The 41,184-nt window shown below is 74.7% G+C and carries 34 protein-coding genes and 1 pseudogene; 21 read left to right on the forward strand and 14 right to left on the reverse strand.

What is annotated here, in order from left to right:
- From AAHH18_RS08260 to AAHH18_RS08280, 5 genes and pseudogenes are all read right to left on the reverse strand, one after another.
- Nucleotides 1–945: pseudogene (locus AAHH18_RS08260) on the reverse strand (hypothetical protein); the annotation flags it as partial.
- Between the two features lie 312 nt (nt 946–1,257).
- Nucleotides 1,258–2,058, reverse strand: coding sequence for an ABC transporter ATP-binding protein (locus AAHH18_RS08265; RefSeq protein ID WP_343301270.1), 801 nt, complete (start codon nt 2,056–2,058; stop codon nt 1,258–1,260).
- The gene (locus AAHH18_RS08270; protein ID WP_343301271.1) at nt 2,055–3,050 is read right to left on the reverse strand and encodes a FecCD family ABC transporter permease; all 996 of its coding nucleotides are present in this window, start codon (nt 3,048–3,050) and stop codon (nt 2,055–2,057) included. The genes AAHH18_RS08265 and AAHH18_RS08270 overlap by 4 nt, the downstream gene beginning before the upstream one ends.
- A gap of 13 nt (nt 3,051–3,063) precedes the next feature.
- Nucleotides 3,064–3,828, reverse strand: a complete 765-nt coding sequence (locus tag AAHH18_RS08275) for a class I SAM-dependent methyltransferase (RefSeq protein ID WP_343301272.1) — start codon at nt 3,826–3,828, stop codon at nt 3,064–3,066.
- Nucleotides 3,825–4,847: an ABC transporter substrate-binding protein gene (locus AAHH18_RS08280; RefSeq protein ID WP_343301273.1), complete on the reverse strand. Its 1,023-nt coding sequence runs from the start codon at nt 4,845–4,847 to the stop codon at nt 3,825–3,827. Before AAHH18_RS08280 ends, AAHH18_RS08275 begins: the two co-directional genes overlap by 4 nt.
- A 195-nt stretch (nt 4,848–5,042) precedes the next feature.
- Between AAHH18_RS08280 and AAHH18_RS08285 the strand changes: the two genes are divergently transcribed.
- Nucleotides 5,043–5,618 carry a helix-turn-helix domain-containing protein gene (locus tag AAHH18_RS08285; protein WP_283319396.1) on the forward strand — a complete coding sequence of 192 codons (576 nt, stop codon included), beginning with the start codon at nt 5,043–5,045 and terminating at the stop codon, nt 5,616–5,618.
- Between the two features lie 10 nt (nt 5,619–5,628).
- On the opposite strand, the gene AAHH18_RS08290 is transcribed toward AAHH18_RS08285, so the two are convergent.
- Nucleotides 5,629–6,351 carry a DUF1028 domain-containing protein gene (locus AAHH18_RS08290; protein WP_343301300.1) on the reverse strand — a complete coding sequence of 241 codons (723 nt, stop codon included), beginning with the start codon at nt 6,349–6,351 and terminating at the stop codon, nt 5,629–5,631.
- A 154-nt stretch (nt 6,352–6,505) separates the two neighbouring features.
- Here AAHH18_RS08290 and AAHH18_RS08295 point away from each other — a divergent pair, with 154 nt between their 5' ends.
- The 4 genes from AAHH18_RS08295 to AAHH18_RS08310 are packed head-to-tail and all read left to right on the forward strand — an operon-like array spanning nt 6,506 to nt 11,664.
- Nucleotides 6,506–8,071: an ABC transporter substrate-binding protein gene (locus tag AAHH18_RS08295; protein ID WP_343301274.1), complete on the forward strand. Its 1,566-nt coding sequence runs from the start codon at nt 6,506–6,508 to the stop codon at nt 8,069–8,071.
- A 31-nt stretch (nt 8,072–8,102) separates the two neighbouring features.
- Entirely contained in the window at nt 8,103–9,062 is a 960-nt protein-coding gene (locus AAHH18_RS08300; protein ID WP_343301275.1) for an ABC transporter permease, read from the forward strand.
- The gene (locus AAHH18_RS08305) at nt 9,059–10,009 is read left to right on the forward strand and encodes an ABC transporter permease (RefSeq protein WP_343301276.1); all 951 of its coding nucleotides are present in this window, start codon (nt 9,059–9,061) and stop codon (nt 10,007–10,009) included. The genes AAHH18_RS08300 and AAHH18_RS08305 overlap by 4 nt, the downstream gene beginning before the upstream one ends.
- Nucleotides 10,006–11,664 (forward strand): ABC transporter ATP-binding protein, encoded by a 1,659-nt coding sequence (locus tag AAHH18_RS08310; protein WP_343301277.1) that lies wholly within the window; start codon nt 10,006–10,008, stop codon nt 11,662–11,664. Before AAHH18_RS08305 ends, AAHH18_RS08310 begins: the two co-directional genes overlap by 4 nt.
- A gap of 7 nt (nt 11,665–11,671) precedes the next feature.
- Here AAHH18_RS08310 and AAHH18_RS08315 read toward each other — a convergent pair whose 3' ends face one another.
- Entirely contained in the window at nt 11,672–12,508 is an 837-nt protein-coding gene (locus AAHH18_RS08315) for an HAD hydrolase family protein (protein ID WP_343301278.1), read from the reverse strand.
- Nucleotides 12,509–12,735: 227 nt separating this feature from the next.
- On the opposite strand from AAHH18_RS08315, the gene AAHH18_RS08320 reads away from it, so the two are divergent.
- Both AAHH18_RS08320 and AAHH18_RS08325 read left to right on the forward strand, forming a co-directional pair.
- The gene (locus AAHH18_RS08320; protein ID WP_343301279.1) at nt 12,736–13,854 is read left to right on the forward strand and encodes a GNAT family N-acetyltransferase; all 1,119 of its coding nucleotides are present in this window, start codon (nt 12,736–12,738) and stop codon (nt 13,852–13,854) included.
- Between the two features lie 41 nt (nt 13,855–13,895).
- Nucleotides 13,896–14,318: a hypothetical protein gene (locus AAHH18_RS08325; RefSeq protein WP_343301280.1), complete on the forward strand. Its 423-nt coding sequence runs from the start codon at nt 13,896–13,898 to the stop codon at nt 14,316–14,318.
- Nucleotides 14,319–14,345: 27 nt separating this feature from the next.
- Here the strand turns inward: AAHH18_RS08325 and AAHH18_RS08330 are convergent, their stop codons facing one another.
- Nucleotides 14,346–15,476: a helix-turn-helix transcriptional regulator gene (locus AAHH18_RS08330; RefSeq protein ID WP_343301281.1), complete on the reverse strand. Its 1,131-nt coding sequence runs from the start codon at nt 15,474–15,476 to the stop codon at nt 14,346–14,348.
- Between the two features lie 136 nt (nt 15,477–15,612).
- Here AAHH18_RS08330 and AAHH18_RS08335 point away from each other — a divergent pair, with 136 nt between their 5' ends.
- From AAHH18_RS08335 to AAHH18_RS08360, 6 genes are all read left to right on the forward strand, one after another.
- Entirely contained in the window at nt 15,613–17,007 is a 1,395-nt protein-coding gene (locus AAHH18_RS08335) for an FAD-binding oxidoreductase (RefSeq protein WP_343301282.1), read from the forward strand.
- 236 nt (nt 17,008–17,243) lie between these two features.
- On the forward strand, nt 17,244–17,513 hold the full coding sequence (locus AAHH18_RS08340; RefSeq protein WP_343301283.1) for an acylphosphatase: 270 nt from the start codon (nt 17,244–17,246) through the stop codon (nt 17,511–17,513).
- A gap of 102 nt (nt 17,514–17,615) precedes the next feature.
- Nucleotides 17,616–18,350: an alpha/beta fold hydrolase gene (locus AAHH18_RS08345; protein ID WP_343301284.1), complete on the forward strand. Its 735-nt coding sequence runs from the start codon at nt 17,616–17,618 to the stop codon at nt 18,348–18,350.
- Between the two features lie 70 nt (nt 18,351–18,420).
- Nucleotides 18,421–19,848, forward strand: a complete 1,428-nt coding sequence (locus AAHH18_RS08350) for an ATP-binding protein (RefSeq protein WP_343301285.1) — start codon at nt 18,421–18,423, stop codon at nt 19,846–19,848.
- A gap of 178 nt (nt 19,849–20,026) precedes the next feature.
- Nucleotides 20,027–20,740 (forward strand): LytR/AlgR family response regulator transcription factor, encoded by a 714-nt coding sequence (locus AAHH18_RS08355; protein ID WP_283319409.1) that lies wholly within the window; start codon nt 20,027–20,029, stop codon nt 20,738–20,740.
- Entirely contained in the window at nt 20,737–22,092 is a 1,356-nt protein-coding gene (locus tag AAHH18_RS08360; protein ID WP_343301286.1) for an ATP-binding protein, read from the forward strand. The genes AAHH18_RS08355 and AAHH18_RS08360 overlap by 4 nt, the downstream gene beginning before the upstream one ends.
- Nucleotides 22,093–22,098: 6 nt before the next feature.
- Here AAHH18_RS08360 and glf read toward each other — a convergent pair whose 3' ends face one another.
- The gene (gene glf / locus AAHH18_RS08365) at nt 22,099–23,247 is read right to left on the reverse strand and encodes a UDP-galactopyranose mutase (protein ID WP_343301287.1); all 1,149 of its coding nucleotides are present in this window, start codon (nt 23,245–23,247) and stop codon (nt 22,099–22,101) included.
- Nucleotides 23,248–23,615: 368 nt separating this feature from the next.
- On the opposite strand from glf, the gene AAHH18_RS08370 reads away from it, so the two are divergent.
- From AAHH18_RS08370 to AAHH18_RS08395, 6 genes are all read left to right on the forward strand, one after another.
- Nucleotides 23,616–25,994 carry a glycoside hydrolase family 3 protein gene (locus AAHH18_RS08370; RefSeq protein WP_343301288.1) on the forward strand — a complete coding sequence of 793 codons (2,379 nt, stop codon included), beginning with the start codon at nt 23,616–23,618 and terminating at the stop codon, nt 25,992–25,994.
- Nucleotides 25,995–26,095: 101 nt separating this feature from the next.
- Nucleotides 26,096–26,515: a hypothetical protein gene (locus AAHH18_RS08375; protein WP_343301289.1), complete on the forward strand. Its 420-nt coding sequence runs from the start codon at nt 26,096–26,098 to the stop codon at nt 26,513–26,515.
- 164 nt (nt 26,516–26,679) lie between these two features.
- The gene (locus AAHH18_RS08380; RefSeq protein WP_343301290.1) at nt 26,680–29,685 is read left to right on the forward strand and encodes a glycoside hydrolase family 3 protein; all 3,006 of its coding nucleotides are present in this window, start codon (nt 26,680–26,682) and stop codon (nt 29,683–29,685) included.
- 347 nt (nt 29,686–30,032) lie between these two features.
- Entirely contained in the window at nt 30,033–32,501 is a 2,469-nt protein-coding gene (locus tag AAHH18_RS08385) for a glycoside hydrolase family 3 C-terminal domain-containing protein (RefSeq protein ID WP_343301291.1), read from the forward strand.
- Between the two features lie 37 nt (nt 32,502–32,538).
- A complete protein-coding gene (locus tag AAHH18_RS08390) occupies nt 32,539–33,183 on the forward strand; it encodes a hypothetical protein (RefSeq protein ID WP_343301292.1) in 645 nt (214 codons plus the stop codon).
- A complete protein-coding gene (locus AAHH18_RS08395; protein ID WP_343301293.1) occupies nt 33,180–34,202 on the forward strand; it encodes a glycosyltransferase family 2 protein in 1,023 nt (340 codons plus the stop codon). Before AAHH18_RS08390 ends, AAHH18_RS08395 begins: the two co-directional genes overlap by 4 nt.
- Here AAHH18_RS08395 and AAHH18_RS08400 read toward each other — a convergent pair.
- The 5 genes from AAHH18_RS08400 to AAHH18_RS08420 all read right to left on the reverse strand — a co-directional run bounded on the left by AAHH18_RS08400 (nt 34,199) and on the right by AAHH18_RS08420 (nt 38,785).
- Nucleotides 34,199–34,927 carry a phosphoribosyltransferase gene (locus AAHH18_RS08400; RefSeq protein ID WP_343301294.1) on the reverse strand — a complete coding sequence of 243 codons (729 nt, stop codon included), beginning with the start codon at nt 34,925–34,927 and terminating at the stop codon, nt 34,199–34,201. The two genes, AAHH18_RS08395 and AAHH18_RS08400, sit on opposite strands and share 4 nt — an antisense overlap.
- 212 nt (nt 34,928–35,139) lie before the next feature.
- Entirely contained in the window at nt 35,140–35,421 is a 282-nt protein-coding gene (locus AAHH18_RS08405; RefSeq protein WP_343301295.1) for a hypothetical protein, read from the reverse strand.
- On the reverse strand, nt 35,402–36,136 hold the full coding sequence (locus AAHH18_RS08410) for a S24/S26 family peptidase (RefSeq protein WP_343301296.1): 735 nt from the start codon (nt 36,134–36,136) through the stop codon (nt 35,402–35,404). Before AAHH18_RS08410 ends, AAHH18_RS08405 begins: the two co-directional genes overlap by 20 nt.
- A 25-nt stretch (nt 36,137–36,161) precedes the next feature.
- Nucleotides 36,162–36,797 (reverse strand): hypothetical protein, encoded by a 636-nt coding sequence (locus AAHH18_RS08415; protein WP_343301297.1) that lies wholly within the window; start codon nt 36,795–36,797, stop codon nt 36,162–36,164.
- An 83-nt stretch (nt 36,798–36,880) separates the two neighbouring features.
- The gene (locus AAHH18_RS08420; protein ID WP_343301298.1) at nt 36,881–38,785 is read right to left on the reverse strand and encodes a putative bifunctional diguanylate cyclase/phosphodiesterase; all 1,905 of its coding nucleotides are present in this window, start codon (nt 38,783–38,785) and stop codon (nt 36,881–36,883) included.
- A 321-nt stretch (nt 38,786–39,106) separates the two neighbouring features.
- Here AAHH18_RS08420 and AAHH18_RS08425 point away from each other — a divergent pair, with 321 nt between their 5' ends.
- Together AAHH18_RS08425 and AAHH18_RS08430 are read left to right on the forward strand one after the other, a co-directional pair.
- Nucleotides 39,107–39,754 carry a PilZ domain-containing protein gene (locus AAHH18_RS08425; RefSeq protein ID WP_283319423.1) on the forward strand — a complete coding sequence of 216 codons (648 nt, stop codon included), beginning with the start codon at nt 39,107–39,109 and terminating at the stop codon, nt 39,752–39,754.
- 76 nt (nt 39,755–39,830) lie between these two features.
- On the forward strand, nt 39,831–41,184 hold a 1,354-nt coding region (locus tag AAHH18_RS08430), incomplete at its 3' end, for a DEAD/DEAH box helicase (protein WP_343301299.1).

The following is a 41,184-nucleotide window of genomic DNA, read 5'->3' on the forward strand; positions in this document are numbered from 1 at the left end:
CGGCTGGTCCGGCTGGTCGGGCTGGTCGGGCTCGGTGGGCTGGGCGGGCTGGTCGGGCTCGGTGGGCTGGGCGGGCTGGTCGGGCTCGGTGGGCTGGGCGGGCTGGTCGGGCTCGGTGGGCTGGGCGGGCTGGTCGGGCTGGTCGGGCTCGCCCGGCACGCAGTACTCCCAGTCCTTCTCGTCGACCCCGCCCCGGCCGGAGTTGTCCTCGCCGAAGTGGTAGCTGTAGCCGTTCGACTCGGTCCAGGTGATGCACATCCCCGGCTGGAGGCCGAAGTACGACCACGGCACGAACGTCGCGCCGATCAGCTCGCGGTGGATGTCGACGTTGAGGTTGTCCGCACCCGGGACGTTGACGTTGACGTAGCCGTTCGCGGGGATCGGCTCGCTGAAGTGCAGCCCGTCGCGCGCCCACCAGAAGGGCCGGTCGTAGCCGTCCTCCTGGTAGCCGTCGGTGACGGTGGTGCGGAGCGGGGCGGGCGCGCCCGCGTCGCCGCAGGTCGCGCAGTCCGTGGCGGGACCCTCCGGGGCGGTCGCGGTGGTGCCGCCGGCGACGGCGTCGTCCGAAGGAGCGGGATCCTCGGCGGGCGTGGCCGCGTCGGAGCTCGCCGCGGGCGTCTCCCCGGCCTCCTCCTGCCCGGTCGCGGGTGGCTCGTCGCCGGGGGTCCCCTCGGTCGCCGCGCCGGGGTCCCCGGCATCGGGACCGACGCTGTCGGGGTCGGCGGCGTCGGCCGGGACCGACGCCGCCGGCTGGGCGGGGGCGGCGTCGTCCGTCGTGGGGCCGGCCGGGGTCGTCCCGTCCGCCGCGGTCGTCGTGGCGGCGTCGGTGGTGGCGGTGACCGCCGGTGGGTCGGCCGTCACCGTGGCGTCGGGGGCGGGCGGCGCGGCGACCGGCGCCAGCAGCAGGGCGACTGCTGTGGCCGCCGGGACGGTGATCGGGGACATGGCTCCTGCTCCTCACGTGTCGCTGAGGGCGGGGCGCCGGGGCGTCCCGCCCTCGCCGATGTCGCTGCGCGTCGGTGCGGCAGCGCTGCGTGCGGAATCCATCCGACGGCCGTGGCGGAGCTGCACGGCCCGTGTGCGAGGAGGTGGAGCAGCGGAAGGGGTGACAGTGAGCAGGTCGGAGCGCCCCGGTGAGCAGCACCCGGGGCGTGCGTGTGCGCACAGGGGCGCTCGGTGGGACGTCGCACGGACGGGCGACGTCCCGGGCGCGGTGCTACCGGCGCGTTCCGGTGGACGTGCGGGCTGCGACGCCGGTCACCGGGGCGCGACCGGGCCGAGCACCTCCACCCGCAGCCCCGCGTCGTCGCGCCGGACGTCCGCCCGGACCCCGAACACGTCCCGCAGCGTCCCGGCCGTGAGCGCGTCGGCGGTCGGGCCGGCGGCGTGCACCCGCCCGGCTCGCAGGACCACGAGCCGGTCGCAGTACCGCGCGGCCAGCCCGAGGTCGTGCAGCACGACCACCACGGTCGGCCCGGACGCGGCCAGGCCGGTGAGCAGCGCGAGCAGCTCGTGCTGGTGCTGCACGTCGAGGTGGTTCGACGGCTCGTCGAGCAGCAGGACCCGCGGCTCCTGGGCGAGCGCCCGGGCGGCGTGCACGCGCTGGCGCTCGCCGCCGGACAGCGTGCGCCAGCGGCGCCGGCCGGTGCCGGACATGCCGACCAGCTCCAGGGCGTGGGCGCACGCGGCCTCGTCCTGCGGGGTCGGCGGGGCGAGGCGCCCGCGGTGCGGCAGTCGCGCGAGGGCGACCACGTCGGCGACCGTCAGGTCGGTGTCGGTGTCGCCGGACTGCTCCATGACGGCCAGGGTGCGGGCGCGCTCGCGGCGGGGGATGTCCGCGAGCGGGCGCCCGCCGAGCAGCACCTCCCCGCGCGCGGGCGCGATCGCGCCGGACAGGGTGTGCAGCAGGGTCGTCTTGCCCGAGCCGTTGGGGCCGATCAGGCCGGTCACCCGGCCGGGCGGCGCGTCGACGTCGACCGCGTCGAGGACCGGCGCGGAGCGGCCCCGGACGCGGACGGTGAGGCCGTGGCCGGCGATCCCCACCGGGCCGGGCGTCACCCGCGCTCCCGGCGCCGCAGCACGACGAGGAACGCGGGGACGCCGAGCAGCGCGGTGACGACGCCGGCGGGGATCTGCCGCGGCGCGAGGGCCGTGCGCGCGACGGTGTCGGCGAGCACGAGGAACAGCGCGCCCCCGACGGCGCTCAGCGGCAGGAGCCGGCAGTGCAGCGGCCCGGCGAGCGCGCGCACGGCGTGCGGGACGATCAGGCCGACGAACCCGATCGCGCCGACGCTCGACACGACGACGGCGGTCACGGCGGCCGTCGTCACCAGCGCCACGGTCCGGACCGTGGCGACCGGGACGCCGAGCGCCGCGGCGGACCGGGCACCGAAGGCGAACGCGTCGAGGTCGGAGGCGATCAGGCGCAGCACGACCAGCGCCGCGGCGGTCACGACGGCGCACAGCAGCACGGCGGGCCACCGTGCCGCGGCGAGCGACCCGGTGAGCCAGGCGGTCATGCCCCGCGCGGCGTCCGCGTCGCCCCAGCCGAGCAGCACCAGCGTGGTGAGGGCGGCGAAGAGCTGGCCGACCACCACGCCCGTGAGGACGAGGCGCCCGGTGCTGGACGCGCTGCGCCCCAGCAGCAGCATGACGAGCGCGAACGCGGCCAGGCCGCCGACGAGCGCCCCGCCGGCCAGCGACACGACGCCGCCCCCGACCCCGGCCACGAGCACCAGCACCGCCCCGGTCGAGGCCCCGGACGAGATCCCGAGCAGGTACGGGTCGGCCAGTGCGTTGCGGGTCACCGCCTGCAGCACAGCCCCGCAGGTGGCGAGGCCCGCGCCCGCGACGCCCGCGAGCAGGACCCGCGGCAGGCGCAGGTCCCAGACCACGGAGTCCGCCAGCGGGGTCAGCGGCTCGACGGGCAGGCCGAGGTGCGCGCCGAGCGACCGCGCCGTCTCGGCCCACGTGAGCTCGCCGCCGCCCACGGCCACCGCCGCGACCGCGACGGCCGCGAGCAGCAGCGCCGCCCCGGCCGTCGCGGCCACCGTCCTCGCGCGCTCAGCGCTGCGCGAGGACGACGTAGTCATCGAGGTGCTGCCAGACGGGGCCCGCCTCGCGGAACCCGCCGGCCCGCAGCGCTGCGACGTGGAACGCGAGCCCGAGGTCCGGGTTCGGCGGCCGGCCGGCGAACCGGCGCTCCCGCTCGGCGGCCAGGGGCGCGAGGTGCGGGTGCGCGGCGAGGGCGGAGAACCACTCGTCCCAGCTCAGCGCCCCCGCCGCCCGGTCGCGCTCCTGGGTGGCCACGTCGTCGCGCCGGGCGAGCTCCTCGAACAGCGGCCGGCCGCCGGGCTGGCGCAGGTGGTCGGCGTTGAGCAGCACGCCGCCGGGCTCGAGCACCTCGGCGACGTCCCGGTAGACCCGGGTCAGGACGTCCGCCGGCAGCCAGTGCAGCGCCGTCGAGGACAGCACGGCGTGCGGGCGCCGCCCGTCGAGCACCCGCGTCCACGTGGGGTCCCAGAGGTCCGCCTCGCGGAACGCGACCCGGTCGCCGTGCCCGGCGAGCGCCAGCCGGCCGAGCTCGAGCAGCATCGGGTCGTAGTCGACCGCGACGCACGTCACGCCGGGGAACCGGTCCAGCACCCGCGCGGAGACCGAGCCCGGTCCGCACGCCAGGTCGACCACGAGCGCGCCGGGCGGCACGGTCTCGGCCAGCACGTCGAGCATGACGTCGAACCGGTCCTCGCGGCGGTTGATGTACGCGGCCTGCTGGCGGTCCCACGCGGCGAGGTGCTCCCGGGCCCATGCGGTCGTCGGGGCGCTCACGCGTCCGCCCCCGCGTCCGCCCCCGCGAACCCGACGAGCGCGTCCGACAGCGTCGCGAGCGCGTCCACGCTGCGGACCGACGGGTCCATCTCCGTGGCCGGGATCGCGACGAGCCGGTCGGCCCGCACCGCGGACAGCTCGGCGGTCACCGTGTCGTCGCGCAGCATCGCGGTCTTGTCCGCGGCGCTGTCCCCGGCGAGCCCGCGCGACAGGTCGGCGAGCACCAGGACGTCCGGGTCGCGCTGGGCGATCTCGTCCCAGCTCGTCTCGGCCCACTGCGCGTCGAGGTCCGCGAACGCGTTGCGACCGCCCGCGAGCTCCGTGAGCGTCTGCGGCAGCCCGGTGCCGCCCGCGACGATCGGCGCGCCGTCGATCGTCGAGTACAGCCAGGCGACGTCGAGGTCGCCGGCGTCGGGCGCGGACGCGGTCACGGCGTCGAGCACCTCCTGCTGCCCGCGGACCAGCTCCGCGCCGCGCTCCTCGACGCCGAAGACGGCGGCCAGGTCCGTGACCTCGGCGAAGATCCGGTCGAAGCCGGTGTCCCCGGTGACGAGGGAGGGGTCCTCGCAGTCGTTCGCGGACAGGTACGCGGGAACCCCGAGGTCGGCGAGCTCGGTGCGGGCGCCGACCGCGTCCGCACCGAACGCCGAGGCGCGCATCGAGTAGACGAAGTCCGGGTCCGTCGCACGGAGCTGCTCGGCGGTCGGGTACTGGGCGGCCAGCACCGGCACCTCGGCGTAGGCGTCGGCGTACTCGGGCGCGACGGCGTCGGTGAGGTAGCTCGTGCCGGCCATCCGGTCCTCGAGCCCGAGCGCGAGCAGCAGCTCGGTGGCGCCCTGCTCGAGGGTGACGGCGCGCTCAGGCGGCGCCGGGACCGTGACGTCGAGGCCGCAGCTCGTCAGCGTGACGGGGGCGGCGGTCGAGCCGCTGCCGGCGGCGGGCGCGGCGGCGGGGGCGCTCGCGCACCCCGCGAGCACGGCGACGACGGCCGCCGTGGCAGGAATGAGAATCGTTCGCATGAACGGGATCGTACGCGACCGTCGCGTCACCCTGCGCCGGGGGCTCAACCGCCGCGCGGCCGCGCCGATGCAACAGGTGTGCCCTCCACCGCGCGCTGCGCGCGGCGTGTGTGCCGCTGCCGGTGGCCGGTGGCGGAGAGCTGCCGCGGCAGTCGCCCGCCCCGGAGGGCGTCGACGCTCGCTAGTGTCGCCAGCGTGCCGGACGACGAGAAGCTCGAGATCGCCGCGCTGGGCGCCGCCCTCAAGGTGGAGCGCCAGCGCCAGCGGCTGTCCGTGAAGACGCTCAGCGAGCTGTCCGGCGTGAGCTTCGGCCTCATCAGCGAGCTGGAGCGCGGCAAGGGCAACCCGAGCTTCGTCTCGCTGCACCGGCTGGCCGCCGCGCTGCAGGTCACGCTGCCCAAGCTGCTGTCGGGCCTCGGCGGCGACGAGATGGTGGTGCGCGCGCAGGAGCGGCACCGGCTGCCCGAGACGCCCGGGGTCGCGGCGCCGCCCGTGCGGGAGCTGCTGACACCCCGCATGCAGTCGAACCTGCAGCTCATCCGCTCGACTCTGCCGGCCGGCTTCACCAACGAGGGCCGGCCGTTCCGGCACCTCGGCACGGAGTCGGTGCTCGTGGAGGAGGGCCGGCTGCTGGTCGTGCACGGGGAGCGGCGGGTGGAGCTCGGCCCCGGGGACGCGATGACCTACGGCTGCTCGACGCCGCACTGGTGGGCGAACGCGCACGACGGCGTCACGGTGGTGCTCGGCGCGGTCTCGCCGACGGAGAGCTGAGCGCCGCGGGTCACGCGGCCGGCGACGACGCCCCGGGCAGCGCGAGCAGCCGCTCCAGCTCGTCGACGGGCCGATCGCCGTCGTCCACCCGCAGGTCGACGGCGAGCTGCGGGGGCCAGATCCGCTCGGAGGTGGTGCGCGCCACCTGCAGCGCGGCGCTCTGGCGTCCGCGCCGGTCGCCGCCCGCGGCCTCCCCGGCCCGCAGCGCGGCGGCCAGGCGGTGCGCGAGCGCGAGGGCGGGGTCGACGGGCGACACCACGGGCGCGTCGAACGTCTCGGTGAGCGCCTCGGCGAGCTCGGGCTCGAGCGCGGGGGCCTGGGCGGGCACGCCGGTGCCGGAGGTCCAGGCGGCGAGCATCGCGTCGAGCACCTCGGGCCCGGTGAGCAGGTTGCCGACCACGACGACGCCGGGCGCCACGAGCCCGCCCGCCCAGGCCGTGCAGGACGCGCCGGTGCGGTGGGCGCCGCGGCCGTCGGGGGTCAGGGCGGCGACCTGGCGCAGCTCGGGCTCCTCGTCCCAGTCCGGCACCCGGGCGACGGCGGCGGCGGGGGACTCCCCGTCGGCGAGCGCGCCGAGCAGCAGGCCGCGCAGCCGGCGGTTGGTCCACGCCTGGCTGACCGTGACGCCGGCGTGGGGCGCGACGGCGAGCACGGCGTTGCCCGCGGCCAGCGAGCGGCTCGCGGTCGCGGCCCCGAGCAGGCCGGGCTGGGCGACGAGGATCGTGTAGGTCAGGGCGGGCTCCGTGTGTTGCGGTCGTGTTTCGACTCGGCCGAGCGACTTGTCCGATTGTGGGGTGAGGGGTCAGGCTGATGCAACGATCAACATGGTGATGCATCCGCGGGCCCCCCACCGCCGCGGTCGCCCACCCCGAGCCCCCGGAGACCTCATGCGACGACCTCCCGCCCGCAGGGCCCTCACCGCCGGCGTCGCCGGCGCCGCCGCCGGGATGCTGCTGCTCTCCGCCTGCTCCGCGGGCGAGTCCGTCGACCTCGACGGCGCGGACGGCGACGCCACCGGGGCGTCCGACCTGCCGGTGCTCCGGGCCGCGATCGCCGGCGAGCCGGACCAGCTCGACCCGCAGTCGACGTCCTCCTACTTCGCGTTCCAGGTGCTCGAGAACGTGTTCGACACGCTCGTCGAGCCGGACGAGAACCTCGAGATGCAGCCGGCGCTCGCGGAGTCCTGGGAGGTCAGCGACGACCAGCTCACCTGGACGTTCCACCTGCGCGACGGCGTGACGTTCCACGACGGCAGCGACTTCACCGCCGAGGACGTCGTGTACTCCTACGACCGGATCGTCGACGAGGAGCTGTCGAACGCCTGGAAGTTCGCGGCCGTGGCCGACGTCGAGGCCGTGGACGACCTCACCGTCGACATCACGGTGTCGCAGCCGACGCCGAACCTGCTGTCCAACCTGGGCGGGTTCAAGGGCATGGCGATCGTCGAGCAGGCGAACGTCGAGTCGGGCGACATCACGACGGCCCCGGTCGGGACCGGGCCGTTCTCGCTCGCGTCGTACTCGCCGGGGGAGTCGATCGACCTCGTGGCGAACCCCGACTACTGGGGCGGGGCGCCCGGCATCGGCGGCGTGCACTACACGTTCGTCTCCGAGGGCAGCACCGCGATCGCCGCGCTCCAGAACGGCGAGATCGACTGGACGGACTCCATCCCCGCGCAGCAGCTCGAGCAGCTCCGGGACGCCGAGGGCGTCGAGGTCGGCACGTCGCCGTCGAACGACTACTGGTACCTCGCGCTGAACGAGGCGAACGCCCCGTGGGACAGCGTCGCCGCGCGGCAGGCCGTCGCGTACGCGATCGACCGCGAGTCGATCCTCCAGGCCGTGTCCTACGGCACCGCGGAGGAGAACCAGCTCGCGATCCCCGAGGACTCGGTCTGGTACACGGAGTACGACGAGTACGACCTGGACCTCGACCGGGCGCGCGAGCTGCTCGCCGAGGCCGGCGTCACCACGCCGCTGACGCTCGACTTCCTGGCGACGTCCGACTACCCGGAGACCGTCACGGCGGCGCAGATCATCGCGAGCAACCTCGAGCCGCTCGGCATCACGGTCGACATCCGCACGGTGGACTTCGCCACGTGGCTCGACGAGCAGAACACCGGCAGCTTCGACCTGCTGATGATGGGCTGGCTCGGCAACATCGACCCGGACGACTTCTACTACGCCCAGCACCACAGCGACGGCGGGTCCAACGCCCAGGGCTACTCCAACCCCGAGGTGGACGCGCTGCTGGACGCGGGCCGCGTCGAGACCGACGACGACGCGCGCCAGGAGCTGTACGCGCAGGCGGCGACGACCATCGCGGACGAGGCCAGCTACATCTACCTCTACAACCCGTCGGTCGTGCAGGCGTGGAGCACGGACCTGCAGGACTACACGGCGCGGTCCGACCGGGCGATCCGGTTCCGGGACGTGACCCTGGCGGGCTCGTGACGCACCCCCCGCGGGGGACGGGGGCGCGCCCGTGACGGGGTCGGGCGCGCTCCGGTTCCTGGCGCGCCGGGTGCTGCACTCGGCCGTCGTGCTGCTCGGCGTGATGGTCGTGGTGTTCGCCCTGGTGCACCTGGTGCCGGGCGACCCCGTGCGCATCGCGCTCGGCACGCGCTACACCGAGGAGTCGTACCAGGCGCTGCGGGCGGCCAGCGGTCTCGACCGGCCGCTGCTCGAGCAGTTCGTCTCGTACGTCGGCCACGCGCTCACCGGCGACCTCGGCGTGAGCTTCCGGTCGGGCGAGCCCGTGACGACCACGCTGCTGCAGCGGCTGCCCGCCACGGTGTCCCTCGCCGTCGTCGGGCTGCTCGTCGCCCTGGCGATCTCCCTGCCCGCGGGCATCTGGTCGGGGCTGCACGAGGGGCGGGTGTCCGACGCCGTCGTGCGGGTGACCAGCCAGGCGGGCGTCTCGGTCCCGGACTTCTGGCTCGGCCAGATGCTCATCCTGGTGGTCGCGATGACGCTCGGGCTGCTGCCGACGTCCGGGTACGTGGCGCTGTCGCAGGACCCCGCCGGGTGGGCGCGGCACGTGCTGCTGCCCGGGCTGACGGTGGGCCTGGTGGCCGCCGCCATCATGACCCGCTACATCCGCACCGCCGTGCTGGAGGTCGCGCACGCGGGCCACGTCCGCACCGCGCGGTCCAAGGGCCTGCCCCCGCGCGTGGTCACCGGCCGGCACGTCGTGCGCAACGCGATGATCCCCATCCTCACGATCACCGGCATCCAGCTCGCGACGATCCTCGGCGGCGTCATCGTCGTCGAGGTCGTGTTCGCCTGGCCCGGGCTGGGGCGCCTGGTGTTCGACGCGGTCGCCGCACGCGACTACGCCCTGGTGCAGGGCGCGGTGCTGCTGATCGCGGTGCTGTTCCTGGTGGTGAACCTGGTGGTGGACGTCCTGTACTCCGTCGTCGACCCGAGGATCCGGCTCTCATGACGACCGACGCCCGGCAGGACCCCGTGACGCCCGGGACGCCCGGCTCCCCGCCGACGGCAGCGAGCACGACCGCCGGCCCCGTGGCCCGCTGGCGGCTGCTGCTCGGGAACCCGGTCAACCTGGTCAGCGCCCTGGTGCTGCTCGTCGTGCTCGTCGTCGCGGTGCTCGGCGCGCGCCTCGCGCCGTACGGCGTCAACGCGGTCGACGTCCCCGCGGCGCTCCAGGGGCCGTCGGGGGACCACCTGTTCGGCACCGACGACCTGGGGCGCGACGTGTTCTCGCGCGTGCTGGTCGCCACGGGCGTCTCGCTGCAGGTGGCGCTCGCGGCGGTGGCGTTCGCGCTCGTCGTGGGCGTCGGCCTCGGCGTCGTGTCCGGGTACGCGGGCGGCTGGCTCGACACGGTGCTGATGCGCGTCGTCGACGTGATGTTCGCGTTCCCCGTCATGCTGCTGGCGCTCGCGATCGTGGCCGTGCTCGGCCCGGGCCTGACGACCACGCAGCTGGCCATCGGCATCGTCTACACGCCGATCTTCGCGCGCGTCGCCCGCGCGGCCGCGCTGTCCGTGCGGGTCGAGCCGTACGTGCAGGTGTCGCGCACCATGGGCACCGGGCACGTCGAGATCCTGCGCCGGCACGTGCTGCCCGGGGTGAGCGGCCCCGTCATCGTGCAGACGTCCCTGTCGGTCGCGTTCGCGATCCTGTCGGAGGCCGCGCTGTCGTTCCTCGGGCTCGGCGTGCAGCCGCCGCAGCCGTCGTGGGGGCGGATGCTCTACGACGCCCAGGGGTTCCTGGGGTCCGCGTGGTGGATGGCGCTGTTCCCCGGCCTGGCGATCTTCGTGACCGTGCTCGCGCTCAACCTGCTCGGCGACGGGCTGCGGGACGTGCTCGACCCGCGCCAGCGCACCCTGCTGCAGACCCGACGCCTGGTCAGGAGGAGCCGCCGATGAACCCCGTCCTCGAGGTGACGGACCTGCGGGTCGACATCGGCCCGACGCCGATCGTCCGCGGCGTGTCGTTCGCCGTGGAGCCCGGGCAGACCCTCGGCATCGTCGGGGAGTCCGGGTCCGGCAAGTCGATGACCGTGCTCGCGGCGACCGGGCTGCTGGACGCGCCCGGCGCGCGGGTGTCGGGCAGCAGCGTGCTCGGCGCGCCGGTGGGCGGCGGGGCCGGCGGGGCCGGGGGCGCGGGCGGGACGACGCAGCTCGTCGGCGCCTCGGCCCGCACGCTGCGGTCCGTCCACGGCGACCGCATCGGGTTCGTGTTCCAGGACCCGTCGACGTCGCTCAACCCGATCCTCACGCTCGAGCGGCAGATCACCGAGAGCCTGGAGGCGCACCGCGGCCTGACCGGTCGGGCGGCCCGCGCGCGGGCGCTGGAGCTGCTGGAGGCCGTCGGCATCCCCGACCCGGAGAGCCGGCTCGCGTCGTACCCGCACCAGCTCTCGGGCGGCCAGCGGCAGCGGGTGATGATCGCGGTCGCGCTGGCGTGCGACCCGGCGCTGCTGATCGCCGACGAGCCGACGACCGCCCTCGACGTGACCACGCAGGCGCAGGTGGTGGACCTGGTGCGCGAGCTCCAGCACCGCTTCGGCACGGCCGTCGTGTGGATCAGCCACGACCTCGGGCTCATCGGCCAGGTCGCCGACGACGTCACCGTGCTGCGCGACGGCCTGCAGCTCGAGACGCAGCCGGTGCTCGACCTGGTGGACCGGCCGCGCGACCCGTACACCCGGGAGCTGCTCGCCGCCCGCCCGCTGCTCGGGCAGTCCCGCCCGGCGCCCGGGCCGGCGGACGCCGAGGTGCTGCTCGCCGTCGAGGGTCTCGACGTGCGCTACGACGTCCGCGGCCCCGCCGGGCGCACGCAGGTGCACGCGGTCGACGACGTGTCGTTCGAGGTCCGGCGCGGGCGCACGCTCGGCGTCGTCGGGGAGTCCGGGTCGGGCAAGTCGACGATCGCCGGCGTCCTCACCGGGCTCACGGTCCCGCGCGCGGGCACGGCGGAGCTGGACGGGGTCGACGTGCTGCACCAGCGGGGCGCGGCCCTCAAGGCGCTGCGCCGGCGGATCGCCATGGTGTTCCAGGACCCGTTCTCGTCGCTCAACGGCCGGTCCGCGGTCGGGACGTCGATCGCCGAGCCGCTGCGGGTGCACGGGCTGGCGCGCGGCCGGGAGGCGACGGCCCGCCGGGTGGGCGAGCTGCTGGAGCTGGTGGACCTGCCGGCGTCCTGGGCGTCCCGCTACCCGCACGAGCTGTCCGGCGGGCAGCGCCAGCGGGTGTCGATCGCGCGGGCGCTGGCGCTGGAGCCGGACCTGGTGATCCTCGACGAGTCGACCGCGTCGCTCGACGTCTCGATCCAGGCCCGCGTGCTCGAGCTGCTCGCCCGCCTGCAGGCGGAGCTCGGGCTGACCTACCTGTTCATCGCGCACGACCTCGCGGTGGTCGAGCGCGTCAGCCACGACGTGCTGGTGCTCAAGGAGGGGCGCACGGTGGAGCACCGCCCGGCGGCGGAGCTGTTCGCCGACCCGCGGGACGACTACACGCGCGCGCTGCTCGCGGCCGTCCCCCCGGTGCGGCCGCGGGCGGGGCGGGCCGCGGCGGGGTAGCGGCGGGTCACACCAGCCCGAGCTCCGCGAACGCCGGCACCAGCCCCTCAGCCCCGGGCCCGGCGGCCACGTGGTCCGCCAGGGCCAGCAGGCGCGGGTCGGCGCCGGCGATCGCGACGGACGTGCCGGCGTACTCGAGCATCTCGAGGTCGTTCGGCCCGTCGCCGAACGCGACGACGTCCTCGCGCCCGGCGCCGAGGTGGTCGAGCACCGTCTGGATGCCGAGGGCCTTGTGGACGCCGGCGAGCTGGATCTCCCCGGCGGTGTCGCCGAGCCCGGTGATGGAGGACGGGAGCAGGTCCAGGCCGTCGCCGAGGGCGTCCGCGACGACGGGCCACGGGGACGCCGCGCCGAAGTACGTCACCTTGGCGAACGAGCACTCCTCGAGGCGCTCCGGCACGCGCAGCGCGTCCAGCACGTCGCCCTGCCCGTCCGCCGCGGCGTCGGGGTCGCGCAGGTGGCCGCCGAGCAGCTCGCCGAGCCGCCGCCGGACGTCGGGCCGGCCGTACAGCGCCTCGGGGGCCTCCAGCAGGTAGGCGGCGTCGTGGGCGTCGAGCACGGCGATCACACGCTCGGCGAGGTCCCGGGGGAACCGCTGGTCGCGCAGCACGGCGCCGCCGACCTCGACGTAGCCGCCGGCGGACGCGACCATCCCGTCGAACCCCGCGGCGAGGATGTGCCGGGTCAGCATCGAGCGCGGCCGGCCGGTGCACAGCAGGACCCGGTTCCCGGCGGCCCGCGCTGCGGCGACGGCCCGGGCGTGCCCCGGCGGGACGACGCCGCGGTCGGCGTAGGTGCCGTCGATGTCGAGGAACACGATGCGGGGCCGTGCGGGGGGAGCCATGCCCCCAGCCTCCCTCACGCGGCGCTGGGCCGTCCGGGCGACCGCCGTCCGGGTGGTGCCCGCGGTGGGGGGCCGGTCGCGCGCGGTCGCGCCGCGGGCGGGCGCACAGTTCACCCACAAAGTGGATCAAAACCGTCCAAACCGGACGCTAGCGTGGAGAGCCGCGCTGCGGCCGTCGCGCGACCAGGAGGGGCACCGTGCACCTGAGGCTCATTCCGCTGTCCGACGTGACCCCCTCCGACGTGGAGGCCTGGCACCGCCTCGCCGACCGGGCGGTGTGGCCGAACATGTACCTCGACCCGCGGTTCCTCGTGCCCGCGCGGCACCGCGGTGACGAGGCCTCCGACGTGCGCGTCGTGGTCGTCCAGGAGGGCGGGGAGTGGCTCGCCGCCCTGGCCGTCAGCACCAAGCCCGTCGCGCGGCGGGTGCCCGTGCTCGCCGCGACCACCGGCGGCGAGTTCACCACCGTGCACTCCGACCGGCACCACCCGCTGCTGCGCCGGGGCCGGGAGGCCGAGGCGCTGGAGGCGCTGCTGCGCGGCCTGACCTCCGTCGGGCTGCCGGGCCTCGTGCAGCTCCGGCGCTTCCCCGGTGAGGGGCCGCTGGCCGACACGCTCGCCGAGGTGCTGGGTCGCACGCCGATGCGCGCGTGGGAGCGGCGGCGGGACGCCGGCGCGTTCGCCCCGCGCGAGGCGATGACGGTCCCGGAGCTGCCGCCGCTCGTCGACGGGGTGCTGGTGGACCCGCCGCTCGCCACCGACCACATGGCCACCGACGAGCGCCGCAACATGCGCCGCGGCGTCCGGGGCCTGGTCCGCGAGACCGGCGGGCCCCTGGAGCTGCACGACCTGTCCGCCGACCCGGGCGCGGAGGACGACTTCGTCGAGCTGCAGGCCGCCGGGTGGAAGGGCGACGCGACGCAGGGCGGCTCGGCGCTGCGGCTCGACCCGCGGGCCGAGCGGTGGTTCCGCGAGGTCGTCGGGCTGTTCCGGCGGGACGGCGACGCCACGGTGCTGCGGCTCGCCGCCGGCGGGCAGACGCTCTGGCACGGGTACGCGCTGCGGTCCGGCGGGGCGTACTTCGGGTTCCTCGACGCCTACGCCGAGCAGCACCGGCGGTACAGCCCCGGCGCGATCGGGCGGATCGCCAACCTCACGTACCTGTTCGCCACCACCGACGCGCCGTTCTTCGACCCCGGGTTCGACTCCCGCTACACGGCGGGCGCGCGGCTGTTCCCGGAGTCGCGGCCGGTGGTGGACGTGCTGGTCTCGACGCGGGGTCTCACCGCGCACGCGGTGCTGCGCGCGGCGCCGACCGCACGCCGGCTCGGGCTGCTGGCCTCCTGACCGGCGCGCCGCCCGGGTGTCCGGGGTGGCAGGCTGGCCCCGTGAGGACCCGCCACCCCCGCGTCGCCGCCGACGTCGGCCCCGGCTTCCCCGTCGCCGAGGCCCGCGCGCTGCAGACCGCGCTCGAGGGCGCGCTGACCGCCGTCGAGCGGGCCGCCGGCCGGTCCGTGCCGGTCGAGCTGCGGTTCGAGCCGGGCGCGGGTCCCGGCGTCGTCGTCGTGTGCCGGAACCGGGTGGTGGGGTTCGTGCCGCCCGACCGCGCGCCCGGGCTGCGCGGCCAGCTCGCGGACGCCGGCCGCCGCGCGCACCTGGTCGCCCCCGGGGTGCTGCACCGGCAGGACGGGCTGTGGCGGGCGTGGGCCGGCGCCGAGCCCGAGGACGGCGTGCCCCCCGCCCCGGACGGCCTGGACACGATGGCCGCGCCCGACCCGGCGGTCCTGGGCATCCCGCTCCGGCGGGGCTGAGCCCGCCGGCCCCGGGGCGGGTCCGGGTCAGGCGTAGAAGCCGGACGGCGTGAGCTCGGCGGCGTACCGCGGGGCGTAGTGGTCGAAGTAGACCCGCGCGACGAGCTCGCGCCGGCTGCCGACCCCGGCCTTGTCGAACACGGCCTTGAGGTGGTCCTGCACCGTCCACGGGGACAGGTGCAGCGCCCGGCCGATCTCCTGCGTGCTGTCGCCGTGCAGCACGCCGGCGACGACGTCGCGCTCGCGTCCGGTCAGCCCGAACGCCGCGACGACCAGCGGCACGATCTCCGGCGGCCGGGCCTCCTCGAGCGTCACGACCACCTGCCGCCGCCCGCCGTCGCGCCCCGCGAGCGGCGCCGCGTGCACCACCAGCCACTGCCCGGCCGGCGTGCGGACGCGCAGCCGGGGGACGGTGGCGAGGCGGCCGTCGCCCAGGGCCCGCGCGGCGGACGTGATGGCCGCGACGGGCGTCGGGAGCGAGTCCCAGCGCGTGCCGCCGAGCTCGGCGACGCGGGCCTCCGCGGCCGGGGTCGTCTGGCAGACGGTGTTGTCCGCGTCGACCACCAGCACGGCCGGGCCGGCGACGTCGGGGGCCGTCCCGGGGACGGGTGCCTCGGCGAGCCGGGCCGCCGCCGTGACCAGGCCCGCCCGCACGCCCACCGCGAGCGTGCCGGCCACCCGCGCGAGGAAGTCGGCCTCCGCCGGGGAGAAGCCGCTCGACCCGCCGGAGCGGTAGAGCGCGACGGCGGCCCACGGGGTGCCGTCCGTCCGGGCGGACGCCCGCATCTCGTGGTCGAGGGACCAGTGCGGCACGAACATCTCCCGGTGCCGGCTGCTGCTGCGCGGGTCGCCGCCGGTGTCGTCGGCCAGGATGCCCACGGGGTTCGCCTGCCGGGCGAGCGACCGGAACAGGTTCACGTGGTCGGTGACGTACTCGTGCTCGAGGAACTCCGCGTCGCGCTCGTCGCCGATGTTGCGCTTGACGGACCCGGTGAGCAGGCCGGTGTCGGGGTCGACGGGCCCGATGCACGCGGCGTCGTGGGGGATCGCCGCGTCGAGCAGGTCGATCGCGCCGCGCGCGAACGCGCGCCAGTCGAGGCCCGCGCGCGCGAGCCCGTCCAGCCCGGCCCGCACGGGCTCGGTCCGCAGAGTCGCCATGCTCCGATGGTCCCGCTGTCCGGTTCGTCCCGGTACCCCCATGTTTGTGGGGATCTTTGCGCCCCGGGTCGCGGTCGCGCACGACCCAGGTTCCTGGGATTCCGCCCGACCGGCCCCGCCGAGCACGCTCGGCGGCATGACCACTGACCTGGCGGCCGGAGCGCCGCTCGACACCTCTGCCCTCGACGAGCTGCGCGCCGCGCTGACCGGCACGCTCGTCGCACCCGGCGACCCCGCGTGGGACGCCGCACGCCTGCCCTGGAACGTGCTGGTCGACCAGCGGCCGCTCGCCGTCGTCCAGGCGGCCGACGCGCACGACGTCGCCGCGACCGTCCGCTGGGCCGCCGCGCACCGCGTCCCCGTCACGGCCCAGCCCAACGGCCACGGCGCCAGCCGGTGGCTCGACGGCGCGGTCCTCGTCCGCACCACCGCGCTCGACGACATCTGGGTGGACGCCGACGCGCGCGTCGCCCGCGTCGGGGCCGGCGTGCGGTGGGGCGACCTGCAGGTCGCGCTCGACGGCACGGGCCTGACCGGGCTCGTCGGGTCCAACCCCGACGTCACGGTGGTCGGGTACTGCCTCGGCGGCGGCCTGTCCTGGTTCAGCCGCGCCCACGGCACGGGGGCCGGCTCGGTCCGCGCGGTCGAGGTGGTCGACGCCACCGGGACGCACCGCTGGGTCCGGGGCGACGACCCGGCCGACGTCGACCTGCTGTGGGCTCTGCGCGGCGGGGGCGGCGACTTCGCGCTCGTCACCGCCGTGGAGCTCGACCTCCACCCGGCGCCGCAGATCACCGGCGGCCTGCTCGCGTTCCCGGCCGAGGCGGCGCCCGCGGTGCTCCGCGCGTTCCGCGAGATCACCCGGGACGCTCCCGAGGCGCTCACCACCTGGGTCGCCGTGCTGCACCTGCCGGACGCGCCCGTCGTGCCGGAGCCCATGCGCGGGCTGTCCCTCGCGCTGCTGCTCGCCACCTACCTCGGCGACCCCGCGGAGGCCGAGCGGCTGCTCGCCCCCGCCCGGGCCGCCGGCCCGGTGCTGCGGGACACGTTCCGGGTGCTCGCCCCGGGGGAGGTGGGGCTGCTCGCCGAGGAGCCCGTCGACCCGAGCCCCGCCGTGCTCGTGGGGACGCGGCTGCACGCGTTCGACGAGGCGGCCGCCGCCCGGCTGCTCGAGGTCGCCGGGGCCGGCTCCGGGACGCCGCTCATGCAGGTGCAGGTCCGGCACGTCGGCGGCGCCCTCGCGCGCGAGCGGGTGCCGTCCGCCGCCGGGACGGCCGACGAGCCGTACCTGCTGTCCGGCCTGGCCATGGTGCCGGTGCCGGAGGCGTACGCCCCGGTGGCGGGGGCGCTCGACGGGCTGTTCGCGGCGATGGCCCCGTGGAGCACCGGGACGGCACCGCTGACCTTCCTCGACCGGGACGAGACGGTCGGACGGGCGTACCCGCCGGCGACGGTCGACCGGCTGCGCGCGATCAAGGCCGCGGTCGACCCGGCAGGCCTGTTCCGCAGCAACCGCCCGGTCGGCGCCTGACCCCCGGGGGCGGTGCGCCCGGACCCTCGCAGGGGGAGGGTCCCAACCGCCCGCTCCACCCCCGACCCACCCCACACCACCCGTCCACACACCCGCCGAGTTCGGCAGTCCGGGTGCGAGTTCGGCATCTGCACCTGCCGAACTCGCCTGGGACTGCCGAACTCGCGGGATGCGGGCAGCCGTCGCGGGAGCGGGTCGCCCTGGCGGCAGCCCTGCCGGCCGCGCAGACTGGCCGGGTGATCGCCCGGACCGTCGTCGTGCACGGGGTCGTCCAGGGTGTGGGGTTCCGCGCGTCGATGGCGGCGGAGGCCCGGCGGCTGGGCGTGACCGGGCACGTCCGCAACCGGTCTGACGGCGCCGTCGAGGCGCACGTCGAGGGCCCGCAGGACGCGGTCGCGGCGCTGGTGGACTGGGCTCGCCGCAGGCCCCGGTTCTCCGAGGTGACGCACGTCGACGTGCGCGACGCCGTGCCGTCCGGGGCCGAGAGCTTCGTCGTCGAGCGCTGAGGCCGGGACGTCCTGCGGCCCCGGCCGGCGCCGCCCGGGACGTCCGCGCACAGCGGCCACCCCCCCGGCGCGCGTGTCGGGGGTCGCGGCTACCGTCGGTGCATGGACGTCATCCTCATCCCCGGGTTCTGGCTCGACGCGTCCTCCTGGGCGCCGGTCTCCGCGGCCCTGGAGGCCGCCGGGCACACGCCGCACCCCGTCACGCCGCTCGGCGCCGGCGGTGCGGCGGACGAGGTCGCGGGCATCACGCTGGCCGACCAGGCGGCGGCGGTCGTCGAGCTGGTCGACAGCCTCAGCGGCCCCGTGGTCGTCGTCGGCCACAGCGGCGGCGGTGCGGTGGCGCACGCTGTCGCCGACGCGCGACCGGACCGTGTCGAGCAGGTGGTCTACGTCGACAGCGGCCCGCTCGCGGACGGCGGGGTCGTCAACGACGAGCTGCCCGTGGTGGACGGCGTCGTGCCGCTGCCGGACTGGGGCGCGTTCGAGGACGAGGAGCTCGAGGGGTTGTCCGAGCAGCTCCGGGCGGACTTCCGGGCGCGCGCGCTCACCGTCCCGCCGCTGGTCGCGGCCGGCCCGCAGGTGCTGCACGACGAGCGGCGGTTCGACGTCCCGGTCACCGTCATCACCTCGACGATGCCGGAGGCCCTGCTGCGGGAGCTGATGGCCAAGGGCCACCCGTACGTGCAGGAGCTCGCGCGTGTGCGGGACGTGACGATCGTGGAGCTGCCGACCGGGCACTGGCCGCAGCTCAGCCGCCCGGACGACCTGGCCGCCGCGGTGGTGCGTGCGGTGTCCGGCGAGGCCGACGCGGAGGAGGCCATGGCCGTCCCGACGTGAGTTAACTCCACTCCACTATAGTTTACTCGACTATAGTAAACTTCGGTGGAGTAAGGAGGGGTGGACCGGGGTGTTCGTCGGACGATCGCGCGAGCTGGCCGCCCTCGAGCGGCAGATGGACGTGGTCCGTGAGGGCCGTAGGGCCGACGCCGGAGTGGCGGTGCTGCTGCGCGGACGCAGGCGGGTCGGCAAGTCACGCCTGGTGGGCGAGCTCGTCCGACGCCTGGGCGTGCCGACGGTGACCTTCCAGGCCGCCCGAGGCGCGCCGCTCGGTCAGGAGCTGGCGCTGCTCGCCCAGGCGGTCGCCGACTCGGACCTGCCGGCCGCCGACGTGGCACGGGACTCGACCCCCTCGACGCTGACCGCCGCGCTGACGCTGCTCGCGGCCGCGCTCCCGGACGACACGCCGTCCGTCGTCGTCCTCGACGAGGTCCCCTGGCTGCTCGAGCAGGCGCCCGGCGCGGCCGGCGAGCTCCAGCGGGTGTGGGACGCCAGGCTGTCCCGCAAGCCGGTGCTCCTGCTGCTCCTGGGGTCCGACCTCGCGACGATGGAGCGTCTCACGGGCCCGGACCAGCCGTTCCACGGGCGCGCGACCGAGATGGTCCTCGACCCGCTGTCCCCGGCGGAGGTCGGCGGCATGTGCGGGGTCGGGGCCTTCGACGCCGTGGACGCGTACCTCGTCACCGGGGGCCTGCCGCTCGTCGCCCAGGAGTGGCAGTCCGGGGCGTCGCTGGAGCAGTTCCTCGAGTCGTCGTTCGGGACCTCCACGAGCGCCCTGGTCGTGTCCGGGAGCCGGGTGCTCGACGCCGAGTTCGGCGAGGGGACCATCGCGCGGCAGGTCCTCACCGCCATCGGAGGGCGGGGTGAGCGCACGTTCTCCGGCATCCAGGGTGCCGCGCGGGGCGAGCCGCTCAACGCGACGACGCTGACCGGCATGCTCGGCACGCTCACCCGCAAGCGTGTGGTCGCGACGGACGACCCGCTCTCGACCAGGTCGGCGCCGCGCAACCGGCGGTACCGGGTCGCCGACCCGTCGCTGCGCTTCTGGCTCGCCTTCGTCGAGCCCGCGCTCGGGGAGGTCGACCGCGGCCGACCCGATCTTGCGCTGGCGCGCGTGCAGCGGGGTTTCGCCGCCTGGCGGGGCCGCGCGGTGGAGCCCGTCGTCCGGGGTGCCCTGGAGAGGCTGCTGCCCGACGAGCGGTTCCCCGAGGTGACCCGGGTCGGCGGGTGGTGGCCGCGCAGCAACCAGCCCGAGGTCGACCTCGTGGGGACGGCCGGTGCGCCGGGGCCCGTCCACCTGGTCGGCACGGTGAAGTGGCGCGCCGGGGCACGGGTGCGGGCGGACGAGGTGCAGGCGCTCGCCGATGACGCGGTCGCGGTACCCGGGGTCACCGCGGGCACCTCCCTGGTGGCGGTGTGCCCGGCCGGCGCGGAGCCCGGCCTGCCGCTCGCGGCGACGTGGGGCGCGGAGGACCTCCTCGCAGCCTGGCCGCGTTGACGCCGTCGTGCTGCGCGCCTCCCGCCTGCGTGGATGACATGTCAGGCGCGCCTCGCCTACCATCGGCGCGACTCGCCGGAGCCTCCTGCGCGAGGGGGCGTCACGCAGGTTCGACCGGGCTCCGGCCGGCCGGCGTGCCCCCACCGGTGCACGCCGCAGAACCCCCGGGAACGGCACTGTGATCAGGATCGGCATCGTCGAGGACGACCCCGCGAGCGCGGCGCTGCTCGTCGAGCACCTGCGCCGCTACGAGCGCGAGCACGACGAGGAGTTCCGCATCTCGGCGTTCCCCGACGGCGCGGACATCGTCGCGGCGTACCGGCCGGACTTCGACATCCTGCTGCTGGACGTCGAGATGCCGCGGCTCGACGGGCTCAGCGCGGCGTCGCAGATCCGGCTCGTGGACCCGGACGTCGTCATCATCTTCATCACCAACATGACGCAGCACGCCATCAAGGGGTACGAGGTCGACGCGCTGAGCTACGTCCTCAAGCCGGTGCCGTACTTCGCGTTCGCGCAGGAGATCAAGCGCTCCGTGGCCCGGCTGCGGCGCCGCTCCGCCGACTACCTGCTGCTGACCGTCGACGGCGGCCTGGTGCGGGTCGCGACCGACGACATCGTGTTCCTCGAGTCGGCCAAGCACCGCACGACCGTGCACACGGTCGACGGCCGGCACTCGGTGGTCGGGCCGCTCAAGGCGCTCGAGGCGCAGCTCGAGGGCAAGAGCTTCTTCCGCAGCAACAGCGGCTACGTGGTGAACCTGCGGCACGTGCTCGGCGTGCACGGCAGCAGCTGCCTCATGGTCGGGGGCCACGACCTGCTGGTGAGCCGGTCCCGCAAGAAGGCGTTCCTGGCGGCGCTCACCGACTACCTCGGGGCGCGGCACGCATGATCATGGAGACCCTGCCGGACATCCCGCGGGCGCTGACGGGCGTCGCGGAGTGGCTGGCGTGCCTGGTGTACATCCTGCTGCGCCGGCAGCGGCTGCCCCGCCTGCGGTTCGCCGCCCTGGCCGCCGTGGCGCTGGGGGTGCAGGTGGGCGTGCAGGAGCTCGCGGACCAGCTCCCGCTCCAGCTGTGGACGGTCGGCATGGCCGCCGCCGTGGCTGCGATGTACGGGTTCATCCTGGCGGCGACGCGCGTCTCCCTCCGGGACGCCGGCTACTTCGCGGCGCGCGCGCTGGTGCTGGCGGAGCTGGTCGCCGCGCTGCACTGGCAGATGCACTGCTTCTTCTTCCTGCCGGACGGCCGGCCGGGACTGGTGTGGCAGGCGGCGTTCTTCGTGCTGGTCTACGCCGTCGCGTTCGTGGGGGTCTTCGTCGTCGAGGCGCGGCACTTCCGCCCGGCGCAGGCCCTGGACGTCACGCCGGGGGAGCTGGCCTCCGCGGTCGCGATCGCGCTGGTGACGTTCTTCATGAGCAACATCAGCTTCCTCAACGCCAACACGCCGTTCAGCGGGCGCCTGGGGCTCGAGATCTTCTACATCCGGACGCTGGTGGACCTGTGCGGGTTCGTGGCGCTGTACGCGCAGCAGGGGCAGCGCCTGCAGCACCGCGCGCGGGCGGAGGTGCAGGCGATCGACGAGATGCTGCGCCGGCAGCACGAGCAGTACCTGCAGTCCAAGCGCAGCATCGAGATCGTCAACCGCAAGTACCACGACCTCAAGCACCAGATCGGCGTGATCCGCGCGGAGGGCGACCCGGGCCGCCGCGCGTCGTACCTGGACGACCTGGAGGCGAGCGTGTCCGGCTACGCCGCCCAGGCGGACACCGGCAACGGCGTGCTGGACGTCATCCTCACCACCAAGAGCATGGAGTGCGCCGAGCGGGGCATCGACCTGACCTACGTGGTGGACGGGGCGGTGCTCGACTTCATGTCCGCGATGGACGTCGCGGCGGTGTTCGGCAACGCGCTGGACAACGCGATCGACGGTGCGCGGGCGGTGCCGGACCCGGAGCAGCGGCTCATCAAGGTCGCCGTCTACGCCCGGGACCGGTTCGCGCTGCTGACGGTCGAGAACTGGTTCACGGGCGAGCTCCGCACCGAGGACGGCCACATCGTGACCCGGCGCGCCGACCGGACGCGGCACGGCTACGGCCTGAAGTCCATCCGCTACACCGCGGAGAAGTACGGCGGGTCCATGACGGTGAACGTCGAGGACCAGTGGTTCGTGCTGCGGGTGCTGCTGCCGCTGCCGCAGGGCCGCCCGGCGGCGGAGGCTCCGGCGGCCGCGCCCGCCCGCTGACGTCGGTCAGACGCCGGCGGTGACCGCCCCGGAGTCCCACAGCGAGAGCGCCGACGCGATCGCCATGTGCATGTCGAGGTACAGGTACGACCCGAGCCGCCCGCCGAGGTGGACGCCCGGCTCGTCGGCGGCGAGCTCCCGGTACACCCGCAGCCGCTCGCGGTCCTGCGCGGTGGCGACGGGGTAGTACGGCTCGTCGTCCGGTCCGGCGAACCGGGACCGCTCGCGCATGATGACGGTGCGGTCCGCGGCGTGCCGGTCCTCGCGCTCGGGGTGGAAGTGCCGGAACTCGTGGATGCGGGTCCACGGCACGTCCAGGTCGGCGTAGTTCATGACGCTCGTGCCCTGGAAGTCGGGGACGGGCAGCGTCTCGGTCTCCAGGTCGAGCGTCCGCCAGCCCAGCGGCCCGGCGTGGTGGTCGAAGTACCGGTCGACCGGTCCGGTGTACACGACCGGCACCTGCCCGCGCGCGGCGGCGCGGGACAGCGGCTGGGTGTCGTCGAGGAAGTCGGTCCCGAGGTGCACGTCGATGCGCGGGTGGGACGCCATCGCCTCGAACCAGGCCCCGTAGCCGTGGGTCGGCAGGCCCTCGTGGCGGTCCGAGAAGTACCGGTTGTCGTACGTGTAGCGCACGGGGAGCCGGGCGATGACGGACGCCGGCAGCTCGCGGGGGTCGGTCTGCCACTGCTTGGCGGTGTAGTCGCGCACGAACGCCTCGTACAGCGGGCGGCCGATCAGCGAGATCGCCTTGTCCTCGAGGTTCGCGGCGGTGGCGGCGTCGACCTCGGCGGCCTGCCGGGCGACGAGCGCGCGGGCCTCGGCCGGCCCCATGGCGGCGGAGAAGAACTGGTTGAGCGTCCCGAGGTTGATCGGCAGCGGGTACACCGTGCCGGCGTGCGTCGAGTACACGCGGTGCCGGTAGTCGGTGAACCCGGTGAACCGCCGCACGTACTGCCACACGCGCTCGTTCGAGGTGTGGAAGATGTGCGAGCCGTAGCGGTGCACCTCGATGCCGGTGCCCGGGTCGACGCTGCTCCAGGCGTTCCCGCCGAGGTGGTCGCGCCGCTCGACGACGGCGACCCGCAGGCCGGCCTCGGCGGCGCGCTCGGCGACCGTGAGCCCGAACAGACCGGCCCCGACGACGAGCAGGTCCATGCGGGCGGCCTTCCGGTGCGGGGGAGCGCCGGCGTCCGCGGGCGCGCGTCGAGTGTAGGGCGGCCCGCGCAGCTCCCGCGCCGGCCTCCCGGCAGGTCACGACGGCCCCGGATGCCGTGACCGGGCCGTGACCTCCCCGTGATCTCGCGGACTGTTCGTGGACCCAAAGCGACCGTCCGTGCACCCGGGCCCCTGCGTCGGCGGGCCGGTTCCTAGCGTGACGCTCGCGGCACCGAGGACCAGGACGTCCAGGGGCCGCGATCGGTTCGCTCACTGCGCTGTGTCGCGCACGTGCCGCCCGGACCGCCCCGATGACGGAGCGGCCCGGCCGGGCGCTGACAGGGCCGACAGACGACAAGGGAAGGTCGATGAAGACAACGAGAACGGCATACGTCAAGGGAGCGGCGGTCGTCGCAGGGGCCGCCCTGTTCGCCCTCACGGCGTGCTCGCCCGGCTCCTCCGACGAGGACAGCTCCGCAGGCAGCTCCTTCACCACCCGCGAGGTCTCCGACGGCACGACGGACTTCGTCGTCGTCACCAACCCGGGCGACGGCCCCGTCCTGTCGTACGGCAAGGACAGCGGCATCGAGCTGCTCACCGAGGAGGTCGACGGCCAGGAGCTCGCGTTCAAGGACATGAACGGCAACGGCGAGCTCGACACGTGGGAGGACTGGCGGGAGTCCGCGCAGGACCGCGCGGCCGACCTCGCCGGGGACCTGTCGATCGAGCAGATCGCCGGCCTCATGCTGTTCAGCTCGCACGAGCGGTCGCCCGCGGACGGGATCACGGACGCGCAGAAGGAGTACATGTCGCAGTCCCGCCTGCGCAACGTGCTCAACGCGGGCCCGAACGACGTCGAGGCGAACGTCACCTGGTCGAACCAGCTCCAGGCGTACGCCGAGGAGCTCGCGACCGAGGACGAGCCGTACGTCCCCGTGAACTTCAGCTCCGACCCGCGCTCCACCGCGGAGAGCGGCGGCAACTACAACGCGTCCGGCGACATCTCGCGCTGGCCGTCGAACCTGGGCCTCGCGGCGACGTTCGACACCGAGACGATGACCGCGTTCGCGCAGACCGTGTCGGAGGAGTACCGCGCGCTGGGCATCGGCACCGCGCTGAGCCCGCAGATCGACCTGGCGACCGAGCCGCGCTGGCTGCGCGTCGACGGCACGTTCGGGGAGAACGTCGAGCTCGCGAGCGAGATGGCGAAGGCGTACGTGGACGGCTTCCAGTCGACGCCGGGCACGGACGGCTGGGGCGCCGAGTCCGTCAACGCCATGATCAAGCACTGGGCGGGCGACGGTCCGGGCGAGGGCGGCCGCGAGTCGCACACGGAGGCCGGCAAGTACGGCGTCTACCCGGGTGACAACTTCGACGCGCACGCCGAGGTGTTCCTCGGTGCGATGGACTCCGCCGCGGTCATGACGGCGTACTCCGTCGCGCTCGACGCGGACGGCCAGCCGCTCGGTGGCGGGGACCGCATGGGCAGCGCCTACGACTCGTACCGCACGGGCCTGCTGCGGGAGAACTTCACCGGCGTGGTCGTCACCGACTGGGGCGTGACGGCGGGCGGGAACACCGACCCCGATGCCCTCATCGGCACCTCGTGGGGCGCCGACGACCTGACGGTCGAGGAGCGCCACTACGCGATCCTGAAGAACGGCGTCGACATGTTCGGCGGCAACAACGCGGTCGAGCCGGTGCTCGCGGCGTACGACATGTGGCAGGCCGACTTCGAGGCCGGCGAGAACGACGTCGACGCCGACACCCGGTTCCAGGAGTCCGGCACCCGCATCCTCACGATGCTGTTCCAGCCCGGCCTGTACGAGAACCCGTACCTCGACCTCGAGCACTCGAAGGAGGTCGTGGCCAGCCAGGACAAGCTCGACGCCGGCTACCAGGCGCAGCTCGACTCGGTGGTCATGCTGAAGAACGACGCCGACACGATCGCGGCCGCCGAGGCGGGCGACTGGTCCGACAAGACGGTCTACATCCCGCGGAACTTCGACACCGGCCAGGCCGGCCTGTTCGGCCCGGGCGAGTACAGCGAGGGTCCCGGTCTGACCGTCGAGATCGCCGAGCAGTACTTCGCGGAGGTCGTCACGGACGAGGCCGTCGAGGACGCGGACGGCAAGGTCACGAGCTACACCGCTCCCGACCTGTCCGACGTGGACCTGGTGCTCGTCGGCATGGACAGCCCCAGCAGCGGCGCCGTGTTCGCGAACTCGGGTCACGACGAGGAGACCGGCGAGTGGTACCCGCTGTCGCTCCAGTACCGCCCCTACACGGCGGACGGCGAGAACGTCCGGAAGGTCTCGATCTCCGGCGACATCCTCCCGGACGGCACGCAGGAGAACCGGTCGTACTTCGGCCACACGTCGCGGACGTCGAACGAGTCGGACCTCGACGCGTTCGAGCGGGCCGTGGCCGCCGTCGAGGCGTCCGGCAAGGACATCCCGGTCATCACCGTCCTCAAGGCCAAGAACCCGACCGTCCCGGCCGAGTTCGAGGCGGCGTCCGACGCGATCCTCGTGGGCTTCGGCGTCAGCGACCAGGCGCTCATCGAGACCGCGATCGGCCTCAACGAGCCGCAGGGCCGTCTGCCGATCGGCTTCCCGGCGTCCATGGACGCGGTCGAGAAGCAGCTCGAGGACGTCCAGGAGGACACCGAGCCGTACGTCGACTCGGCGGGCAACGCCTACGAGTTCGGCTTCGGCCTGAACTACGCGGGTCCGGTCACGGACTGACCCGTCCCGCCCGCCCGGGGCGGTCGGCACACGCCGGCCGCCCCGGGCGGGACCGGCCGCGGGGTGGGCCCGCGGCCAGCACTCACCAAGGAGCGAACGACGTGAAGCGCAACAAGGCCCTGACGACCGGCCTCTCCCTCGTGGTCGCCCTGACGGGCGTCTTCGGCCTGGCCGCCTGCGGCAGCGACGACAGCGGCAGCACCGGCGGGACCTCGTCCGAGGAGCAGGCCGCGACCGAGTCCGACATCGCGGAGGACCTGGAGAACGCCCGGAAGGCCGTCGCCGACGCCCTGGCCGAGGACGACTCCTGGGGCCAGATCATGCTCGCCAGCGACGTGCAGGCGCCGACCGTGAAGTACGGCCTGCTGGTCGTGCCCTACACCTACTCCGACGCCGCGTCCCGCATCCAGGGGACCATCACCATCGACGGCGGGAAGTACACGATCGACGGCGACTCCGCCGCGACCGGCCAGACCTGGCAGATCGACCAGGACGGCACCATCACCGAGGTCACCGAGTAGCGGACGGTACCGGCCGACCGTCGCGCGCGTGCGCCCGCCCGAGGGGGCCGGCGCACGCGCACGGCGACGGTCCGTGCCGCAGAAACGACCGATCGTCCGGCCCGTCCGGACGACCCGGAACCCGCACCTAACCTGATCGCCGGCCGCACTCGAGGAGGACTGCAGTGAACGCCAGGGCGAAGAACGCCGACCGCGCGAAGAAGCGGATGTCGAACAAGAAGTTCCTGGGGATCTGGGTCCCCGTGCTCGCCCTGCTCACCGTGGTGACGGTCGTGGCGAACGTGGCGCTGGTCGTCGCGGGCGGCTGGGTCGCGTCCCAGCTCGGCTCCGGGACGTACGAGTTCACCAACTCCGCCGAGTCGGCGGACTGGGACACCGAGTACTACAGCTCGGACTACGACGGCATCGACGAGGTCGACGAGGCCGCGAAGGCGCTCGTCGAGGAGATCTCCGGCGCCGGCATCGTCCTGGCGAAGAACGAGCAGGCCGCGCTGCCGCTGGCCGCGGGCGCGAAGGTCACCATGCTGGGCCGCGCCGCCGCGGACCCGGTCTTCGGCGGCGCGGGCTCCGGCTCGGTCGACACCACGACGGCCGTCGACGCGCGCCAGGGGCTCGAGAACGCGGGCTTCGAGGTCAACGACGCCGTCTACTCGGCCATCGAGGCGTTCGCGGCGGAGAACCCGCGCGGGCACATCGAGATGGACAACCCGGCCGCGTCCTCCTACACGATCGGCGAGATGCCGGTGGACGGCTACGAGGCCCAGGCGGCCTCGTTCGCGGACTACTCCGACGCCGCCGTGGTCTACCTGGGCCGTCCGGGCGGTGAGGGCGGTGACCTGACCCGGGACATGACGGACTGGGACGACAACGCCGAGCCGGGTCAGCACCAGCTGGAGCTGAACAAGGACGAGAAGGACCTGATCGCGCTCGCGACGTCGAGCTTCGACACGGTGGTCGTGGTCGTCAACGCGTCCACCACGATGGAGATGGGTTCGCTGCAGCAGGACGCCGGGGTCGACGCGATCCTGCTGGCCGGCTCCCCGGGCGCCACGGGCTTCAACGCCCTGGGCGGCATCCTGTCCGGTGACGTCAACCCGTCCGGTCGGACCGCCGACGTGTGGGCGGCGGACTTCACGGCCGACCCGACGTTCCAGAACTTCGGGGGGTACCTGTACGACAACCTGTCGGTGTCGTACCCGGTGTCCTCGATCGAGACGGCGACGTCGAACGCGACGGTGACCGACGAGGCGCCGTTCGTGAACTACGCCGAGGGCATCTACATCGGCTACCGCTACTACGAGACCGCGGCGGTCGAGGGGTTCATCGACTACGACGAGGCCGTGGTGTACCCGTTCGGGTACGGGCTGTCCTACACGGACTTCTCCTGGGAGGTCACCGACACCCAGGCCGGGGACGTGGACGGCACCATCGCGGTCACGGTCGAGGTCACCAACACCGGTGACGTGGCCGGGCGCGACGTCGTGGAGCTCTACTACTCGGCGCCCTACACCCCCGGCGGCATCGAGAAGCCCGAGGTCGTCCTCGGCGGGTTCGACAAGACCGGCGTCATCGAGCCGGGCGCGAGCGAGTCCGTCACCATCGAGATCGCGGTGGAGGACATGGCGTCGTACGACTACGCCGACGCCGCCGCCTACGTGCTCGAGGCCGGCGACTACGAGCTGACCGTCCGCACCGACTCGCACACGGTCGCCGCGGGCACCGAGCCGTTCACCTACACGGTCGACTCCGACGTCGTGTACTCGGGCGAGAACCACCGCGCGAGCGACGCCGCCGAGGTGACCAACCAGTTCGACGACGTCTCGGCGCAGTTCGTGTCCGAGCCGACCGACGGCAAGATCCTGTCGATGTCCCGCGCGGACTTCGCCGGCACGTTCCCCACGGCCCCGACGGCCGACCAGCTCGTCGCGGACGACGCGGTGGCCGCCGGCTTCGCGGCCTGGGACCACGAGGCGGCCGCCGAGGCGTTCGAGGGTGAGATGCCCACGACCGGCGCGAGCACCGACCTGTCGCTGATCGACCTGCGGGGCCTCGCGTTCGACGACCCGAAGTGGGACGAGCTGCTCGACTCGCTGACGGTCGGCGAGATGACCGACATGCAGCTCAACGGCGCCTACCAGACGCCCGCGATCGGCTCGATCGGCAAGCCGGCGACCACCGAGCTCGACGGCCCGGCCGGGTTCTCCTCGTTCATCAACGCGTCCGTCAACGGCGTGGCGTACCCGTCGGAGTTCCTCATCGCGCAGACGTGGGACGTCGACCTGGGCCACGCCATGGGCCAGATGATCGGCAACGAGGCGCTCGCGAAGAACGTCCAGGGCTGGTACGCCCCCGCGGCGAACCTGCACCGCTCGCCCTTCGCGGGCCGCAACTTCGAGTACTACTCGGAGGACCCGTACCTGTCCGGCTCGATGATGACGGCGGTCTCCAACGGCGCGGCGACGAAGGGCGTCTACACGACGCTCAAGCACTTCGCGCTCAACGACCAGGAGACCAACCGCGTCAACAACGGCATCGCCACCTGGGCCACGGAGCAGACGATCCGCGAGCTCTACCTGAAGCCGTTCGAGATGGCCGTCAAGGGCGTCACGATGGACGTGTCGTACCTGTCCGACGACGAGGGCACGCGCTCGACCACCACGGTCGGCTCGACCGCGGTCATGAGCTCGTTCAACCGGATCGGCGCGACGTGGGCCGGTGGCTCCGAGGCGCTCATGACGAACGTGCTGCGGGGCGAGTGGGGGTTCGAGGGCTTCGCCATCACGGACTTCAACCTGTACCCGTACATGAACCCGAACCAGGCGATCAGCGCCGGCACGGACCTCACCCTGACCTTCCAGCCGTCGAAGTCGTACGCGGACACCTCGTCGGCCAAGGCGGTCACGGACATCCGGACGGCGACGCACCACATCCTGTACACGGTCGCCAACTCCAACGCGATGAACGGGCTCGCTCCGGGGGCGACGGTGTCCTACACGCCGCCGACCTGGGTGTACATCCAGATCATCGCGACGATCGTGATGGGCCTGCTGCTGCTGGCCGGTGCGTTCCTGGTGACGCGGCGCGTGCTGCGGCACCGGGGTGCGGGCGAGCCCGCCGCCGCGGACGAGCCGGCGGTCGCCGGTGCCGGCCGCGGGTCCGACGGCCGGTAGCAGGCCGACCCGGGCGGGTCCCGGGGTGCGCTGCCCCGCACCCCGGGACGACCCCGACCACGCTCCCCGTCAGGCCGGTGGCGCCCACCACCGCCGGCCTGACGGGGGAGCCCCACCGCGCACGACCCCGCGGCCGTCGCGCCGCCGGGGCGGTGCGTGCTGCCCGACGCCGGGCCTGACGGGCCGGTGACCTCGGGCGATGACCATTCATGCGCGGGTGACGACGGTTCGTGCACCCGCGCCCCGCACCGCCGGGCGACGGCGGCAGCCTTCACCAGGGGGCGACCTGTCGCACCCGCGAGCAGTCAGGGACGACGACGTCGCCCTCCGGCAACCAAGGAGACACCGTGCGACTCCACGGCGAGGACGCCGCCACCACCTCGGGCGGCGGGACCCACGTGACGACCGAGAGCCTGACGCTGCTCGAGAAGGCGGCGCTGCTGACGGGCAAGACGGTCTGGGAGAGCCGGGACCTGCCGCGGCACGGGGTGCGGTCGTTGTGGTTGGCGGACGGCCCGCACGGGGTGCGCAAGCAGCTGGGTGCCGCCGACCACCTGGGGATCGCCGCCTCCCAGCCGGCCACGTGCTTCCCGACGGCGGCGGCGGTGGCGAACACGTGGGACGTGGAGCTGGCCGAGCGGGTCGGTGCTGCGCTGGGTGCCGAGGCCGCGGCGCAGGGCGTGGACGTGCTGCTGGGCCCGGGTCTGAACGTCAAGCGCTCGCCGTTGGGCGGGCGGAACTTCGAGTACTTCTCGGAGGACCCGCTGCTGGCCGGGCGGATGGCGGCGGGGTACGTGCGCGGCATCCAGTCCCGGGGGGTGGCGGCGTGCCCGAAGCACTACGCCGCGAACTCCCAGGAGCTGCGGCGGATGGTGTCGGACTCCGTGGTGGACGAGCGCACGTTGCGGGAGATCTACCTGTCGGCGTTCGGGATCGTGGTGACCCAGGCCCGTCCCCGGTCGGTGATGTCGTCGTACAACCTGGTCAACGGGGTGTACGCGCATGAGGACCCGTTCCTGCTGGGCACGGTCCTGCGCGAGGAGTGGGGCTTCGACGGTGCGGTGATCTCCGACTGGGGCGGCTCGAACGACGTCGTGGCCGCGGTCGCCGCCGGGGGCACCCTGGAGATGCCCGCCGCGGGCCTGGACTCCGCTCGCCAGGTCGTCGACGCCGTGCGCACCGGCCGGATCACGCAGGCCGACGTCGACGCCCGTGCGGCCGAGGTGCTGCGGCTGGTCGCCGACGCGCGCCGCAGCCCGGCGCCGGAGGTGGACCCGCTCGAGCAGCACGCGCTGGCCCGGGAGGTCGCCGCGCGATCGGCGGTGCTGCTGAAGAACGACGAGGCGATCCTGCCGCTCGCGCCCGGGACCCGCGTCGCCGTGGTCGGCGACTTCGCGCGCACGCCGCGGTACCAGGGCGCCGGGTCCTCCGCCGTGAACCCGACCCGGCTCGACTCGGTGCTCGACGTGATCGGGGACTCGGGGCTGGAGATGACGGCGTTCGCCGCCGGGTTCCGGCGCGACGGCACCCCGGACGCCGCGCTGCTCGCCGAGGCCGTCGAGGCGGCGCGCGGCGCCGACGTGGCCCTGCTGTTCCTCGGCCTGGACGAGATCGCGGAGTCCGAGGGCCTGGACCGCTCGACCCTCGCGCTGCACGCCGCGCAGGTGGAGGTGCTCCGGGCGGTCGCCGAGGTCAACCCGCGCACGGTCGTGGTGCTGGCGGGCGGCGGCGTCGTGGAGGTGCCGTGGCTCGGGTCCGCGCAGGCCCTCGTGCACGGGTTCCTCGCCGGGCAGGCGGGCGCGGGCGGGCTGCTCGACGTCCTCACGGGCGTCGTCAACCCCTCGGGCCACCTGGCGGAGACCGTCCCCGTGGTGCTGGCCGACACCCCGACCGCCGGGACGTTCCCCGCGCAGGGTCGGACGGCGGAGTACCGGGAGGGGCTGTACGTCGGCTACCGGTACTACGCGACGGCCGGCGTGCCGGTGGCGTTCCCGTTCGGGTTCGGCCTGTCGTACACGACGTTCGCGCACTCCGGCCTGTCGGCGACGGCGGACGCCGCGACGGTGACGGTGACCAACACCGGCCCGGTGGCGGGCGCGGACGTGGTGCAGGTGTACGTGTCCCGCGTCTCGCCTGGGGTGCACCGTCCGGCGCGGACGCTGGCGGGGTTCGCGCGCGTCGAGCTCGAGCCGGGGGAGTCCGCCACGGTCACGGTTCCGCTGGGGGAGGCGGCGTTCCGGCACTGGGACGTCGCGTCCGGGGCCTGGCAGGTCGAGTCGGGCACGTGGCGCGTGTTGGCCGGGGCGGACGTGGAGGACCTGCCGCTGTCCGCGGACGTCGAGGTCGCAGGCACGATGGCCCCGGACGCGGCCGACGCCACGCCGGAGCGTTACCGCACCGGTGATGTGCAGGACGTGCCGGATGCGGACTTCGTGGCGCTGCTGGGTCGGCCGTTGCCGTCGTCGGTGTGGTCGGGGCCGCTGACGGTGAACGACCCCCTGTCGGCGATGGCCGGTGCCCGTTCGCCGCTGGCGCGTCTGGCGTTCCGGGTGCTGGCGTGGCGGCGGGACGTCGCGGACCGCCGCGGGAAGCCGGATCTGAACATCCTGTTCCTGCTCAACATGCCGTTCCGCGCGATCGGGAAGATGACCAACGGCATGGTCGACGCCGCGATGGTGGACGGGATCGTCCGCATCGTCAACGGCCACTTCTTCTCGGGGACGGGCGCCACGGTGCGCGCGTTCGTCCGCAACCGCCGCGCCAACCGGCGCACCGCCCGGCAGCTCGCCGGCGACGCCCCCGGCCGCAGCGCCTGACCCGGCCCGGCTCCACCTCGATCGAGAGAGACCTGCGATGATCACCCGCCTTCGCGACGCCTGGCGTCGGTTCGCCGTCAAGCGCCCCGGCGTCGCCCAGTTCGTCGTGTTCTTCCTGCTGAGCAACGGGATCACGGTGCTGCAGCTCGCGCTGATGCCGCTGATCAAGTGGTTGTTCGGGATGACGTCGCTGGTCGACACCGCGTTCCAGGTCTGGCCGGTGGGGTCCAACCCGGACGGGTCGCAGTTCTTCGTGTTCGACTACGCCGCCGGGGCCCTGCCGGGCGGTGGTGGTGGCTTGGCATACTTCCTGGCCGTGCAGATCACCTTGCTGGTGGCGCAGGTGATCAACTTCTTCGCCCAGCGGAACATCACGTTCAAGTCGAACACCTCGGTGGGCAAGGCCGCGGCCTGGTACGCGATCGCGTACGTGGCGATCACGATCCTGGCGGCCGCCGCCCAGGGCCTGTACAAGACGCCGATCTACGACCTGTTCATCGACTCCTGGGGTCTGGGCGGCACGGGCGAGACCCTGGCGGACTTCGTCACGATGATCATCAACGCCGCGATCTCGTTCTGGGTGTTCTTCCCGATCTTCAAGGTCATCTTCAAGCAGGTCCCGGAGGTCGCGGCGCCGGCCGCAGCAGCCGACGCCGACGCCGGGGAGGTGCGGACGTCGTGACGAGCCCGCTGCTGACCGTCGTCGTCCCGGCCTACAACGCCCAGGACTACCTCGCCCGGGCGCTGGACTCCCTGGTCGACTTCGGCCCGGACCTCGAGGTCATCGTCGTCGACGACGGCTCCAGTGACGGCACCGCGGTGCTCGCCCACGAGTACGTCGACCGGTTCCCGGGCCTGGTGCGGCTGCTGCGCAAGCCCAACGGCGGGCACGGGTCGGCGATCAACGCCGGCCTGGACCACGCCCGCGGGGACTACCTCAAGGTCGTGGACGCCGACGACTGGCTCGACCGCGACGCCCTGGCCCAGGTCCTGACGACCCTGCGCGGGTTCCGGACCGGGGAGCAGGAGGTCGACCTGCTGGTGGCGAACTTCGTCTACGAGAAGGTCGGCAAGCGCACCAAGACCGCCGTGCGCTACGCCGGCGCCCTGCCCCGCGGGCGGGTCATCGGCTGGGACGCCACCGGCCGGTTCGCCAAACGCCAGTACCTGATGATGCACGCCCTGACCTACCGCACCGCCGTGCTGCGCCAGGTCGGGCTGCGCCTGCCCGAGCACACCTTCTACGTCGACAACCTCTACGCCCTGGTCCCCCTGCACGCCGTGCGGACCCTGTACTACCTGGACGTCGACCTGTACCGGTACTTCATCGGGCGCGCCGACCAGTCCGTGCAGGAGTCCGTCATGCTGCGCCGCCTGGACCAGCAGCTCCGGGTGAACTGGCTGATGCTCGAACACGTCTCACGCACCCCCGTGAGCGACCGGCGCCTGCGCCGCTACCTGCTGCACTACGTCGAGATCATCTGCGCGGTCTCCTCCATCCTGCTCATCCGCGCCGGCACCCGCGAGTCCCTCGCCGAGAAGGACCGCCTCTGGGAGCGCCTGCGCGCCGCCGACCCCTGGCTCTACCGCCGCGTGCGCTGGTCCGCCCTCGGACAGATCTGCAACCTCCCCGGGGCGGCCGGGCGCCGGGTGTCGGTGCTGGCGTACCGCGTCGCGCAGCGCGCCATCGGCTTCAGCTAGGCGGGGCCGGGCGGGCCGGACGGCTCGGCCCCGCGCTCCCGGGCGGCGTCGAGCACCCGGCAGACCTCCGCGTCGGGCGTCGGGGCGAAGTCGCGGTACTCCTGGCCGACCGCCGCGAACACCGCCGGCTCGCGCAGGCACACCAGCCCGTCGGCCTCCGCGGCCAGCAGCCGCGCGGTGTCCGGCGGGCAGACCGGCAGCGCGACGACCACCCGCGCCGCGCCCTGCCGTCGCAGCGCCGCCACCGCGGCCCGGACGCTGGCGCCCGTCGCGGCCCCGTCGTCCACCACCAGCACCGTGCGGCCGGCGACGGCCTGCGGGGCGCGGTCCCCGCGGTAGGCCGCCTCGCGCCGGCGGAGCTCCGCCGCCTCCGCGGCCCGGACCTCGGCGAACGCGTCCGGGCTCACGCCGGCGGCGCGCAGCACGGCGTCGTTGCGGACCTCCACGACGTCCCCCGCGAGCCCGGCCAGCGCCCCCATGGCGAGCTCGGGGTGCCCCGGGAGGCCCAGCTTGCGGACCACCAGGACGTCGAGCGGCGCCCCGAGCGACGCGGCGACGGGGCCCGCCACCGGTACCCCGCCGCGCGGCAGCGCGAGGACGACGGCGTCCGTCAGGCGGGGGTCGCCCGCCAGCACCCGCGCGAGCGCGGCACCGGCCCGCGCGCGGTCCGCGAACGGTTCCCCGCGCCTCGTCCGCCCGCCCCGGGCGGTGCCGGCGCCCGCCATGCCTGCGACGCTACTCCGGATGCGACGGCGCGGGACCGGCGCGACCCTGGGACGCGTCGGCCGGCTCCCGGCCGGTCGGGTCGACGCAGGGGCGCGACCCGACGGACCGGGGCCGGCCGGCGGCGTGCGGCCCCGCCCGGCATCGCGGCCGTGCGGCGACGACGCGGAGGCGCGGCGACGACGCGGCCGTGCGGCCTCCCCGGGGGCTCCCGTCAGGGCGCGGTCGTGGCCGGTCCGGAGGCCTCCGGCGCCGTCGTCGTCGGACCCGCCGTCGGGCCCGTCGTCGCCGGGCCGGGAGCCGGGTCGGTCCGCGTCACCGTGATCGAGATCGTCACGGCGTCCGCGGCGCCGAACCGGGCGGAGGCGATCCCCACGGCCGGCCCCACGACGGCGACGCCGACCAGCAGCGCGGTGAGGACGGCACGCGTGCGCCTGCCCAGCACGGGCTCGCGCGGCCCGGCGTGGCCGCGGGTGTCAGCCGAGGAGGAGCGCATCGTCACGGTGCTGCCGGGCGGCTGCCCGCCGGTCGCCCGCGGCACGGCGGGCGCGCCGGTCGTCGAGCAGGGACAGCAGCTCCAGGGTCGCGAGCGCGGCGAGCGGCGGCACGAGCATCGCGGCCCGGCCCTGCGCCGAGCCGGCCCAGGCCAGCACCCAGCCCCAGCGGGGGTGCACGTCGAGGATGATGCCGCGCACCTGCGACAGGGGCGTGGCGTCGGGGTCGGGCTCGGCGTTCGCGTCGCCCTTGGTGAAGATGTACGGCCGGGTCAGCGGCTCGCCCGTCACCGGGTCGTCCTGCTGGACCATCCGGCCGGTCGCCTCGTCCTGCCGCAGCACCGGCAGGTTCCTCAGCGCGATGATCCGGTGGGTCACGAGCTGGTCCGACCCCGCGGGCCAGAACGTGGCCACCTGCCCGATCCGGAGCTGCGACGGGTCGGTGATGCGCCGCATGACGACGGCGTCGCCGGCGTCGAACGAGCCCTGCTCGGGCCCGGACATGGAGCCGGACGTGACGATCAGCAGGCGCTGGCCGTTGGCCTGGAACCACAGGGGCACCGCCACCGACGTGGCGTAGGCGAGGCCGCAGAGCACGATGACCGTCCACAGCCCGGCGCGCAGGGCGCGTCGTCCCGCCGGAACCGGGGTCGCGCGGCGCGGCCGGTCCGGGTGCGGTGCCCGGCGCTCGACGGCCGGGCGCGGCCTCCTGGTCATCGCTCCTCGGGTGGTGGGCCCGCCGTCACAGGTGCGGGTTCTCGGGGTCCTGCTGGGCGTCGAACGTCAGCTCGAGGTCGGTGGTCGCGTCCTGGAAGTCGTCGCCGAGCGACTCGGGCACGGTCACCTGGACGCACAGCGCCTCGGCGGAGCCCGCGATGATCCGGCGCTCCACCGGGACGATCTGCTGCGGCGCGGTGGACAGGGCGTCGACCTGGGCGAGCACCTCACGCCCGTCCACGCCGGCGGCGGTGCACGTCGGCGCGGCGTACAGCGTGAGCCCGAGCTGCCCGGCCAGCGCCTTCCCGTCGGGGTCGGTCGCGGTGTACGTGACGCCGTAGACCAGCGCGAGGGAGCCGTCGTTCTCGACCGTGACGGCGCTGAAGATGTCGTCGCCGGGCGCCAGCAGCCCGGGGGGCAGGGTGAACGCGGCGTCCTCGCCGGCGGCGATGTCGACGGTCCCGGTGGTGATGCCGGTGCGCCCGGTGTCGTCGTTGTCGGTGAAGATAGCGGACGTCACGAGCGACGTCATGCCGAGACCGGCCATGCCGAGGATCGCGACGGTGGTCACCAGGCGGCGGCGTCGTGCCGGGTCGCGGCGCGGCGGCGGCGGCGTGATCATCTCGCGGAGCAGCTCGTCCATCCGGGTGGTCATCCTCACGGGTGAGTTCGAAACGGTCGTACCGGGTGCTATCGGTCAGATCGTCGCGCACCTTGAGCCCGGATGTCCGGTTCTCGGGTGAGTCATGTGACCGCGTGTCGCGGGTCCACGTCACGCGGCAGGTCCTCGGCGCGCAGCCGGTCGGGCGGCACGGCGGGGGAGTACAGGTAGCCCTGGGCCTGGTCGACGGTCAGCCGGCGCAGCACCTCGGCGGTCCGGCCGTCCTCGACGCCCTCGGCGACGACCTGCAGGCCGAACGAGTGCGCGAGGTCGACCATGGCCTTGACGACGACCTCGGACCCCTCGCGGCCCGTCGCCGAGAGGTCCGCGACGAACAGCCGGTCGATCTTCAGCCCGTGCACGGGCAGGTCGCGGAGCTGGGAGATCGAGGTGTTGCCGATGCCGAAGTCGTCGATCGCGACCCGGACGCCCGCGTCGGCCAGGCGCTGCAGCACGGGGACGACCCGCGACGGGTCGCTGACCAGGGCCGTCTCGGTGATCTCGACCTCCAGCAGGTCCGGCGTCACGTCGTGCGTGGCCAGCAGGTGCTCGATCACCTCGGCGACGGTGGCGGACGTGACGTCGTGCGCCGAGAGGTTGACCGCGACCGGCACGGGCTCGCCGTGCTCCCGCCACGCCGCGAGCTGCTCGACGCACGCGCGCAGGGCGTACCGCGTCAGGTCGTGGATCAGGCCCGACTGCTCCGCGAGCGGCACGAACAGGTCCGGTGGCAGCATCCCCCGGGTGGGGTGGCGCCAGCGCATGAGCGCCTCGAGGCCGACGGTCCGGCCGGTGCGCAGGTCGATCTTCGGCTGGTAGTGCAGCTCGAGCTCGTCGGCGACCCCGAGCGCGCGGTGCAGGTCCCCGAGCAGCACGAGGCGGGCCGGCGAGGAGTCGTCCTCCTCGGGCGAGTAGACGGAGACGCCCAGGCGGTGCGTCTTGGCGGTGTACATCGCGACGTCCGCCATCCGCATCAGCGAGGACGCGTCCTCGGCGTGGTCCGGCAGGCACGCGACGCCGATGGAGGTGTCGACGTGCAGGGCCAGGTCCCCGAGCATGAACGGCGGCACGAACAGCTGCCGCACCCGGCGGGCCGCGGCGTCCGCGTCGGCCACGGACCGGACGTCCGGCAGCAGGATCGCGAACTCGTCGCCGCCGAGCCGGGCCACCACGTCGTCCTCGCGCAGGGCGCCCCGCAGGCGCTCGGCGACCTGCTCGAGCAGCTCGTCGCCGCGGTCGTGGCCGAGCGAGTCGTTGATGTCCTTGAACCGGTCGATGTCCAGCAGCGCGAGGCCGACGGTGCCGCCGGTCGCCGAGGACTCGTCGATCGCCCGCGCGAGCCGGTCCGCGAGCATCCGCCGGTTCGGCAGCCCGGTCAGGGAGTCCAGCAGGGCGAGCCGGGCGTTCTCCAGGGCGGACGCCTGCAGCCGGCGCGAGGCGTTGCGCACGGTCCGGAACAGCAGCACCCACAGCAGGGCGAGCCCGCCGGCGACGACGAGCGTGACGGTGCGCACGGCCGACGACACCGCGTCGGCGGTGCCCTGGTAGTCGAGCATGACCTCGGCGGCGCCGATGACGACGCGGCCCTGCTGCACCGGGACGTAGACGTCGAGCAGGGTGGTCTCGGTGCCGCCGACCTGCTCGCCGCGCACCACGGTGACGACCTGGGCGACCGGCTCCCGCTCGCGGGTCGCGGCGTCCAGCCGCTCGCCGTCCGCGAACCCGGTGGAGTCCGCGTGCGAGTCGTACAGCAGGGTGCCGTCGACCGTCCAGAGGCGCAGGCGCCGCAGCTCGCGGAAGCCGGCGACCTGCTCGGTGACCCGCTGGGCGTCGTCGGGCGCGAGCACGCCGACGGTGAAGGCCTCCTCGGGGACCCCGGCGGAGGCGTAGGACTCGATGGACCGGGCGAGCGCGATGCCGTCGCGCTGGGCCTGCTTCTGCATGACGTCGCCCGTGACGAGCACGAGGGCGACGCCGAGCGCGAGCATGGCGAGGACGCTGACGACGGCGAAGTACCGGGTCAGCGGCCAGCGGCGGTGTGCGGTTGCCAGCGGACGGCCTCGGGTGCTCGCAGGGACGGCCACGAGGGTGTGCGCGACCGGTCCCGAGACTAGGTGCGACGCGCCGGAATTGGCGAGAAGATCCGTGTTGCGGCGTTTCGCCACAATTGCCCGGTCTGCCGCCGGGCGCGGGACCCGGCGCACCCCGGTCGCGACGCCACGGCGCCGGCACCCGTTCGGGTCACGCCCGCCCGCGCGCGGGCGGGGTAAGGTCCAGCCGCCCCCCTCCTGCGGCCCCGGAGCGTCCCGATGCACGAGCTCGCCCTGTGCTCCGTCGAGCACGACGGCCGCACCGTGCTGTCCGGCTACGTGCGGACCTACGACGACGGCGTCCTCTGGGCGGGCACCGAGGGCATCGTGCGCGGCGTCGCGGAGGGCGAGCACTACACGCTGCGCGTGCTCGACGAGGTGCGCGGCGAGTGCGTGTACGTCGGCGCCGTCGCCCGCATCACCGCCGACACCGTCGCGTTCGCGGGCGTCGAGCTGCTGTCCACGCTCCAGAAGCGCGCGGTGGCCCGGGTGGCCGTCAGCGTGGAGTGCGAGGGCTTCGCGACCCCGGCCGGCACCCCGCACGACGAGGGCGCGACACCCGCCGGGGACGGGGCGCCCGGGAGCGGGGAACGGCCCGTGCAGTTCACCGTGCTCGACGTGTCCGCGCACGGGATGCGTATGATGAGTCAGACCGAGCTGCCCCCCGGCAGCACGGTGAGGTTCGTCTTCCCCGAGCTGTCGGACGCGTTCTGGCTGCAGGCGGTCGTCGTCCGTGCCCAGCCCTCGCGCTCCGGGACGCACTACGGCTGCCGGTTCGTGGAGACCTCCCCGCGGGAGACGGACGCGCTCTTCCGCTACGTCCTGCGCACGCAGGGCGCCCAGCGCCGCCAGCAGACGCTCGCCTGACCGAGCCGCCGGCGCCGGTCGCCGCCCCGCGCGCACGGACCTGCGGCCCGAATCCGACGCCGGAAAGACCTCACCCATGCCTTCCTTCACCGATCTCGGTGTCCCGGCCGCCCTCGCGGCCTCCCTCGCCCAGCGCGGCATCACCGACCCGTTCCCGATCCAGACCGCGACGCTGCCCGACACGCTCGCGGGCCGCGACGTGCTCGGCCGCGGCCGCACCGGCTCCGGCAAGACGATCGCGTTCGCGCTGCCGGTCGTCACCCGGCTCGCCGCGTCGCGCACCCGGCGGGCCCCGGCCCGGCCGCGGGCCCTCGTGCTCGCCCCCACCCGGGAGCTCGCGACCCAGATCCACGCGACGGTCGAACCCCTCGCCGCCGTCAGCGGCCTGACGTCCACGACCGTGTTCGGCGGTGTCGCGCAGAGCCGTCAGGTGACCGCGCTCAACGCCGGCATCGACGTCCTCGTCGCCTGCCCCGGCCGCCTCGAGGACCTCATCCGCCAGGGGCTGTGCTCGCTCGACGCCGTCGAGGTCACCGTCCTCGACGAGGCGGACCACATGGCCGACCTCGGGTTCCTGCCCGTGGTGAAGCGGCTGCTCGACCGCACGCCCCGCGGCGGCCAGCGCCTGCTGTTCTCGGCCACGCTGGACAACGGCGTCGACGCGCTGGTGTCGCGGTACCTGGACCGGCCGACCACGCACTCCGTGGACCCCGCGGTCGCGCCCGTGTCCACCATGACCCACCACGTCCTCTCCGTGGCGGACGCGGACGCCAAGAAGGAGGTCGTGCGCGAGCTCGCGTCCGGCACCGGGCGCCGCGTGCTGTTCACCCGCACCAAGCACCAGGCCAAGAAGCTCGCCAAGCAGCTCACCGCCGACGGGATCCCCGCGGTGGACCTGCAGGGCAACCTCGGCCAGGGCGCCCGCGAGCGGAACCTCGCGGCGTTCACGAGCGGGGAGGTGCGCGTGCTCGTCGCGACCGACATCGCGGCGCGCGGCATCCACGTCGACGACATCGAGCTGGTCGTGCACGTCGACCCGCCGGCCGAGCACAAGGCCTACCTGCACCGCTCCGGGCGCACCGCGCGGGCCGGGTCCGGCGGTGACGTCGTCACCGTGATGCTGCCCGAGCAGGCCGGTGACGTCCGGGACCTCACCCGCAAGGCCCGCATCACGGTGACCCCGCAGCGGGTCGCCCCGGGCTCCGCCGTCGTCGCCGGGCTCGTCGGGGACGTCGCCGAGCGTGTCGCGCCCGCCGCCCCCGCCGCTACGGCGCAGCGCGCCGCCTCCGGCACCGGTTCCCGCCGCGGGGGCCGGGGCGGTCGCGGCACCGGACGCACGGGCCAGGGCGACGCGACCCGCGCCGGGACCACGTCCGGCGTGGCCGCCGAGCGCGGCACGCGGGGACGGGGCGCCGCGGGCGACCGGCCCG

This window comes from Cellulomonas olei (assembly GCF_039548315.1).
Classification (GTDB): Bacteria; Actinomycetota; Actinomycetes; order Actinomycetales; family Cellulomonadaceae; genus Cellulomonas.

What these genes read in the sequence shown, in the direction of transcription:
- AAHH18_RS08280 (WP_343301273.1), bottom strand. Translation starts at nt 4,847, where the DNA reads ATGCGAACGATTCTCATTCCTGCCACGGCGGCCGTCGTCGCCGTGCTC.
- AAHH18_RS08295 (WP_343301274.1), top strand. Translation starts at nt 6,506, where the DNA reads ATGCGACGACCTCCCGCCCGCAGGGCCCTCACCGCCGGCGTCGCCGGC.
- AAHH18_RS08305 (WP_343301276.1), top strand. Translation starts at nt 9,059, where the DNA reads ATGACGACCGACGCCCGGCAGGACCCCGTGACGCCCGGGACGCCCGGC.
- AAHH18_RS08310 (WP_343301277.1), top strand. Translation starts at nt 10,006, where the DNA reads ATGAACCCCGTCCTCGAGGTGACGGACCTGCGGGTCGACATCGGCCCG.
- AAHH18_RS08315 (WP_343301278.1), bottom strand. Translation starts at nt 12,508, where the DNA reads ATGGCTCCCCCCGCACGGCCCCGCATCGTGTTCCTCGACATCGACGGC.
- AAHH18_RS08330 (WP_343301281.1), bottom strand. Translation starts at nt 15,476, where the DNA reads ATGGCGACTCTGCGGACCGAGCCCGTGCGGGCCGGGCTGGACGGGCTC.
- AAHH18_RS08335 (WP_343301282.1), top strand. Translation starts at nt 15,613, where the DNA reads ATGACCACTGACCTGGCGGCCGGAGCGCCGCTCGACACCTCTGCCCTC.
- AAHH18_RS08345 (WP_343301284.1), top strand. Translation starts at nt 17,616, where the DNA reads ATGGACGTCATCCTCATCCCCGGGTTCTGGCTCGACGCGTCCTCCTGG.
- AAHH18_RS08360 (WP_343301286.1), top strand. Translation starts at nt 20,737, where the DNA reads ATGATCATGGAGACCCTGCCGGACATCCCGCGGGCGCTGACGGGCGTC.
- glf (WP_343301287.1), bottom strand. Translation starts at nt 23,247, where the DNA reads ATGGACCTGCTCGTCGTCGGGGCCGGTCTGTTCGGGCTCACGGTCGCC.
- AAHH18_RS08370 (WP_343301288.1), top strand. Translation starts at nt 23,616, where the DNA reads ATGAAGACAACGAGAACGGCATACGTCAAGGGAGCGGCGGTCGTCGCA.
- AAHH18_RS08390 (WP_343301292.1), top strand. Translation starts at nt 32,539, where the DNA reads ATGATCACCCGCCTTCGCGACGCCTGGCGTCGGTTCGCCGTCAAGCGC.
- AAHH18_RS08400 (WP_343301294.1), bottom strand. Translation starts at nt 34,927, where the DNA reads ATGGCGGGCGCCGGCACCGCCCGGGGCGGGCGGACGAGGCGCGGGGAA.
- AAHH18_RS08405 (WP_343301295.1), bottom strand. Translation starts at nt 35,421, where the DNA reads ATGCGCTCCTCCTCGGCTGACACCCGCGGCCACGCCGGGCCGCGCGAG.
- AAHH18_RS08410 (WP_343301296.1), bottom strand. Translation starts at nt 36,136, where the DNA reads ATGACCAGGAGGCCGCGCCCGGCCGTCGAGCGCCGGGCACCGCACCCG.
- AAHH18_RS08420 (WP_343301298.1), bottom strand. Translation starts at nt 38,785, where the DNA reads ATGCTCGCGCTCGGCGTCGCCCTCGTGCTCGTCACGGGCGACGTCATG.
- AAHH18_RS08425 (WP_283319423.1), top strand. Translation starts at nt 39,107, where the DNA reads ATGCACGAGCTCGCCCTGTGCTCCGTCGAGCACGACGGCCGCACCGTG.